At 66.8% G+C, this 54759-nt stretch carries 59 protein-coding genes (2 of these 59 cut by a window edge); 25 read left to right on the forward strand and 34 right to left on the reverse strand.

Annotated elements, in window-relative coordinates; translation table 11 throughout:
• Positions 1–89: the 3' end of a hypothetical protein gene (locus FHW64_RS01150; protein ID WP_184522268.1), read on the forward strand. 502 nt of this gene lie to the left of the window's left edge; 89 of the gene's 591 nt are visible here — the last part of the coding sequence; the start codon falls outside the window, past its left edge; it ends in the stop codon at positions 87–89.
• Between the two features lie 6 nt (positions 90–95).
• Here the strand turns inward: FHW64_RS01150 and dmeF are convergent, their stop codons facing one another.
• Positions 96–1061: a CDF family Co(II)/Ni(II) efflux transporter DmeF gene (dmeF, locus tag FHW64_RS01155; protein ID WP_184522271.1), complete on the reverse strand. Its 966-nt coding sequence runs from the start codon at positions 1059–1061 to the stop codon at positions 96–98.
• A 46-nt stretch (positions 1062–1107) separates the two neighbouring features.
• On the opposite strand from dmeF, the gene FHW64_RS01160 reads away from it, so the two are divergent.
• The 10 genes from FHW64_RS01160 (at position 1108) to FHW64_RS01205 (ending at position 13182) form a co-directional block, all read left to right on the forward strand.
• The gene (locus FHW64_RS01160; protein ID WP_184522274.1) at positions 1108–1383 is read left to right on the forward strand and encodes a metal/formaldehyde-sensitive transcriptional repressor; all 276 of its coding nucleotides are present in this window, start codon (positions 1108–1110) and stop codon (positions 1381–1383) included.
• Between the two features lie 57 nt (positions 1384–1440).
• Positions 1441–4134, forward strand: coding sequence for a LuxR C-terminal-related transcriptional regulator (locus FHW64_RS01165; RefSeq protein ID WP_311733241.1), 2694 nt, complete (start codon positions 1441–1443; stop codon positions 4132–4134).
• 219 nt (positions 4135–4353) lie between these two features.
• The gene (locus FHW64_RS01170) at positions 4354–5202 is read left to right on the forward strand and encodes a TauD/TfdA family dioxygenase (protein WP_184524163.1); all 849 of its coding nucleotides are present in this window, start codon (positions 4354–4356) and stop codon (positions 5200–5202) included.
• 151 nt (positions 5203–5353) lie between these two features.
• Complete coding sequence (locus FHW64_RS01175) at positions 5354–6412, forward strand: 3-keto-5-aminohexanoate cleavage protein (RefSeq protein WP_184522277.1); 1059 nt, start codon at positions 5354–5356, stop codon at positions 6410–6412.
• A gap of 26 nt (positions 6413–6438) precedes the next feature.
• Positions 6439–6999, forward strand: a complete 561-nt coding sequence (locus FHW64_RS01180) for an alpha/beta hydrolase (protein WP_260303675.1) — start codon at positions 6439–6441, stop codon at positions 6997–6999.
• 125 nt (positions 7000–7124) lie between these two features.
• A complete protein-coding gene (locus tag FHW64_RS01185) occupies positions 7125–8096 on the forward strand; it encodes a quinone oxidoreductase (RefSeq protein ID WP_184522283.1) in 972 nt (323 codons plus the stop codon).
• Between the two features lie 16 nt (positions 8097–8112).
• Entirely contained in the window at positions 8113–9471 is a 1359-nt protein-coding gene (locus FHW64_RS01190) for an MFS transporter (RefSeq protein ID WP_311733242.1), read from the forward strand.
• 46 nt (positions 9472–9517) lie between these two features.
• Positions 9518–11161 (forward strand): 3-(methylthio)propionyl-CoA ligase, encoded by a 1644-nt coding sequence (locus tag FHW64_RS01195; protein WP_184522287.1) that lies wholly within the window; start codon positions 9518–9520, stop codon positions 11159–11161.
• A complete protein-coding gene (locus FHW64_RS01200) occupies positions 11158–12168 on the forward strand; it encodes a YeiH family protein (protein WP_184522290.1) in 1011 nt (336 codons plus the stop codon). Before FHW64_RS01195 ends, FHW64_RS01200 begins: the two co-directional genes overlap by 4 nt.
• Before the next feature lie 18 nt (positions 12169–12186).
• The gene (locus FHW64_RS01205; protein ID WP_260303597.1) at positions 12187–13182 is read left to right on the forward strand and encodes a tripartite tricarboxylate transporter substrate binding protein; all 996 of its coding nucleotides are present in this window, start codon (positions 12187–12189) and stop codon (positions 13180–13182) included.
• A gap of 9 nt (positions 13183–13191) precedes the next feature.
• On the opposite strand, the gene FHW64_RS01210 is transcribed toward FHW64_RS01205, so the two are convergent.
• The 3 genes from FHW64_RS01210 to FHW64_RS01220 form a co-directional block, all read right to left on the reverse strand.
• Positions 13192–13797 (reverse strand): trans-aconitate 2-methyltransferase, encoded by a 606-nt coding sequence (locus tag FHW64_RS01210; protein ID WP_184522293.1) that lies wholly within the window; start codon positions 13795–13797, stop codon positions 13192–13194.
• A gap of 55 nt (positions 13798–13852) precedes the next feature.
• Positions 13853–14794 (reverse strand): intradiol ring-cleavage dioxygenase, encoded by a 942-nt coding sequence (locus FHW64_RS01215; RefSeq protein WP_311733243.1) that lies wholly within the window; start codon positions 14792–14794, stop codon positions 13853–13855.
• Positions 14795–14877: 83 nt separating this feature from the next.
• Positions 14878–17106 carry an ATP-binding protein gene (locus tag FHW64_RS01220; RefSeq protein WP_184522298.1) on the reverse strand — a complete coding sequence of 743 codons (2229 nt, stop codon included), beginning with the start codon at positions 17104–17106 and terminating at the stop codon, positions 14878–14880.
• Positions 17107–17236: 130 nt separating this feature from the next.
• On the opposite strand from FHW64_RS01220, the gene FHW64_RS01225 reads away from it, so the two are divergent.
• From FHW64_RS01225 to FHW64_RS01250, 6 genes are all read left to right on the forward strand, one after another.
• A complete protein-coding gene (locus FHW64_RS01225) occupies positions 17237–17989 on the forward strand; it encodes a response regulator (RefSeq protein ID WP_311733244.1) in 753 nt (250 codons plus the stop codon).
• A gap of 135 nt (positions 17990–18124) precedes the next feature.
• Positions 18125–18754, forward strand: a complete 630-nt coding sequence (locus FHW64_RS01230) for a hypothetical protein (RefSeq protein WP_184522304.1) — start codon at positions 18125–18127, stop codon at positions 18752–18754.
• Positions 18755–18825: 71 nt separating this feature from the next.
• Entirely contained in the window at positions 18826–19023 is a 198-nt protein-coding gene (locus FHW64_RS01235; RefSeq protein WP_184522306.1) for a hypothetical protein, read from the forward strand.
• A 76-nt stretch (positions 19024–19099) separates the two neighbouring features.
• A complete protein-coding gene (locus FHW64_RS01240) occupies positions 19100–20389 on the forward strand; it encodes a cupin-like domain-containing protein (RefSeq protein ID WP_184522309.1) in 1290 nt (429 codons plus the stop codon).
• A gap of 48 nt (positions 20390–20437) precedes the next feature.
• On the forward strand, positions 20438–21178 hold the full coding sequence (locus FHW64_RS01245; protein WP_260303598.1) for a class II aldolase/adducin family protein: 741 nt from the start codon (positions 20438–20440) through the stop codon (positions 21176–21178).
• Positions 21179–21208: 30 nt separating this feature from the next.
• Positions 21209–21418: a 4-oxalocrotonate tautomerase gene (locus FHW64_RS01250; RefSeq protein ID WP_184522315.1), complete on the forward strand. Its 210-nt coding sequence runs from the start codon at positions 21209–21211 to the stop codon at positions 21416–21418.
• Positions 21419–21421: 3 nt separating this feature from the next.
• Here FHW64_RS01250 and FHW64_RS01255 read toward each other — a convergent pair whose 3' ends face one another.
• From FHW64_RS01255 to FHW64_RS01295, 9 genes are all read right to left on the reverse strand, one after another.
• Entirely contained in the window at positions 21422–22081 is a 660-nt protein-coding gene (locus FHW64_RS01255) for a hypothetical protein (RefSeq protein WP_184522318.1), read from the reverse strand.
• Positions 22082–22185: 104 nt separating this feature from the next.
• Positions 22186–23031, reverse strand: a complete 846-nt coding sequence (locus FHW64_RS01260) for an alpha/beta fold hydrolase (protein WP_184522321.1) — start codon at positions 23029–23031, stop codon at positions 22186–22188.
• Positions 23028–24698: an alpha/beta fold hydrolase gene (locus FHW64_RS01265; RefSeq protein ID WP_184522324.1), complete on the reverse strand. Its 1671-nt coding sequence runs from the start codon at positions 24696–24698 to the stop codon at positions 23028–23030. Before FHW64_RS01265 ends, FHW64_RS01260 begins: the two co-directional genes overlap by 4 nt.
• Positions 24695–25165: a MaoC family dehydratase gene (locus FHW64_RS01270; RefSeq protein ID WP_184522326.1), complete on the reverse strand. Its 471-nt coding sequence runs from the start codon at positions 25163–25165 to the stop codon at positions 24695–24697. Before FHW64_RS01270 ends, FHW64_RS01265 begins: the two co-directional genes overlap by 4 nt.
• 27 nt (positions 25166–25192) lie before the next feature.
• Positions 25193–27640, reverse strand: coding sequence for an RND family transporter (locus FHW64_RS01275; protein WP_184522328.1), 2448 nt, complete (start codon positions 27638–27640; stop codon positions 25193–25195).
• Positions 27641–27666: 26 nt separating this feature from the next.
• Positions 27667–28671, reverse strand: a complete 1005-nt coding sequence (locus FHW64_RS01280; RefSeq protein WP_184522330.1) for a YCF48-related protein — start codon at positions 28669–28671, stop codon at positions 27667–27669.
• 16 nt (positions 28672–28687) lie between these two features.
• Complete coding sequence (locus FHW64_RS01285) at positions 28688–30043, reverse strand: DUF1329 domain-containing protein (RefSeq protein ID WP_184522332.1); 1356 nt, start codon at positions 30041–30043, stop codon at positions 28688–28690.
• A gap of 35 nt (positions 30044–30078) precedes the next feature.
• A complete protein-coding gene (locus tag FHW64_RS01290; protein ID WP_184522334.1) occupies positions 30079–31776 on the reverse strand; it encodes a DUF1302 domain-containing protein in 1698 nt (565 codons plus the stop codon).
• Between the two features lie 174 nt (positions 31777–31950).
• Positions 31951–33588, reverse strand: coding sequence for a SulP family inorganic anion transporter (locus FHW64_RS01295; RefSeq protein WP_184524169.1), 1638 nt, complete (start codon positions 33586–33588; stop codon positions 31951–31953).
• A gap of 135 nt (positions 33589–33723) precedes the next feature.
• Here FHW64_RS01295 and FHW64_RS01300 point away from each other — a divergent pair, with 135 nt between their 5' ends.
• Together FHW64_RS01300 and FHW64_RS01305 are read left to right on the forward strand one after the other, a co-directional pair.
• Positions 33724–34644, forward strand: a complete 921-nt coding sequence (locus FHW64_RS01300) for a hypothetical protein (protein ID WP_184522335.1) — start codon at positions 33724–33726, stop codon at positions 34642–34644.
• A gap of 120 nt (positions 34645–34764) precedes the next feature.
• Positions 34765–35118, forward strand: a complete 354-nt coding sequence (locus tag FHW64_RS01305; RefSeq protein ID WP_184522337.1) for a hypothetical protein — start codon at positions 34765–34767, stop codon at positions 35116–35118.
• Here the strand turns inward: FHW64_RS01305 and FHW64_RS01310 are convergent.
• Together FHW64_RS01310 and FHW64_RS01315 are read right to left on the reverse strand one after the other, a co-directional pair.
• Positions 35097–35645: a hypothetical protein gene (locus tag FHW64_RS01310; RefSeq protein WP_184522338.1), complete on the reverse strand. Its 549-nt coding sequence runs from the start codon at positions 35643–35645 to the stop codon at positions 35097–35099. The genes FHW64_RS01305 and FHW64_RS01310 overlap by 22 nt on opposite strands.
• Before the next feature lie 15 nt (positions 35646–35660).
• Entirely contained in the window at positions 35661–36062 is a 402-nt protein-coding gene (locus FHW64_RS01315; protein ID WP_184522340.1) for a GreA/GreB family elongation factor, read from the reverse strand.
• A 274-nt stretch (positions 36063–36336) separates the two neighbouring features.
• Here FHW64_RS01315 and FHW64_RS01320 point away from each other — a divergent pair, with 274 nt between their 5' ends.
• The gene (locus FHW64_RS01320; protein WP_184522342.1) at positions 36337–39483 is read left to right on the forward strand and encodes an adenylate/guanylate cyclase domain-containing protein; all 3147 of its coding nucleotides are present in this window, start codon (positions 36337–36339) and stop codon (positions 39481–39483) included.
• Between the two features lie 4 nt (positions 39484–39487).
• Here FHW64_RS01320 and FHW64_RS01325 read toward each other — a convergent pair whose 3' ends face one another.
• The 5 genes from FHW64_RS01325 to FHW64_RS01345 form a co-directional block, all read right to left on the reverse strand.
• The gene (locus tag FHW64_RS01325) at positions 39488–40498 is read right to left on the reverse strand and encodes a tripartite tricarboxylate transporter substrate binding protein (RefSeq protein WP_184522344.1); all 1011 of its coding nucleotides are present in this window, start codon (positions 40496–40498) and stop codon (positions 39488–39490) included.
• Positions 40499–40538: 40 nt separating this feature from the next.
• Positions 40539–41516, reverse strand: coding sequence for a hydroxymethylglutaryl-CoA lyase (locus FHW64_RS01330; RefSeq protein ID WP_184522346.1), 978 nt, complete (start codon positions 41514–41516; stop codon positions 40539–40541).
• The gene (locus FHW64_RS01335) at positions 41513–42763 is read right to left on the reverse strand and encodes a CaiB/BaiF CoA-transferase family protein (RefSeq protein ID WP_260303599.1); all 1251 of its coding nucleotides are present in this window, start codon (positions 42761–42763) and stop codon (positions 41513–41515) included. Before FHW64_RS01335 ends, FHW64_RS01330 begins: the two co-directional genes overlap by 4 nt.
• Positions 42764–42894: 131 nt before the next feature.
• Positions 42895–43422 carry a hypothetical protein gene (locus FHW64_RS01340; RefSeq protein ID WP_184522350.1) on the reverse strand — a complete coding sequence of 176 codons (528 nt, stop codon included), beginning with the start codon at positions 43420–43422 and terminating at the stop codon, positions 42895–42897.
• Entirely contained in the window at positions 43365–43904 is a 540-nt protein-coding gene (locus tag FHW64_RS01345; RefSeq protein ID WP_184522352.1) for a hypothetical protein, read from the reverse strand. Before FHW64_RS01345 ends, FHW64_RS01340 begins: the two co-directional genes overlap by 58 nt.
• Positions 43905–44117: 213 nt before the next feature.
• Between FHW64_RS01345 and FHW64_RS01350 the strand changes: the two genes are divergently transcribed.
• Positions 44118–45041 carry a LysR family transcriptional regulator gene (locus FHW64_RS01350; RefSeq protein ID WP_184522354.1) on the forward strand — a complete coding sequence of 308 codons (924 nt, stop codon included), beginning with the start codon at positions 44118–44120 and terminating at the stop codon, positions 45039–45041.
• 146 nt (positions 45042–45187) lie between these two features.
• On the opposite strand, the gene FHW64_RS01355 is transcribed toward FHW64_RS01350, so the two are convergent.
• The 4 genes from FHW64_RS01355 to FHW64_RS01370 are packed head-to-tail and all read right to left on the reverse strand — an operon-like array spanning position 45188 to position 47149.
• Positions 45188–45376 carry a hypothetical protein gene (locus FHW64_RS01355; RefSeq protein ID WP_184522356.1) on the reverse strand — a complete coding sequence of 63 codons (189 nt, stop codon included), beginning with the start codon at positions 45374–45376 and terminating at the stop codon, positions 45188–45190.
• A complete protein-coding gene (locus FHW64_RS01360) occupies positions 45373–45783 on the reverse strand; it encodes a hypothetical protein (protein WP_184522358.1) in 411 nt (136 codons plus the stop codon). The genes FHW64_RS01355 and FHW64_RS01360 overlap by 4 nt, the downstream gene beginning before the upstream one ends.
• A complete protein-coding gene (locus FHW64_RS01365) occupies positions 45780–46952 on the reverse strand; it encodes a hypothetical protein (protein ID WP_184522360.1) in 1173 nt (390 codons plus the stop codon). The genes FHW64_RS01360 and FHW64_RS01365 overlap by 4 nt, the downstream gene beginning before the upstream one ends.
• Positions 46949–47149: a hypothetical protein gene (locus FHW64_RS01370; RefSeq protein ID WP_184522361.1), complete on the reverse strand. Its 201-nt coding sequence runs from the start codon at positions 47147–47149 to the stop codon at positions 46949–46951. The genes FHW64_RS01365 and FHW64_RS01370 overlap by 4 nt, the downstream gene beginning before the upstream one ends.
• A 187-nt stretch (positions 47150–47336) precedes the next feature.
• Between FHW64_RS01370 and FHW64_RS01375 the strand changes: the two genes are divergently transcribed.
• From FHW64_RS01375 to FHW64_RS01390, 4 genes are all read left to right on the forward strand, one after another.
• Entirely contained in the window at positions 47337–47933 is a 597-nt protein-coding gene (locus FHW64_RS01375; RefSeq protein WP_184522363.1) for an NYN domain-containing protein, read from the forward strand.
• A gap of 47 nt (positions 47934–47980) precedes the next feature.
• Positions 47981–48118, forward strand: a complete 138-nt coding sequence (locus FHW64_RS01380; RefSeq protein ID WP_184522365.1) for a hypothetical protein — start codon at positions 47981–47983, stop codon at positions 48116–48118.
• A gap of 251 nt (positions 48119–48369) precedes the next feature.
• On the forward strand, positions 48370–48807 hold the full coding sequence (locus tag FHW64_RS01385; protein WP_184522367.1) for a hypothetical protein: 438 nt from the start codon (positions 48370–48372) through the stop codon (positions 48805–48807).
• Positions 48797–49159, forward strand: a complete 363-nt coding sequence (locus FHW64_RS01390) for a hypothetical protein (protein ID WP_184522369.1) — start codon at positions 48797–48799, stop codon at positions 49157–49159. Before FHW64_RS01385 ends, FHW64_RS01390 begins: the two co-directional genes overlap by 11 nt.
• Positions 49160–49239: 80 nt before the next feature.
• On the opposite strand, the gene FHW64_RS01395 is transcribed toward FHW64_RS01390, so the two are convergent.
• The 10 genes from FHW64_RS01395 to FHW64_RS01440 all read right to left on the reverse strand — a co-directional run.
• Positions 49240–49491, reverse strand: a complete 252-nt coding sequence (locus FHW64_RS01395) for a hypothetical protein (RefSeq protein WP_184522371.1) — start codon at positions 49489–49491, stop codon at positions 49240–49242.
• A 160-nt stretch (positions 49492–49651) separates the two neighbouring features.
• On the reverse strand, positions 49652–49900 hold the full coding sequence (locus tag FHW64_RS01400) for an HNH endonuclease (protein WP_184522373.1): 249 nt from the start codon (positions 49898–49900) through the stop codon (positions 49652–49654).
• A gap of 107 nt (positions 49901–50007) precedes the next feature.
• A complete protein-coding gene (locus tag FHW64_RS01405; protein WP_184522375.1) occupies positions 50008–50373 on the reverse strand; it encodes a hypothetical protein in 366 nt (121 codons plus the stop codon).
• Positions 50374–50457: 84 nt separating this feature from the next.
• Entirely contained in the window at positions 50458–50853 is a 396-nt protein-coding gene (locus FHW64_RS01410; protein WP_184522376.1) for a single-stranded DNA-binding protein, read from the reverse strand.
• A 405-nt stretch (positions 50854–51258) separates the two neighbouring features.
• Positions 51259–52593: an AAA family ATPase gene (locus tag FHW64_RS01415; RefSeq protein WP_184522378.1), complete on the reverse strand. Its 1335-nt coding sequence runs from the start codon at positions 52591–52593 to the stop codon at positions 51259–51261.
• Positions 52590–53054 carry a CHC2 zinc finger domain-containing protein gene (locus FHW64_RS01420; protein WP_221210178.1) on the reverse strand — a complete coding sequence of 155 codons (465 nt, stop codon included), beginning with the start codon at positions 53052–53054 and terminating at the stop codon, positions 52590–52592. The genes FHW64_RS01415 and FHW64_RS01420 overlap by 4 nt, the downstream gene beginning before the upstream one ends.
• Positions 53054–53515 carry a hypothetical protein gene (locus FHW64_RS01425; protein WP_184522382.1) on the reverse strand — a complete coding sequence of 154 codons (462 nt, stop codon included), beginning with the start codon at positions 53513–53515 and terminating at the stop codon, positions 53054–53056. Before FHW64_RS01425 ends, FHW64_RS01420 begins: the two co-directional genes overlap by 1 nt.
• Positions 53512–53658 (reverse strand): hypothetical protein, encoded by a 147-nt coding sequence (locus FHW64_RS01430; protein ID WP_184522384.1) that lies wholly within the window; start codon positions 53656–53658, stop codon positions 53512–53514. The genes FHW64_RS01425 and FHW64_RS01430 overlap by 4 nt, the downstream gene beginning before the upstream one ends.
• A gap of 92 nt (positions 53659–53750) precedes the next feature.
• Positions 53751–54098: an AlpA family transcriptional regulator gene (locus FHW64_RS01435; RefSeq protein ID WP_184522386.1), complete on the reverse strand. Its 348-nt coding sequence runs from the start codon at positions 54096–54098 to the stop codon at positions 53751–53753.
• A 78-nt stretch (positions 54099–54176) separates the two neighbouring features.
• A protein-coding gene (locus tag FHW64_RS01440; RefSeq protein ID WP_184522388.1) for a hypothetical protein crosses the window boundary here: on the reverse strand, positions 54177–54759 show its 3' portion. Its footprint extends 50 nt past the window's final position; only the last 583 of its 633 coding nucleotides appear in the window; its start codon lies beyond the right edge, outside the window — the gene reads right to left on this strand; the stop codon is at positions 54177–54179.

A 54759-nucleotide genomic window follows, 5' to 3' on the forward strand; every position in this document is an offset into this window, starting at 1 on the left:
CAGCCGTCAACGAGTACATGGCGCTGTACCACAAGGTGATTGCCCAGTTGCTCGACGACCCGGAGTTCCGAAAGGCCGTCGCGCCCTGATCCTGTTCACGCACGTTGCGGCGAGTTCACCTCGACCGTGACGTGCGCCAGCTCTTCGTGAATGCCGAGCAGTTGCCGGAAGTAGCCCGGGCTGGTCGGTTCGCGCACTTCGACAGCGAGGATGCACGCGTACTTCGCGCGGCCGACGCGCCAGACATGCAGATCGCTGATGCGGGCGGGCACCGGGCCTGAAGCCACGGCCTCTCGAATCTCGTCGACCACTGGCGCATCCATCTCCGCATCGAGCAGCACGCGGCTGCTGTCGCGTAGCAGGCCGATTGCCCAGACGGCGACCAGCACCGATCCGACGATGCCCATCACCGGGTCGAGCCAACTGAAGCCCCAGAGGAGGCCGCCCAGCAGCGCAGCGATCGCGAGGATCGACGTGGCTGCATCGGCGACCACGTGGAGGTAGGCCGAACGCAGGTTGAGATCCTGGTGCCCGTGGTGGTGATCGTGATCATGGTCGTGATGCGCATGACCATGGTGGTGATGGTGGCCGTCCTTCAGCAGCCACGCGCAGGCGATGTTGACCAGCAGGCCGATGACTGCGACCACGATTGCCTGTTCGTAGTGGATGGCCGCTGGCGAGAACAGACGTTCGACCGACTGGAACGCCATCCAGCCCGCCACCAGCAGCAGGAAGATCGCGCTGGTGTAGCCCGCCAGAACCTCGATCTTCCACGTCCCGAAGGCGAACCGCGTGCTGCCCGATAGCCTGCGCGCAGCCGCATAAGCCGCAACCGAGAGCCCCAGTGCCAGGGCGTGCGAACTCATGTGCCAGCCATCGGCGAGCAGCGCCATGGAGTTGAACCAGTAGCCGCCCACGATCTCCAGGACCATCATCGTCGCGGTGAGCAGGACGGCGAGCCTGGCATTCTTTTCGCCGAGCGGATTGCCGTCGTCGAAGACGTGCGAATGGCCGCCTGCATCGAACAGAGCGGCCTCGGAATTGGTGGAAGCATGGATCATCCTGATACTCTACCCCAGTATCCGACGCGGCCTAGAATCGCGCCCCATGTCGCATACGGTTCTCAACAAGAAGCCTCTGCTCACGCGCATCCGGCGCATCAAGGGGCAGACGGAAGCACTGGAGCGCGCGCTCGATGAAGACCGCGACTGCGCGGCTGTGCTGCAGCAACTCGCTGCCATCCGCGGCGCGGTCAATGGATTGATGCTGGAAGTGCTCGACGGCCATGTGCGTCACCACCTCGGCGCGCAAGATGCCTCTCGAGAAGAGCGCGCGGAAGACCTCGACGTGGTCGTTTCGGCGCTGCGTTCTTACCTGAAGTAGCCGGGCGCATTTAGACTGGTGAACTCCCGTGGCGTCCCCCGCTTGTCGAGGAATCCAGTGACTCCAGAAACCCATTCACCGGACAGCGCGGGCGACGACCTGCTGCTGCGGGTTTCGCCGCCGAGGGTGCCTCGTCATCTGCTTTCGCGGCCCAGGCTGCTGGCCAACGATCCGGCGTTTCGTGGTGTTCCTGCGATCCTGATCCAGGCGCCTGCGGGGTTCGGCAAGACTTCGCTGCTGGCGCAATGGCGGCTTGAGCATCTGTCGCACGGCCTCGTCGTGGCCTGGGTCTCGGTGCAGCCGCGCGACACGCCGCAGCGGCTCGCGCAGGCGCTGGCGATGTCGGTGCGTCGCAGCTCGGGGCGCTCGACCTTCGGTCATCTGTTGCTCGATTCGGTGGGCCCGTCCGGCCTTGAAGGCATCACGATCTGGCTCGCCGAACTGGCGCAGACCGCGCTCGACGTGGTGCTGATCGTCGACGAAGCCGAGCGCCTGCCCGCCGAGTCGCGCGAGGCGCTGGGCTACCTGCTTCGCAACGCGCCGCCCAACCTGCGCACCATCATCGCGACCCGGCCGGACAGCAGCCTCGACATCGACGACCTGATCGCCTACGGCCAATGCGTGGTGGTCGGCCCGTCGATGCTGCGGTTCAAGCTCGAAGAGACGCTGGAGCTGGTGCACGAGCGCTTCGGTTCGACCATCGACAACGACACCGCCGCCCGCCTGCACGCGCTGACCGAAGGCTGGCCGCTGGGCCTGCAGTTGTCGCTGACGGTCATGGCCCGCGGCGCAGACGTGGCAGGCATCGCCGGCATCGGCGGGCAGTTGCGCGACCAGTTCCTGAAGCTGCTGCTCGCGAACCTCGATGCATCCGACCGCGAGTTCCTGACCCGCATTGCGATCCTCGACCACCTGCATCCGGAGCTGTGCCGAAGGGTTGCCGAGATCGATGACGCCACCGAGCGCCTTGCGCGCCTGAGCCGCGACACGCCGGTCTTCGTCGCGGCGGAGCAGGGCGACTGGCTGCGCATGCACATGCTGGCGCGCGACGTGCTGCGCGAGGCCTTCACCGGGCTGCCGAAAGCGCAGCAGGAAGGCGCGCATGCGCGTGCAGCCGAATGGCTCGCCGAGCGCGGCATGCTCGAAGACGCCGCGCGGCATGCACTGGTGGCCGGGCAGCGCGAGCTGGCCTACGAGCTGGCCGAACGCAGCCTCTACGAGGCCATCGTGAAGCATGGGCGGCAGGGCGTGGTGCTCGAATGGCTGGCGCAGTTGCCCGCGGACGAACTCGATCGTCGGCCGCGCTTGCTGCTGGCCGCCGCGTGGACGCTCGCCATCAGCGAACGCCACGAGGACGCCGGCCGCATGGTCGCCCGCATCCAGGCGCACCAGACCAAGGACGAGCCCGACCCGACGCTGCAATGCGAATGCGCGCTGATCCTCAGCGGCGCGGCGGTGTTCGCCGACGATCCGGACCGCTTTGCTGCGCTGCACGATCCATGGGCCGAATCGCCGCCGCTACGCGATCCGATGCTGTTGCAGGTGCACGCCAACCGCACCGCCTACCGCACGCTGCTCGAAGGCGATCCGGCGCTGGCGCGGCTGCGGCAACAGCAGTCGCCGCGCGGAGATTTCGGGCGCGGGCAGGGCTTCGTCGGGCGCTGGGGCGAATTCATCATCGGCCTCTCCTACGTCTGGGAAGGGCAGGTGCTGCTGGTCGAAAGTCTGCTGCAGCCCGCCGTTGCCAGCGCCGATGCGGAGCTCGGACGGCGCAACAGCTTCAGCTGCATGCTTGCGGCGCTCCTGGCATCGGCCATGTGGGAACGCGGACGTCCCGCCGACGCCGCGGCGCTGCTGGCCGACCGGATCGATGTGTTGGAGCGCAGCGGCCTACCCGAATCGCTGCTGCTGGCCTATCGCACCATGGCGCGCATGGCGATGGCTGAGGGTGCCGAGCACCGGGCGATGGAACTGCTCGGCGCGCTCGATGCCGTGGGCTCCTCCCGCTCGCTGCCCCGTCTTCGTATCGCCAGCCTTCTGGAGCAGGTTCGCATGCATGCGCGGCGCTACCGTGCCGGCACATGCCGCGAGCTGTGCCAGCGCATCGACGCGATGCTCGATGACCCCGCCTTGCCGCAGGGCCGGCTCTGGCGACGGGGCGTCGACGCGCTGCGCGGACTCGCGCAGGGCTATGCGGCGATTGCCAGCCAGGACTGGCGCGCGGCACTGGAGCCGCTCGCGCGCGCCGACGAACTGGCGCAGGCGCTGCATCAGGGGCGCTTCCGCATCGAGATCATCGGCATGCGCGCCTTCGCGCTGGACCGCTGCGGCGAGCGCGCCGGTGCGGCAATGCTGCGCGAGGCGATGGACCTGGCGCAAAGTTACGGGCTCGTTCGCGTCTTCGAGGACGCCCATCCGGACCTCGGCCAGTGGGTGCGGCAAGTGGCCGAGCAGGGCGGCGAGCCCGCTCGGGCGACGGCCCCTGCCGCTCCGCCCGCGCGGCCGGCACCCGTCCGCGAGATCCCTTCTCCAGCAGCCGCGCGCGGCATGGTGCTGACCCCCAAGGAGCGCCAGGTGCTGGAGCTTCTGGCGCGCAATCTCTCCAACAAGGAGATCGGACGCGCGATGCAGGTGGGCGAAACCACCGTCAAGTGGCACGTCAAGAACCTGCTCGCCAAGCTGGACGCCGGCACGCGCAAGGAAGTCGTCGTGCGGGCGCGCATTCTCGGGCTCATTCAGCCGGGGGATTGAGGCGGAGGAGAGGGGCTGCCCCCTCCCGCAAGGAGGGGGGGTAAATGGCCTCCGCTACCTATTCTTTGGGCCTGGGAAGTCGCGACACGCGGCTCCATGACGCAAGAGCCGGCAAGCGCCGCGCTCATAACGGAGACAGGCCCCATGAACACTACAACCGAAGCAACCCCTTTGAGAGGCGCACCTGCCGTGGTGTCGCCCGCCGCGCTGAAGACCTCCATCCAGGTCGAGCGCCTGACTTGCACCATCGGCGCCGAACTGCGCAACGTCGATCTCGGCGCTGCCTCGCGCGATGCCGAGACGGTCGCCGAGATCCGCGCGCTGCTGCTCAAGCACAAAGTCCTCTTCTTCCGCGACCAGGACTTCAGCCGCGCCGAACACGTCGCCTTTGCCCGCCATTTCGGTGACCTGGAAGACCATCCGGTCGCCGGCAGCGATCCGGACCATCCCGGCCTCGTGCGCATCTACAAGTCGCCCGAAGTGCCGAACGACCGGTACGAAAACGCCTTCCACACCGATGCGACCTGGCGCGAGAAGCCGCCGTTCGGCTGCGTGCTGCGCTGCGTCGAAACGCCGGAGGTCGGCGGCGACACGATCTGGGTGAACATGGCCCTGGCCTACGCCCGCCTGCCGGAAGACGTGAAGGCGAAGATCGCCGGCCTGCGCGCGCGCCACAGCATCGAGGCCAGCTTCGGCGCCGCGATGCCCATCGAGAAACGGCTCGCGCTGCATGCGCAGTTCCCCGATGCCGAGCATCCGGTGGTGCGCACGCATCCGGAGACGGGCGAGAAGATCCTCTTCGTCAACGCGTTCACCACGCACTTCACGAACTTCCACACCGCCGCGAATGTGCGCTTCGGCCAGGACCACGCGCCGGGTGCGAGCCTGCTGCTGAACTACCTCGTCAGCCAGGCCGCGATCCCCGAGTACCAGATCCGCTGGCGCTGGAAGAAGAACAGCGTCGCCTTCTGGGACAACCGCAGCACCCAGCACTACGCGGTCATGGACTACCCGCCGTGCCACCGAAAGATGGAACGCGCCGGAATCATGGGCGAAGCCACGTACTGAAAACCACCCCCGTTGCTTGCTCACTTCGTGTAGCCGCCTCCCCCCTCAGGGGGGCAATCCCAGCGGCCCGGCGAAGCCGGTTCCGCGGGATTCCTGGCTTTGAGCTGCGCCTTACGACTTCTCTGTTTAACACCCAACTGAAAGACCAACCATGAACTTCCTCGACGGCTCCCTTTTCCCGGAGAACCAGGACAAGCTGGTGATCACCGCAGCGCCTTACGGCCCCGAGTGGATTCCTTCCGACTTCCCGCAGGACATCCCGGTCACCATGGAAGAGCAGGTTCAGAAGGCTGTCGACTGCTACAACGCCGGCGCCAGCGTGCTGCATCTGCATGTGCGTGAACTGGACGGCAAGGGCTCCAAGCGCCTGTCGATGTTCAACGAACTGATCGCCGGCGTGCGCAAGGCTGTGCCCGACATGATCATCCAGGTCGGCGGCTCGATCTCGTTCGCACCTGAGAGCGACGGCGCCAACGCGAAGTGGCTGCATGACGACACGCGCCACATGCTGGCCGAGCTCGATCCGAAGCCCGACCAGGTCACGGTCACCGTCAACACGACGCAGATGAACGTGCTGGAGCACATGGAAGCCGAAGACATCGCCGGCACCTCGCTTGCCGATCCGCAGAACAACGCGGCCTATCGCGAAATGATCGTGCCCTCGGGCCCCGGCTTCATCGAGGAGCACGTGCGCCGCCTGAGCGCAGCGGGCATCCAGAGCGCCTTCCAGTTCTACAACATCAACAGCTTCGAAACGGTCGAGCGCCTGATGCGCCGCGGCATCTACAAGGGCCCACTGGTGTGCAACTGGGTCGCGATCAGCGGCGGCATGGACCAGCCGACCATCTACAGCCTGTCCAACTTCCTGCGCGCCATCCCTGACGGCACCATGCTGACGGTCGAAAGCAGCATGCGCAACGTGCTGCCAATCAACATGATGGGCATGGCGATGGGCCTGCACGTGCGCTGCGGCATCGAGGACAACCTCTGGAACCAGTCGCGCACCGAGAAGATGTCGACGGTCAAGCAGATCGAGCAGCTCGTTCGCATGTCGCGCGAGTTCGGCCGTGAAGTGGCCAACGGCAAGGAAGCGCGCGAGATCCTGAAGATCGGCGTGTTCTACGAGACCATCGAAGAGACGCTGGCCGCCAACGGCTTCGCGCCGAACCCCAAGGGTCGCCAGCAGGGCTACCTGCGCCGCGTCGCTTGAGCTTGAAGATGGAGCGTGACGCCGTGATGCCGACCGTCCTCATCGTCCCGGGCCTGCGCGACCATGTCGCCGAGCACTGGCAGACGCTGCTGGCCGCCGACCTCGCGGCCAAGGGGCGCAAGGTGCGCACCGTCCCGCCGATGGGGCGCACCGATCTCGATTGCAGGGCGAAGGTCGCCGCGATCGAGCACGAGGCGCAGGCCATCGACGGCCCGATCGTCCTCGTCGCACACAGCGGCGGCTGCGTGATGGTCGCGCACTGGGCCCGCCAGACGCGCCGCGCGATCGAAGGCGCGCTGCTCGCTGCCCCACCGGACTTCGAACGCCCGATGCCCGAGGGCTATCCGACGATCGATGAACTGCGCGCCAGCGGCTGGCTGCCTGTGCCGCGCTTGACGCTGCCTTTCCCGAGCATCGTCGCGGCGAGCCGCAACGACCCGCTCGGCGACTACGCCCGCGTGGCCGCGTTGGCACGCGACTGGGGCAGCCGCCTGTTCGACCTCGGCGAGGTCGGGCATCTGAATCCCGCGTCCGGCTTTGGCAAATGGCCGCGCGCTGAACTGTTTATCAACGAATTGACGAAGTAACTCACACCAAGGCACCCGCGGAACCGGCTTTGCCGGGCCGTTGGGTGCGCCCCCGGAGAGGGGGTTGGCGCAGCGACACGAAGTGCGCGGAGCCTGAGGGTGATTTCTAACTAGGAGACAAGAACATGGCAAAAGCCATTCGCTTTCATGAGACCGGTGGTCCGGAAGTCCTGCGCCTGGAGAACGTCGACGTCGGCGAACCCGGCCCGGGTCAAGCGCGCGTGCGCCACACCTACATCGCGGTCAACTTCATCGACATCTACTTTCGAACCGGCCGCTATCCGCTGCCGCTGCCCAATGGACTGGGCTCGGACGCAGTCGGCGTGGTCGAGGCCGTCGGCCCCGGCGTGACGGACATCAAGGTCGGGGACCGTGTCGGCTACCTGATCGGCCCGCAGGGCGCGTACTCCGACGTGCGCGTGATGCCGGCCGAAGTGCTGATCCCGCTGCCGGAAGGCGTTTCGGACCGTACCGCGGCCACGCTGATGATGAAGGGCATGACGGCGCAGTACCTGTTCCGCCAGGTCTACCCGCTCAAGGGCGGCGAGACGATCCTCTATCACGCCGCAGCCGGCGGTGTCGGCCTCATCGCCTGCCAGTGGGCTCGTGCGATGGGCGTCACGATGATCGGCACCGTCAGCACCGACGAGAAAGCGGAGATCGCCAAGGCCAACGGTTGTGCCTACACCATCGTGACCTCGCGCGAAAACATCGCCAAGCGCGTGCGCGAGATCACCGACGGCAAGGGCGTGCCGGTCGTCTACGACTCGGTCGGCAAGGACACGCTCGAAGCATCGCTCGACAGCCTGCAGCCGCGCGGCTCGCTGGTGAGCAACGGCACCACCTCGGGGCCGGTGGTGATCGATTCGCAACTGCTCGCCGTGAAGGGCTCGATCTGGGTCACGCGGCCGGCGATGATGCACTACATCACCCCGCGCTCACACATGCTGGAGATGGCCGACGAGCTGTTCGGCCATGTGCTCGCAGGCCGCATCGTGAGCGAGCCCAAGCAGATCTTCGATCTGGCCGATGCCGCCGACGCGCACCGTGCACTGGAATCGCGCAAGACCACCGGCGCGACAGTGCTCGTGCCCTGACGCCCAGGGGATTGCCATGGACATGCATGCCCTCGACTCCAAGCAAGGGTCCGACACCTACCTGTTCGGCCCGCGCCAGGCGTGGTTCGCCTTCGCGATGACGCTCGGCCTGATGATGGTCGACTACATCGACCGCCAGGTGATCGTTTCGCTCTTTCCGCATCTGAAGCAAGCCTGGGGCCTTTCGGACAAGCAGCTCGGCGCACTGGTATCGGCGGTGTCGGTCACCGTCGCCGTGGGCGGCATTCCGATCGCGCTCATCGCTGACCGCTTCAGCCGCGTGAAGAGCATCGTCGCGATGGCGACGATCTGGAGCCTCGCTTCGATCTCCTGCATGTTCACGCGCAACTTCGGCCAGTTGCTGGCCGCGCGTGCGGCGGTGGGCCTCGGTGAAGCGGGCTACGGCTCGGTTGGCGCGGCGCTTATCGCGAGCCACTTTCCGGCTCGCATGCGCGGTGCGCTGATGGCGGCCTTTTTCTCCGCCGCATCGATCGGTTCGGTGCTGGGTGTGATGCTCGGCGGCGTCATCGCCGCGCGCTGGGGCTGGCAGGCTGCATTCGGCGTGGTTGGCGTGCCGGGGCTGGTCCTTGCGCTGCTCTACATCAAGGTGCGCGACTACCGCACCGTCGAACTCACGCCCCGCATCGAGCAGGCCACCCGTTCGACGCAAGGCACGGCGTGCGCCATCATCAAGCGGCTGATGCGTTCGCGCACCTTGCTGTGGGTCTGCATCGCCGCACCGGCGCAGTTGATCCTGGTGTCGGCCATCTGGGCGTGGCTCCCGAGCTTCCTCAATCGTGTGCACGGCATGACCCCCGAGCAGGCCGCGATCAAGGCCGCGCTGGTGGTGCTGTGCGGTGCGCTCGGTAGCGTGGTCTGGGGCGCGGTCGCCGATCGCGCCGGCAAGAAGCGTCCGGCGGCAAAGCTGCAGGTGACGGCTGTCGTCTGCATCGCCTCGGCGGCAGTGCTCGCGCTGGGCTTCGGCGCAGAGCACGTCGGGCTGGTCCTGTCGAAGCAGGCGCAGTTTGCGCTGCTGGCGTTCGGCGGCTTCCTGATGACCTGCTCCGTGGGCGTTGTCGCGGCCGTCGTCATCGACGTGATCCATCCTGGCATCCGTGCCACTGGCGCTTCGGTGCTCTCGCTGTTCCAGAACCTGCTCGGCCTGGCCATGGGTCCGCTGGTTGCCGGTTTCCTGTCTGACGCGTGGTCTCTCGAACATGCGCTGATCGCGATGCCCGTCTTTGGCTTGCTGGCGGCAGGCGCCTTCATGCGTGCATCGCGCAGCTATGGGGAAGACCTCCAGCGCGCATGCGAAACCGCCGAAACCGAACCTGAATCCGCGCCCGCAGGCGCACCCCGCAGCGTGCCGGCCTGAGCCTGCGCCACGCAAACCCCATTTACTGAATTTACGGACCAAGCCCATGAACGGATTGATGATGGATCAGCCCCTGCTGATCTCCAGCCTCCTCACCCACGCCGAACGCCATCACGGCGAACAGCAGATCGTCTCGCGCCGCGTCGAAGGCGACGTGCACCGCTACACCTACCGCGACATGGGCCAGCGCGCCCGCCGGCTCGCCAATGCACTCGCCGCGCGCGGCATCGAGCAGGGCGACCGCGTCGCCACGCTGGCCTGGAACGGCTATCGCCACATGGAGCTGTACTACGCGGTCTCCGGCTCCGGCGCGGTGCTGCACACGCTCAACCCGCGCCTGCATCCCGACCAGGTGGTGTGGATCGCCGACCATGCCGAAGACGAGATCCTCTTCTTCGACCTGACCTTCCTGCCTCTGATCGAGGCGATCGCTTCGCGCGTGTCCACCATCAAGGCCTTCGTCGTGATGACCGACCGCGCGCACATGCCGGCTTCGTCCAAGGTGCCGAACCTGCTGTGCTACGAAGACCTCGTCGAAGACCACACGCCCGACTTCCGGTGGCCGGTGTTCGACGAGAAGGCCGCCTCGTCGCTTTGCTACACCTCTGGCACCACGGGCAACCCCAAGGGCGCGCTCTACAGCCATCGCTCGACGATGCTGCACACCTATGCGGCCGCGCTTCCCGATGCGCTGAACTGCTCGGCCAAGGACGTCATCCTGCCGGTGGTGCCGATGTTCCACGTCAACGCCTGGGGCCTGCCGTACATCGCGTGCATGGTCGGGGCCAAGCTGGTGTTCCCGGGGCCGTGGCTCGACGGCAAGTCGCTGCATGACCTGTTCGAAGCCGAAGGCGTGACCGTCTCGGCCGGCGTGCCCACGGTGTGGCAGGGCCTGCTCGCGCATGTCGAAAGCAACGACCTCCACTTCAGCACCATGCGCCGCACGATCATCGGCGGCTCGGCCTGCCCGCCGGCGATGATGCGCGCCTTCCAGGAGCGCTACGACGTGCAGGTGCTGCACGCCTGGGGCATGACCGAACTGAGCCCGGTCGGCACCGTGTGCACGCTCAAGCCGTGCCACCAGTCGCTCGATGCAGCGGAACGCCTCGCGATCCAGTCGAAGCAGGGCCGTTCGGTCTTCGGCATCGACATGAAGATCGTCGGCGAAGACGGCGCCGAGCTGCCGCACGACGGCAAGACCGCCGGCGAGCTGATGGTGCGCGGCCCCTGGGTCATCTCGAACTACTTCAAGGGCGAGGGCGCGGGCCCGCTGGTGGGTGGCTGGTTCCCTACCGGTGATGTCTCCACCATCGATGCCGACGGCTTCATGCAGATCACCGACCGCAGCAAGGACGTGATCAAGTCCGGCGGCGAGTGGATCGGCTCCATCGACCTGGAGAACATCGCGATGGCGCATCCCTCCGTCGAAATGGCCGCCTGCATCGCCGCGCGCCACCCCAAGTGGGACGAACGCCCGCTGCTGATCGTCGTCAAGAAGGCCGGGCAAGAGCTCACCCGTGACGAACTGATCCGCTTCTACGACGGCCGGATCGCCAAGTGGTGGACGCCTGATGACGTGGTCTTCGTCGACCGCATTCCGCTCGGCGCAACCGGCAAGGTGCAGAAGAACCTGCTGCGTGACGCGCATGGCGACCACCTGATGGCCAACAGCGGATCGAGGTTCGCATGACGAGTCTTTCCATCGCGGCGTGGCCGGCGCGCAGCCGCACGCTGTTCCCCGGGGTGCTGGCGTGTGCGGTCGTTGCTGCTGCGTCGACCTTCCTGTCGCAGCATTACGGTGCGCCGGTGATGTTGTTCGCGCTCATCCTCGGCATGGCGATGAACTTCCTGTCCGCCGAGGGCGCATGCAAGCCAGGCATCGAATTCACTGCGCGGCAGGTGCTGCGATGGGGCGTCGCGCTGCTGGGCCTGCGCATCACGGTCGCACAGGTCGTGGCGCTGGGATGGCATCCGGTGGTGCTCGTGCTCGTAGCAGTGGTGGTGACCATCGGCGTGTCGATGATCGTGGCGAAGTTGATGGGCTTCAACACGCTGTTCGGCTTGCTGAGCGGTGGCGCGACCGCCATCTGCGGTGCATCGGCGGCGCTGGCGCTCGCCGCGGCGCTGCCGTCGCATCCGCAGAAGGAGAAGGCGACGCTCTTCACCGTGGTGGGCGTCTCGGCGCTCTCGACCTTCGCGATGATCGCCTACCCCATGATCGCGCGCGCCATGGGCCTCGACGACCATGGCTCGGGCGTGTTCCTCGGCGCGACCATCCACGACGTTGCGCAGGTGGTCGGCGCGGGCTACAGCATGTCGAAGGAAACCGGCGACATCGCCACTGTCGTCAAGCTGATGCGTGTCGCGATGCTGCTTCCGGTGATCGTCTTCGCGGTGATGTGCGCACGGGCCAGCGGCATGCAGACGGGCGGTGCCCGACCGCCGCTGCTGCCGTGGTTCGCCGTTGCCTTCGCGGTGCTTGTGGCGGTGAACAGCACCGGCTGGCTGCCGACGGCAATCGTCGATCTGGGCAGCGACGTTTCGCGCTGGTTCCTCGTGGCGGCCATCGCCGGCATCGGCATGAAGACGCAGCTGCGCGACCTCGCCACCGTCGGTCTCAAGCCCGTCGCATTGATGTTGGGCGAGACCGTGTTTCTCGCCATACTCGCCCTCGTGCTGTTGCGCTGGGCCGCCTGAATTCAAGGAGAAGAAAACATGAAGACCAGTCTCTTGCGCCGCAAGATGATCCAGGCCGCTTGCCTCTCATGCCTCGGCGTTGCGAGCCTCGCAGCGCACGCCGAGCAGCCCGTCAAATGGCCTGAGAAGGTGGTCCGCATCGTCGTCGCCGGACCGGCCGGCGGCACCGCCGACATCGTCGCGCGCCTCCTGGGCGACCAGCTCACCAAGGACACGGGCCAACCTGTCGTGGTCGATGCCAAGCCCGGTGCGGGCGGCGCGCTCGCGGTCAACGAACTCTCGATGGCACCGCATGACGGCTACACGCTGCTCGTCGGTGTCAGCTCGCTCGTGAGCGAGATCCCGCACATCGTCAAGCTGCGCAACGACATGTCCAAGGAGATCCGTCCCGTGGCCGAACTCGGACGCGGCGGCCTCGTGATGGTCGGTGCGCCCTCTGTGCCCGCGAAGAACTTCGCCGAACTGGTGAGCTGGGTGAAGGCCAACCCGGGCAAGGTGAGCTATGCGTCGTACAGCCCCGGGACCGTGTCGCATGTGATCGGCCTGCAGCTCAACAAGGCGGCCGGCATGGACATGACGCATGTCGGCTACAAGGGCTCGACGCCCGCGCTCACCGACGTGATGGGCGGCCATGTGCCGCTGATGTTCGACGGCATGGCGACCTCGCTGCCGATGATCAAGGCCGGCAAGATCAAGGCCTTCGCGGTCAGCACGCCCAAGCGCTCGGCCCTGCTGCCGGATGTGCCGACCTTCGCGGAACTGGGCTATCCGCAGCTCGAAACAGTCTCGTGGATGGGTCTGTGGATCAAGCCCGACGTGCCCGCCGCCGTGCAGGCAAGCGTGCGCGAAGCGGCCCTCAAGGCGATCTCGCAGCCGGCCGTGCGTACGCGTTTGCTGGATGCGGGTCTTGAAGCCGGCAGTGGCCGCACGCCCGACGAGTTGGTGACTTCGCTCAACGCCGACTACAAGCGCGTCGGCGAGGTGCTGAAGTCGATCGACTTCAAGCCGGAGTGAGCCGGGGCGTCAGGTCGCCGGACATTCCAGCGCATAGAGCGGGACGTCCGAGCGGTTGCTGAGCCACACGCCGCCGCCCATTTCCTTGAAGTGACGTGACAAGCCACGCCGGTACACCTCGGCGCGGTGGCGGAAGAGGTTCGGATCGGTGAGGTGTTCGTCGACGATGTCGCGCTCGTAGTCTTCGCGCGTGACGACTTCCACGAAGAGCGCGCCCTGGCTCAATGCCCCGAGGTTGGTCAGCGCGCGTTTGAGGTCCGACGGATTCAGGTACGCCAGCACGCCCTGGCAGATGACGAAGTCGAACGGCTGGCGGGCACGGAAGTCGACCACCGACCCAAGCTCCCAGCCGTAGCGGCTGCAGAGGTACTCGCTGACCTCCACGCCGTGATAGCTCGCCTGCGGAAAATGCCGCGCCACGATGTCGCGCCACAAGCCGACGCCGCAGCCCACGTCCAGCACGCGATCTACCGGAACGCGCAGGTACTTCAGGTATGAGCAGACAAAGTCGCCGAGCCGTTCGACATGCTGCGGGTCGGCCACCCGGGTCTTCTTGTCGAAGTAGTAGCGCTGGTAGTAGGACTCGTCGAACGCGTCGGCGCGCACTGATTCCATCCGTGGATCCTTTCCGGACTCGGGGCTCCGAGGTTCGGAAGGATTCTCGCCGACCTCAACCTGCCAGCGCGATCGTCGCCGTCGCGGTGTACCCGTCCGCGATGGTGCCTGCCATCGTCGGTGTCATGGCCGCGATCTGCGCCGACGTGTTGTCGCTGAAGACGTTGTCGGTCGAGATGCTGATCGCCGCAAAGTTGGAGACGCTCCGGGTGTAGGTCGACACATACGGATAGATCGCCGAGCAGACCGCGCTCGGCATCGCGAGCTGGGTCGTCAGCACGGCGTTCTTTCCGGAGGTCGCAGCCGCCTGGGTCTTGAACACCTCCAGGTGCATGTGCGGCCAGCGGCCCGAGTAGCAGCCCGGAAAGATGGTCACGAACGTCACCTGGCCGGCGCTGTTGGAGACCTGCACGCCGCGCAGGTAGCTTTCGGCCGGCGCCGAGTAGAGCGAGTAGTTGCCGACGGCGTCGCAATGCCAGAGGTACACCGCGTAGCCAGCCAGCGCCGCGCAGTTGGCGCCGGTGTTGGCGAGTGTCAGGGTCAGCGTGACCTTCACGCCCTCCGCGACGTTGGTCGAGCTGATGAAGCTCGAACGGATGTCGCTGCGCACGATGCCGCTGGCGGTGAGGATGTCGGAGGTCGAACCCGAAGAGGTGTTGGTGCCGTCCGCGGGATAGGGCCCGGCGGTTTCCTGCGGGTCGGCGACGCACGATGTGGACGAGGCGCTGCTGGAGGTGTCGGTGCTGCTGGATGTCGACGATGCGGATGCCGAAGTGGTGGCGGCCGTCGTGCTCGTTGCAGCGCTCGTCGCCGCGGTGGTCGCGGCGCCCGACGAACTGCCTCCACCGCCGCAGCCGCCTACGAGAAACGCGCCGGCGGACGAGCCCAGCCACGCCAGCGCGCGGCGGCGTCGCAGCATCTGCGCTTCGATCCGTGCGAAGTCTTCGGCGAGGCTATGTCCGTGGGTCGGTTCGCTGGGGAGGGTGTCTTTGATCACTTGCTTCATCCGGGTCCATTGGTGGGACGCCGAGGATCGACACGCCTTGTTTCCCCTGTGTTTCGCAACCTTGCAGGATTCCTTCAATGCGCGCCAGAGAAACTCATCGCCAGGGGCACGCGAAGCTGCGCCACCAGCCCGCGCGCGCCAGCCTTGAGCTGCACATCGCCGCCGTGGGCGCGCGCAATCGAGCGGCATACGGCCAGACCAAGACCGCTCCCGAGCTTGCCTGAAGCGCGAGCCTGCGGGGCCCGATAGAAGGGCTGGAACACACGCTCCAGCTCGACCTCCGGCAGCCCCGGGCCGCTGTCGCTGACTTCGGCGACCGCATCCTCGCCATCGACGAACAGGCGCACCCGCGCTTCGCTGCCGTACTTGACGGCGTTGTCGATCAGGTTGTCCAGCACGCGCCGCATGCCGATCGCGTCGACATCCACCGGCGCTTCCTCGCTGTGGCCGAGCCGCACGTTCTTGCCGACGAACTCCGCGTTCTCGACCACGTCTTCCACCACGCTCGCGAGGTTCAGGTGCTCGCGCGGTCCGGGCTCCGATGCATCGCGGATGAAAGCCAGCACGGAGCTGATCATCTGTTCCATTTCCTCGACGTCGTCGAGCATCCCGGCGCGGAGATCATCTGGCGCATCTTCGATGCGGAAGCGCAGGCGGGTCAGTGGCGTGCGCATGTCATGGCTGATCGCGCCAATCATCGCGGTGCGGTCTGCCACGAAGCTGCGAAGCTGGCTCTGCATGCGGTTGAAGGCCTGCGCGGCGCGGCCCACTTCCGCTGGGCCGGAAAGCGCCAGCACCGGTGCCTGCGGGTCGCGGCCAAGCTGTTCGGCCGCACGCGCGAAGCCGGCGATGGGCCTGACCAGACGCCGCGAGAACCACCAGCCCGCTGGCGTGACGATCAGCGCGGCGACCAGGAACCACAGCAGCACGCGGCGTTGCCAGGCGTTAGGGAAGGGCTCGGGCACCGGCTGGACGGTGGCCCAGCCGCCGTCGGGCAGACGCACCGCGGCGACGAAATCGCCGACGACGAAGGGCGCGGGCGCCAATCCGAAGAGGCCGCGCGCGGGCGCCGTGACGGGCTGGGGCTGTTCGACTTCAGCAGGTTGCGGCCGCACGACCGCCGGGGCTGCGGGCGCCTTCGCTGCAGGGGGAGCGACGATCGGGGCTTGTGGCGCATGCGCGTTGTCCGTGCTCGCCGCCGCCGGTTCGGTGGCAGGGCTGGCGGGCGTTTTGGCTGCGGTCTCACGGTGCGTGGGTGCGGCAAGACGCGGCGCCCGCTCGCGCGGCATCGGCTCGGCGATGGTGTCGCCGCTCGTTGCTGGAGGGAGTGCCGCGCCGGTGCCCGGGGCTGGCATCCGGGCGGCACCCATAGGCGCCGGATTCATGCCGGGCGCTGGCCCACCCGGGAGGGAAGGGTGGGCGGCGCCAGAGGGCGATGGGGCTGCGGTGATGCCCGCCGGCGGCGATGCTGGCGCTGGCGCTGGAGACGTCGAAGGCGAGCTGGCCGACGGCGAAGGCTTGGCGGCACCGGCGACATCAGGGGCGCCCGGGCTGCTCCCCGCACCCGGCGGCGTCTGCATGCCGCCGGGGCCTGGCGTCGAATCAGGCGTTTGCACGGGTGCTGTTGGCGGCGCTTCCGGCCGCGGGGAGGCCACATCAGGCTGTCGCTGAGGCTGCGTCCGCGTGCCGGTGCCACCTTGCGGAAACCCGCCCGGCATGCCGGTGCCACCCGGCGCACCGAACCCGCCCGGAGGACCGAAGCCGCCGCCAGGCCCGAAACCACCGGGACCCATACCACCACCACCACCCGGCCCGCCCTGCGCGACCGTGAAATCGACGCGCATGAACCCGTCGGGCCACAACCGCACCGGAACCGCGCCGCGCGTCAACACCGGCGACGCTGCATTGCTGCTCATCGGTCGCGGCGGCGCACCGGCCACGCCCGCAAAGGGCAGCGGCGTGTAGAAGTAGAGGCGTACGTCGGCATCGTCGCGGCCCAGCAGTTGCGCGAGGTCGTGGCGCGAGCGCTCGGAGGTCAGCCAACCGGGACCGCTGGGCTCGGGCGATCCGGATTGCGTCGTGCGCACGAGCATGCGGTCGCGCTCGGCGGTGCTGACGTCGCCGCCCTTCAGCATCCTGGCGATGTCGTCTAGCTGGTACTGGGGCGGCGGCTGCGGGGGCAGCAGCATCGTCAACGCGAGGGTGACGAGTTGGGCAACGCCCAGCCCGGCCAGCAGCAGTGCCGTGATCTGCAGCGCGAGCGGCGGGCCGGTCCAGCGGCGCACGGTACGGGAGGAATTCATGTGCGGATGCTGGCACGGAATCGGTGGGCGGCCTTCGGCCAGTCAATGCCGCCATAATTCCCCGCGCGTTTTGCACCTGCATTTCATCGTGTTGCGCCTTGTTGCAGCCCCGACCCATCTCCGGATTTCAGTGAACCTGTCCACCCGTCTCCTCATCGTCGATGACGACGTCGGCATCCGCGGCCTGGTGTCGTCGTTTCTCGAGAAACACGGATTCCACGTCGATACGGCGGCCAACGTGGCGGAGATGAACGCGATGCTGGCCGCGCAGCCCTACGCGCTGATCGTGCTCGACGTGATGATGCCGGGCGAGGATGGCCTCAGTGCCTTGCGCAACCTGCAGAAGAGCGGCGGCCCGCCGGTCATCATGCTGTCGGCCGTGGGCACCGACGTCGACCGCATCGTGGGCCTCGAGATCGGCGCAGAAGACTACCTGGCCAAGCCCTGCAATCCGAGGGAGCTGCTGGCGCGCATCCGCACCGTGCTGCGCCGTGTCGCAGCGCCCGCCGTGGCGCCGCCCGCTGCCACCGCGCCGGCGCCTGACGAAGCGACGGAAACCGTCTATTTCGAGGGCTGGCGCCTGGACCTGGCCGCGCGCATGCTGTTCGATCCGACGGGAGCCGTGGTGACCTTGTCGGATGGCGAATTCAGGCTTCTGCGCACCTTCGTGCAGAGTCCGAGGCGCGTGTTGACGCGCAACCATCTGCTCGACCAGGCGCTGGGTGCCGGCAGCGAGTCGTACGACCGCGCCATCGACGTGCAGATCAGTCGGCTGCGCCGCAAGCTGAGCTTCGGCGAAGAGCGCGCCAACCTGATTCGCACCGTGCGCAACGAGGGCTACATGTTCACCCCCGCCGTCACGGGGCAGCCGACTTCGGCGTGACGCCCGGCGCGCACGCAATGTGCGCGCAAACAAGCGAAATCCCCCGGCAACAAGCGCCGGTGAAGCTCACGGCTCCATCATCATTGGAGCAATCGACGTGAATCAATCCTGCGAACTTCGCAACGGGGCAGTGGCATGAACGGGAGCGCCATCGCCATCGTCGCGGCCGTTCTCTTCATCCTCGTGATGCTGTGGCAATCCATGAAAGCCAACATGCGGGCGGCCTCGGCACATATCGAACTTCGTGCCGACCCTATGGAGCCGCGTGCAGACCAGGACCCGGCATCGGCGGCATCGCGTCGCGACCGCAACCGCGAGACCCTCGACCTGCGCCAGTTTCTCTGCGCGGTGCAGTCGACCTACGAGCCGGCGCTGGCCCGTCACGGCCTGCTGCTGGAACTCGAAGTGCCATCGATGCCGTTGACCGTGGTGGCGCGTGAAGCCGAGCTTCGGCGTGTCTTCGCGCATCTCTTCCGCGAGGTGTGCGCGGTGCCGGCCGCGGGTGCAACGCTGCGCATCCTGGCGCGCTCGGACGGCGCGCAGGCCGTGGTCAACTGCCTCGACACGGGTGGGGCGGAGCCGGTGGTTTCGCGCATCCTGGCGGCACCGAGCGACAGGGTGCCATCGGCCTATGTGACATGCCGTGCCATCGTCGAGGGCCTCGGCGGACGCTTGTACGCAGCGCCATCACCGCTCGGCCAGCAATCGCTGACCTTCCGATTCCCGCTGCTTCGACTCGGCAACAACGCGGAGGGGAGGCCATGAGAGTGCGCGTCGGCATGGTCCTGTTCGCGGGCATGGTTGCGTTGTGGGGGTGCAGCCGGACTGAGGGGTGCATGGATCGGAATCTTTCTTGCGGCACCGGCCCGTCCACGCTCGCGCTCGTCACTGCCCGCGGCGGTGGGGCTGTGCCTGCACCCGTGCCGGAGATCGAGCGAATCGCGCGCCCGCCCAGCGCGAGGGCGATTGCCGACGTTCGCCGCGATGCGCCGACGCTTGCCAAGGACTCCGCGGGCGACGACCGGGGAGGATGAGCCGGACACGGCCGCCCCGGTCCAGAATGCGCGGGTCGGCGCCCGGCGCGCCGTGGCGAAACCCGTCGGAGAACGAATGAACACGAACGCCATTGAACGAAACCAGGCCACCCAACTGGGGACCTGTACCTACCTGCTTCACGTTCTGCTCCAGGAAGCAGAGCGTCGGCAGGGCGGCTTCGTCCGCGCGACGATCGATCACGTTCTCAAGGACCATGCAGGCATCCCCGCGGATGCTCCGGACAAGCCCTTCATCGATGCCCTGTTCTCGGAGATCCTGGACACGCTCCGGCGCGCTGATCCGGCCAGCGCCTTGCCCGAGATGCCACCCGCCCCGCGGCCACGTGCCACCAGCGCCGCTCCCGAGTTGTCACGCGACTGGTCTCAATGGATCGCCGAGAGCCGGCTGCGTGACTGCACGCCCGAGTCCATGCTGGAGACGATGAAAGCGGCCGGTCTCGAAGCGGCGCAGGCAGAGGCCGCGATCGGGGCGATGGAGAACGAGCCCGCGTTCCTTGCGGCGCGCCGCATGCAGCAGCTTCAACGCAAGCTCGAATCGGTCACCGGCAACCTCCAGAAGCTCTGGGCCTCCGCGCCAGGCTACGGTGTCGTCGAAAAGCGCACCCGCCCGTCACGCGATGAATTCATCGAACGCTATGTCCGCGGCTGCCGCCCCGTCGTGCTGACGGATGTCACCCGCGACTGGCCGGCGATGAAGCGCTGGTCGCCCGAAGACCTGAAGCAACGCTTCGGACAGTTCGACGTCGAGATCCAGGACGGCCGCAACGGCGATCCCAACTACGAGGAGAACAAGCTGATGCACCGCCGCGTCGTCCAGCTGGCTCCCTTCGTCGATCGGGTGCTCGCGGGCGGGCCGACCAACGACTACTACCTCACCGCCAACAACGAGGCCTTGCGCAGCGCCGCGTTCTCCCCGCTGCTGGCCGATGTCGGCAGCCTCCCGCCGGCCTGCGACCGGTCGCAACTGGCCGAGAGGTCATCCTTCTGGTTCGGCCCCGCGGGCACGAAGACCCCGCTGCATCACGACACGATCATGCTGTTTCACACGCAGGTGATCGGACGCAAGCGGTGGCGCCTCGTCTCGCCGCTGGAGACTCCGAAGCTCTACAACTTCAACAACGTCTTCAGTCCGGTCGACCTCGATGCCCCTGACTTGAGGCGCTATCCGCTCTTCGCGGAAGTCACGGTCCTCGATGTGGTCGTCGAGCCCGGCGAAACCATCTTCCTTCCGCTCGCCTGGTGGCATCAGGTGGAGTCGCTTGATCTCAGCATGTCCCTGTCGTATTCGAATCTGGACGTGCCCAACGACTTTGCCTACAGGAACCCCGACATCCGTAACTGGTAGGTTTCAGTGCCGCTGGCATACTGCCCGCCAGACATGAACCAGCGCCCGATGACCCGTGAACGCACCGAACGCGAGGTCCGCATCGACCTCGCGGCCGCCTATCGCATGGCGGCGCAGAACGGGTGGGACGACACGGTCTACACCCACCTGTCGGCGAGCGTGCCGGGCGAGCCCGGCCACTATCTGCTGAACCCCTTCGGCGCCACCTTCGACGAGATCACCGCAAGCAGCCTGGTCAAGGTGAACGTGCGCGGCGAAGTGGTCGATGGTTCGGGCGCGCGCGTGAATCCCAGCGGCTTTGCGATCCACGGCGCGGTGCATGCGGCGCGGTCCGAGATCGAATGCGTCATCCATCTGCATACCCCTTGGGGTGTGCCCTTGTCCATGCTGCCGGGCGGCCTGCAGGCGACGTCGCAATACGCGATGCGGCTGCATGGGCGGCTGGGCCGTCATGCCTATGAGGGACTCGCGCTCGGCACCGACGAGCAGCAGCGCCTCGTCGCAGATCTGGGTGCGCTCGACGGACTCATCCTCGAGAACCACGGCACGCTGGTGGTGGGCCGAACCGTCGCCGAGGCCTGGATGCTGATGCACCTGCTCGAGCGCGCTGCACAGGCGCAACTTCGCGCCATGGCCGCCACCGGAGGCGCGGTGCTGGTGGCAAGCGACGAACTTGCCGAACGCACTTACCGCGAATGGGTCGGCGACGGCCGCGAGTGGGATGGCGACGTCGAGTGGCCGGCCTTGCTGCGGCGACTGGATCGCTCGATGCCCGGCTATCGCGATTGACGAACGACTGAATCAACTGGAGACGAAACCATGCCAACCATTCGCGTCGAGCTCTTCGAAGGCCGCACGATCGAACAGAAGCGCGCACTCGCGCAAGCCTTGACCGACGCGGCCGTGCGCACGCTCGGTGGATCGCCGGAGGGCGTCGATGTCGTCTTCTATGACATCGCAAGGCACGACTGGGCCACCGGCGGCAAGCTCTGGAGCGATCCCGCGCCGCCGCCGACCAGCGCGGGCTGAGCTTTACTCGCCGAGGGCGACGTCCGTCGGCTCCAGCGCGCAGTTGCCGAACTCGCATCGCAACGCAGCGCGCTGGCCGTCTGCGCACACGACGCTGTGCCGCTCGAAGCCCGGCCCCTTGCTTTCGAGCACAGCACGCGCCGGCCCGTGGCAGACGTTGGCCTTGGCGTAGCTCTCGGCGACGTAGGTGTCGCGACCCGTCCGGAAAGCCTTCGCGCCCGCTGCCGCTGGCGGCGGCACATAGGCGACGGTCACCTGGGGATCGAGATTGCGATAGCCCTTGCGGGCCATGCAGTTGACCAGCGTCTTCTGCTGTAGCGGCGCATCGGCAAGGCGAGGCTTGGTCTCGTCATTCAGTCCCGACGCGATGCCGGAGACCAAGGCCATGCCGACAAAGCCGAAGGGCACGACGATGCCCACGCCCAGTGCAACCGCATCGGCCACGTCGTTGCTGCCCTGGCCCTTGACCGGCAGCACGCGCACGTTCGACGCCAGGGTGCGGCAGGCAGCGATGTCCGCCGTGAGGTTGTCGGGGTCCACGCCTTGCGTGTCGACCATGGGCACGTACGACGCACCCGAGCCGGTGCCCGGGGTCGTGGGTGCCTGCGTGGCACAACCGCAAATCAGCGCCGTCATGCAGACGAACGCCAGACTTCTGCCCATGGATGCCCTCCAGAATGGAGTTGGAGCGGGGCGCGATTTGAGCACACGTTCTGTTACTTGGGAACAGTCTGGCGTTGCGCGAATGCGATTCTTGAACTTTGGTTCTACTGACTTCGGTCCGCCGCCGCAGTCGCCGCATGCTGGTCCATGAACGCCTCGACCCGCCGTGCCGTCTGCGCCGCACGAGTGATCACGAAAAGGTGCCCGCAATCGACCGTCTCCAGCGTGGACTTGCGCAGGCCCGAAGCGAGGATGCGGCCGTTGATCGGCGGCACGATCGGATCGTCGTCGCCCATCAGCACCAGCGCGGGGGCCTCGACGCGATTCAGGCGTGGCCAGCTCGTCCAGCCGAACGTGGCAAGCAACTGGTAGAGGTAGCCGTGCCGGCTCGGGCTGCGCATGGATTCGGCGTGCAGTTGCAGCAGTTCCGTTTCCAGTCGCAGTTCGCCGCCATAGAGGTCGCCACCGATCTGCATCAGATAGCCGGGGTCGGTGTAGCGCCGCGGGCTCAGCATCTTGATCAGCACGTTGATCCGGCCAGGCACCATCACGATGCCCGCGCAGGTGGCTGCGAGCGTGAGGGTCTTGCAGCGGCGCGGATGGTTGATCGCGAACTCCTGCGCGATCGCTCCGCCCCAGGAGACGCCGAAGATGTGTGCGTCCTTGACGTCGAGCTGCGCGAGCACGTCCGCGCCGAGTTGTGCGATGTCGCGCGGCCGGTAGGGCAGCAATGGTGCGGGCGATTCGCCTACTCCTGGAGCGTCGAAGGTGACGACGCGCGTGCGGGTGAAGCGCGCCATGAAGGGCGCCATCGTTTCCACGCTGGCACCGATGCCGTTGAACAGCAACAGCGTGCGTTCAGCCCGGGGCGCGCCACCGATGGCGACGCGCAGGCGCTGGGTTCCGACGCGGACCGCGAAGGTCTCCAGGGGCTTGCTCGCCCGGCTCATTCAGCTGCCGCCGTTTCGTTGCCCGCGAGCACGTAGGTGCCCGGCGCATCGCACAGCGGCGGATGCTTGCGGGAGCCTTCGCGTACAGGCGCGCGTCGTTGCGCATCCGAGCGTTCGGCAAGCCACGTCGAGAGATGCGGCCACCAGCTGCCTTCGTTGGTTTGCGCGCCGGCCTCGAAGCCTTGCGGCGAATCGTGTTCGCCGGCGTTCGTCATGAACGACGCTTTCTTGCCGCCCGGCGGCGTCACGATCGACTGCACATGCCCGCTGGAGGTCAGCACGAATTCGCTGAGTCCGCCAAGCAGGTTGCGCGTCTGGTAGCAGCCTTCCCAAGGCGTGATGTGGTCGGTGCGGCCGGCGACGATGTAGCTGTCGCATCCGACATTCGAGAGCGACAAGGGCAACTCGCCGATCGAGAGACCGCCTTCGTGGGCCAGCGCATTGGTCTCCAGCAGCGAGATGAAATCGGCATGCAGCCGCGCGGGCAGGCGCGTGGTGTCGGAGTTCCAGTAGAGGATGTCGAAGGTCGGCGGCTTCTCGCCCATCAGGTAGTTGTTGACCCAGTAGTTCCACACGAGCTCGTTCGGCCGCAGCCATGCGAAGACCTTCGCGAGGTCCTTGCCTTGCAGCACGCCGGTGTTGCCGCTTGCGGTGCGCGCGAGTTCGAGCGTCTCCAGGTGTGCGAAGAGGCCCATTGAGCTGTCGGCGATGCTGCCGATATCGAGCAGCGAGACGAGCAGCGTCAGGCTGCGCGCCCAGTCGCTCCCCTTGGCCTGCAGGTAGGCCAGAAGCGCCGCCGACGTGATGCCGCCGGAGCAGGCGCCGAGCACATGCATCTGCCGCGAGCGCGAGATCTCGCGGACCGTCTGCATCGCTTCCTCGAGCGCGAGCACGTAGTCCTGCAGGCCCCATTCCGACTGGTCCGCGCCGGGATCGAACCAGCTCACGACGAAGACCTGGAAGCCCTGCTGCACGAGGTACTCGATCAGGCTGCGGCCGGGCGCGAGGTCCCAGATGTAGTACTTGTTGATCTGCGGCGGCACGATGAAAAGCGGCGTGCCGTGCACCGTCTTCGTCTGCGCCTTGTATTCGATCAGCTCCAGCATCTCGTGGCGATGCACGACCGCGCCCGGCGTGACCGCCAGGTTGCTGCCGACGCCGAACTGCGTGCCGTCGACCATCGAGGGCAGGCCGCCGTTGTCGCGCCAGTCGGCGGCAAGTTGCCTTGCGCCTTCGAAGAGGTTGCGGCCGCCCGTTTCGAGCGTGCGGCGGATCGCGGCGGGGTTGCCCACGAGCGTGTTGGTCGGCGCGAGCGTGTCGGCGACCATGCCGAGCGCCATGTGTGCCCGTGCCTCATCGCGCGGCGACAGATCGAGCTCGCCGGCCATCCGGTGCACTTCCTGGGCGAGTGCGAGGTGGCTCTGCATGAGCGCGCGGTACACCGGGTTGCGGGTCCACGTCGGGTCGTCGAAGCGGCGGTCACCTGCGGCAGGCTCGATTTTCGAGAAGCCGGTGGTGGCCTTGAGCACGGCCGTGCTGGAGCGTTGCAGGGCGCGTATCGTCTCGAAGGGCCGGCGGCAGACTGCAGCCGCCAGCGAGATGAACGAATCGCTGAGCCGGGAGCCGGTGCGGACGAGATCGGATCGGATGCGGACGCGCTCGCTCATGACACCACCATCGCGAGAGATTCGGCCACCATCACCGGACGCCAGGAATCGCCACTTGCGTAAGCCGTGTTCTTGCAACGCACGAGCCATTGGCCGGGCTGCTTCTCGTTGGCTTCGACCAGTTCGATGTGAAGGCGGACGTAGCTGCCGCTCGGCACCGGCGAAAGAAAGCGCACGCGGTCGAAGCCGTAGTTCAGCACGCCCTTGGCGTCGGCGGGATACACGCCAAGCTCGAAATGCGCGGACGGGATCAGCGAGAGGACCAGTAGCCCATGCGCGATGGTCTGGCCGAAAGGGCTCTCCGTGCGAGCGCGTTCGGCGTCGACATGAATCCACTGCTCGTCGCCCGTGCATGCGGCGAAGCGGTCAATGCGGCGCTGGTCGAGCAGCGCCGGGGACGATGCGCCGAAGTCGTGGCCGACGTGGTCCTTCAGCGTGGCCATGTTGTAGTTCTTGAGGGAAGTCATTGTTCTTGAGATCAGATCGGGTGGAACTCAGGCCGCGTTCGGTGCAGCGGTCGGCGTGGCCTCCGCAACAGGCTCGCTCGTGCGGGGACGCAGCAGGAAGTGCGACAGCGCCGGGATCAGCAGGACCGCGCCGACCATGTTCCAGATGAACATGAACGCGAGCAGGATGCCCATGTCGGCCTGGAACTTGATGGGCGACAGCGCCCAGGTCAGCACGCCTGCGGCGAGCGTGACGCCGACCAGCGCCACGACCTTGCCGGTGAAGCGAAGTGCCCGTGCATAGGCTTCGCCGAGCGTCGCGCCACGGCGCTGTTCAGCGAGCTGCACGCTGAGCAGGTACAGCGCGTAGTCCACGCCGATGCCCACGCCGAGTGCGATCACGGGCAGGGTCGCGACCTTGACGCCGATGCCCAGGCACACCATGAGCGCTTCGCACAGCACCGAGGTGATGATGAGCGGCACGACGGCCACGACCACCGCGCGCCAGCTGCGGAAGGTGACGAAGCACAACGCGATCACGGCGGCGTAGACCAGCACCAGCATCTCGTTCCATGCCTTGTGCACCACGATGTTGGTCGCGGCCTCGATGCCGGCGCCACCGGCGGCCAGCAGGAACTTGCGGTCTTCGTTGCTGTGTGCATCGGCGAAGGCGGCGCTGGCGGCGACCACGCGGTCGAGCGTCTCGGCGCGGTGGTCGGAGAGATAGGCGATCACCGGCATCACCGAGCAGTCGGTGTTGAACAACTCGGGGTTGTTCACGCTCGCCTGCTGCGCGCCGTAGTTCAGCACGTCCTGGTTGCGCGCGATGGTGAGCCACTTCGGGCTGCCTTCGTTGCTGCCGGCGGTGATCTGCCGCACCGCGTTGGCGAGAGACACGGTGGTCTGCACGCCGGGAACCTGCTGCAGCGCCCAGGCAAGGCGATCAGCCTCGACCAGCGTGCCGTATTGCAGGCAGCCTTCCTTGGCGGTCTTGACGATCACCGCGAAGGTGTCGCTCGACAGCGAGTAGTTCGCCGTGATGTAGGCGTTGTCGCGGTTGTAGCGTGACTGTGGACGCAACTCTGGAGCGCCCGGATCGAGGTCACCGATCTTGAGATGCGTGCTGGCGGCGAAGCCGATCGCGAGCAGCGCAGCCGCCGCGCCGATGGTGCGCACCGCCCACTTGCGCTCGGTGAAATGGCCGAGCCATGCGTTCAGACGCGACGAGCCTGCGTTGTTCTCGGCACGCAGGCTGCGCGCTGCCGCCTTGGGGCTCACGCCGACGTACGACAGCAGCACCGGCAGCAGGATCAGGTTGGTGAAGATCAGCACGCCCACGCCGATGCTCGCCGTTAGCGCGAGGTCCTTGATGACAGGGATGTCGATGACCATCAGCACGGCGAAGCCCACCACATCGGCCACCAGCGCGGTGAGGCCCGCAAGGAAGAGGCGGCGGAAGGTGAAGCGCGCCGCAATCAGCTTGTGTTCGCCGCGCCCGATGTCCTGCATGATCCCGTTCATCTTCTGCGCGCCGTGCGACACGCCGATCGCGAAGACGAGGAAGGGCACGAGGATGGAATACGGATCGAGCTCGAAGCCGAGCCCGGCCACCAGCCCGAGCTGCCACACCACCGCGATGAGCGAGCACGCGATCACGAGCGCGGTGCTGCGCAGGCAGCGGGTGTAGAGAAAGATGATGGCCGCGGCGACCAGCGCAGCGATGGCGAAGTACAGCGCCACCTGGTGCAGTCCGTCGATGAGATCGCCGACGAGCTTGGCGAAGCCGACCGTGTGCACGCGGATGCCGGTCGCCTTGCCGCTGGCGTCCTGTTCGTAGCTCGCGGACAGCTTGTCCAGTGTGTGCGAGAGCGCGCGGTAGTCGATGCGCTGGCCGGTGGTCGGATCCTTGTCGAGCAGGGGCACGATGATCATGCTCGACTTGAAGTCGTTGCCGACCAGGTTGCCGCCGAGACCCGCACGTGCGATGTTGGCGCGAAGCTGTTCGGTGGCGCGCGGCGTGCCGTCGTAGTTGTCGGGCATGACCGGGCCGCCACGGAAGCCTTCTTCGGTCACTTCGGTCCAGCGCACGCCGGGCGCCCAGAGCGACTTCATCCAGGCACGGTCGACGCCAGGCGTGAGGAAGAGTTCGTCCTGCAGACGCTTCAGCGCGTCGAGGTACTTGGGCTGGTAGATGTCACCGTCGGTGTTCTCGACCACGATGCGCAGCGAGTTGCCAAGGCCGCGCAGGTCGGCGCGGTGCTCCAGGTAGTTCTGGATGTACGGATGGCTGCGCGGGATCATCTTCTCGAAGCTGGCGTTCAGGCCGAGCTTCGACCAGGCCAGGAAGCCCAGGGCGATCGTGATCAACGCGCAGGCGATGACGATCGCGAGCCGGTTGTTGAAGACCAGCCGCTCCAGGCGTGGGCCGGAGCGCATGTCGAAGGATTCGAGCGAAATCGGCGCGGCGTCCTGCGCGCGCGTAGCAGGGGTGTGCATGTAAGTTCTCCGGCTGCCCCGGAGGGTCAGGGCAGCGTCAGTGCCTGGGTTCCGCGCGGTCCGGCGACAACCAGGCTTCCATTGGCCGCGACGGTGACGGCGGCCGCGGGGAGAGTGCCGGCAACCGGCACTGGCTTGAAGCTCGCGCCGTCATCGCGGCTCGCGAGGATGTGACCGGCCTGGCTCACGATGACGAGGCGGCCGTCGCTGTCGCGCGTGCTCGCCGTCAGGCCGACTTGCAGGCCCGTCGGGACCTGCTGCCATTGACGTCCGCCGTCGGTGCTGCGCAGCACGGTGCCGCGCAGGCCGTGGGCGATCACGGTTTGTCCGCTGCCGGTCACGCCGAACAGCGTGCCCTTGTACGGAAGCTCCAGTGCGCGAAACTGCGTGTCGCCCTGCGCGAGCTTGAGCAGCAGCCCTTGCTCGCCGGCGATGTAGATGTCGGAACCGATGCCGCGCACTGCATAGAGGTGCTGGCCCTTGGGGTTGTCGACTGCTTGCTCCATCGATTCCCAGGTCGCGCCGCCATTGGCAGTGTGGAACACGAGGCCGAACGCGCCGACCACGTAGCCGTTGTTCGCGTCGCGGAACCACACGTCGAGGAACGGGTTCTCCGCGCCTTTGTCGCCCAGACGGCGGCCATCGAGCTGGGTGGTCCAGCTCTGGCCGCCGTCCTTCGTGCGCAGCACGATGCCGTCGTGGCCCACCGCCCAGCCGTCGGTGGCGGTCGGGAAGCTCACGGCCACGAGGTCGGAGCTCACCGGCACGTCGGCCTGACGCCAGCTCTTGCCGGCGTCATCGGAGTAGACGATGTGGCCGCGTTGGCCGACCGCGACGATGCGATCGCCGGCACGCGCCAGCCCGTTGAGCAGGGCGTGCGAGGCCAGTGCACTGCGGGCGGCCGGCGTGTCGAGCACGTCGCGCCAGCCCTTGTCGGCTGCCGCCTGCGCTCCCCACGCGGCGGCGCATGCCACTGCCACGGCTGCCAGAGCGGCAATCCGGGAGGCTTTGTTCGCTCGCTTCGCGTTCATGTGCAGGCTCCCCGTATCAGCGGATTCCGGCGCCCGCGAGGGAGTCGGCGGTCCATTCACGGTCTGTCAGCGGCTTCGTCTGGCGCATGCCGCCGGTCTCGGCGATGTAGCCGGTCAGCGAGTAGACGCGCGAGACGAAGTCGTAGTGGCCGAACATATCGGTGTACGGCGCGGGCAGGTCGTAGCTAGGCGCCATGTACGCAAAGCCGGCGCGATAGAGCTGGCCGCGAGCGTCATAGTTGTCAGACGCCAGCGCCGCCCACGAGTCCTCGTCGAGATAGAAGGTGCGCTTGCCATAGACGTGGCGCTTGCCTTCGCGCAGCGTGGCCTCGACCACCCACACGCGGTGCAGCTCCCAGCGGATCGCATCGGGGTTCAGGTGGTTGGGCTTGAGCAGGTCGTCCTGCTTGGTCCCGTAGACAGCGGCGTAGGTGTTGTAGGGCACGACCATCTCCTTCTTGCCGACGAGCTTGAAGTCGAAGCGGTCCATCGAGCCGTTGAAGATGAAGGTGTCGTCGAACGTCGTCGCGCCGGCGGTGCCGGGGTTGGGCGTGTCGAACGACAGGTCGGGCGCGACCTTCACGCGGCGCTGGCCGGGCAGGTAGCTCCAGGCGCGGCGGTCCTTGTTGCCGATGTCCAGCGGGTCCACGATCATCAGCGCCTCGCCGGCACGGCGTGCGGGGCCGGTGTAGGTCAGCTTGATGCGCCAGTAGGTGTCCGCGTCCGCCTTGGCGGTGTCCCAGAAGGGGAAGTCCTGCACGCTCACGCCTTCGGTGGCGAGCGCCGGGCGGCCGCTGGCGTCGACGTTGATGTTGCGGTACTTGGCTTCATACGACTGGCCGTTGAAGCGCACGAGGTGGTTCCACATCGCCTCGTAGCCCGTCTTCGGGATCGGGAACGGGAAGCCCGCATGCACGCCTTCGATCGAGCGACCGTCGTTCGCGGTCTTCGCGTTGACTGCGCTCTTCGCGGTGTTGTCGATCACGAACTTCGGAAAGGCGACGCTGCGGTGCGTCGGATAGACGTCGACGTGGAACGTCGGATAGGTCTTCAGCAGCGTCTTCGTGCCTTCGGTCAGCTTGTCCGCGTATTCGCCCATGTTCTTGGCGTCGATGACGAGGCGCGGCTTCTCGCTCGCGAACGGGTCGGGGCGGATGCCGTCACCGGCCTTGAACTCGGCCGGGGCCTTGGTCAGGCCGCCGGTGTAGGCGGGGATGGTGCCGTCCTTGTTGCCGGCCTTCTCGGCGCCGATCGGGGTCAGCGTGGTGCCGAGTGCCTTGGCCTCGTCGGCGCTCACCGCGGCATGCGCCAGCATGCCGGCCTGCGCCGCGACGAATCCGGCGATGACGACGCGTTTGAGTGTGAACTTCATGTCTTGTCTCCTTGGGGTGGGCTCTAGAGAGGGCTCTAGAAGGTGGTCTTGAAAGTCAGGCTCACGAAGCCGCGGTCCTTCAGCAGCGTGGTGAACCCGTTCTGGCTGGTCACCGCGAAGCCGTTGGCGCTGCGGTAGCTGCCGAGGTAGTCGATGTATTTCAGGTCGAAGCGGTACTTCTGGCGGACATCGACTCCCAGGCCAACGCTGTAGTTGCCGTTGCCCTGATTGCCGCCGAAGACTGTGGGAGCGTTGCCACTGAGGCCCACCGCATAGGTGAGGGGCATGGAAAGGTCGACGCCCGGCCACACCTGGAACCAGGTGGGCGTGAACGACATGCCGCTGCCGAAGTAGTTCTTGGTCGTGCAGCCGTCCCATTTGTCCTTGCCGACGCAGGCTGCGAAGCCTTCGGCATAGAAGAGGTTGGCGCCGCTGGTCACCTTGGCCCATTGCGCCCAGGTCAGTTCGACCGCCCAGGTGGCGGTGTCGAAGAGCGGGGTCTTCGGGATCACGCCGACCGCGTTGATGAGGCCGTGGTACGTGTCGCCGCGCGGACCCTTGGTGTCGCCGGGCGCCGGCAGGCCGGGGGCGATGCCGAGCACGGTGCTGTTCAGCGGTGTGTTGTGGCGATACGAGAGTTCGCTGCCGAAGCTGATGCCGCCGATGTTCTTGGCGAGGCTCACGCCGTACATGTCGATGTTGTCGGCGTAGATCAGGTTGTAGCGGCTGATGTTGCGTCCGACCTGCGTGAGGAAGGTCTGCGGCAGCTTGTCCGCGAAATTCCGCCAGTAGAAGCCCATCGTGCCGTCGAGCCATTCAGGGCTCCAGCGCGCGGCCAAGCCGCCTTCGCCGCGCTGCTTGGGTTCGGACGGATTGCCGCGCTGGGCAAAGCCGAGCTGGTTCGAGATGAACTGGCGGTCCGGGCCGTTGAAGGCGAAGTCCACCGGCCCGAGGTAGGTGCCGCCCTCGGGGTAGCGGAAGGAATCCCACTCCAGCATGTACTGGCCGGCGATCGAGAGGTCCTGCGTGACCTGCGCCTGGGCCGAGAGCTGGTTCAGCGGACGGAAGAGTTCCTTGGCTTCCACGCCCGGCGTGGCGAAGCCCTTCTGCAGGTCGAGCGGGTTCTGCGCATAGGCGATGCCGTTCAGGTTGCCGCCCAGGAACAGCGACTCGCCCCAGTAGATCGAATGGCGGCCCAGCTTGGCGTTGACCGGCACGCTGCCGATGTCGGCGCCGCCGAACACGAACGCATCGAGCCATTCGCCCGAAGGCCCACGGTAGTAGCGGTCGATGTAGTCGCTGTACTGGTGGTTGATGTAGCTGGGGATCTGGCTCAGCGGCGGGTACGGATTGGAGTGGCTGTTCGCCCCATAGGCGCCGTCGGCCCAGCCGGCCGCGCTCACGCGTGCGCCGAAGCGCTTCTGGTAGGTGATGTCGAACTCGCTCAGCAGGTCCAGGCGGCTGGCCACCGTCTGGCCGCGATCGAAGCTGTAGGTGCCTTCGTCGGAGACCGCGGAATTGCCGATCTTCGGATCGCGGCTCTCGACCCGGTTCGCGTAGTTGTAGCGGACCGTGTTGTCCCAGCGGATCTCGACGTCTGGGTTGCCCGTGTCGATCTCGAACGCCCGCGCGTTCGACGACAGTGTGGCGAGCAGCGCTGCGAACGCGGTCGCGGCGAGCCGGAAGGACGGACGGGCTGCGAACGAAGCGGCCTGGGTGTTGAGCTGAAGCACGAGTCTCCTCTTTCTTTCTTTCTGGACAGTGGGGGGTGTGGTCCTGACCTGCGGGCGGCCGGGAACAGGGTGAAATTCTGGAAGGCGAGGGGCTTCCGGCGCCCCTCCTTGGCGGAGGGGGCGGGGGCGGGGGATGGCCCCGGGTGGGAGGGGAGGAAGAGGCGAGTCGGCCGCTTAGCGGTCGTTCTGGAACCGCTCGATCGCCAGCTCCAGATTGGCGAACATCCGCTCGTGCCCGAGCCTCTCGCCGAGCGGCGAGCGGCGCACCATCGCGAGCACGCCGGGGTTCAGGTTTACGAGCCAGAGCGCGATGTCGTTGTCGCGCAGGCGCTTCTCGGCCTGTGTGAGCATCTTGAGCGCGGTGTATTCGAAGTCGAAGACCGCGCTCATGTCGATCGCGACGACCTTGGGGTGGGTCTCTTCGATCAGTGCGCGCATCTTCTGGCCCGCGCGCTCGGCGTTGGCGAAGTAGATGCGGCCTTCGGGGCGCAGCATCAGCAGGCCGGGGATGGTGCGGTCATCAGGGTGCCTGCGCGTCAGCGGTCGCAGGATGTTCGTGCCCGCCTTGCGTCCGAGCATGCGCACCGGCGGATCGGAGATCTGGTGGGCCAGCGCCACCAGCGACACCACGATCGCGACCACGATGCCCTGCAACGTCCCCAGCAGCACTACGCCCACGGCAGCGACCAGCGCCCAGACGAATTCGGTGCGCCGCACCTTCGCGATGTCCATGAACTCGTGCGGCTGGATCAGGCTGACCGAATACACGATCACGATCGCCGCGAGCGTGGCGTCGGGCATCTTCGCGATGTAGGGCGCGAGGTACAGCGCGGTGCCCAGCGCAGCCATGGCGGTCACCAGGCCCGAGAGCTTCGTGCGCGCACCGGCGAGCCGGTTGACGGCCGTCTGCGTCGTGCCGCCGCCGGCAGGCATCGCGCCGACCAGCGCGCCGGCGAGATTGGCCGCTCCCGTAGCGAACAGCTCTCGGTTGGGCTGCGGCGTCGGCTCGCCTGAGCGCGCGAAGGCACGGCCCGCCGCGATGGATTCGGTGAAGCTCATGAGGGCGATGCCGAGCGCCGCCGGCCACAGCGCCAGGGCCAGTTGCGGATCCGGCAGGATCACGGGCGGCAGGCCGGTGGGTACCGTGCCGACTGCGGCGACGCCATGGCGTTCGAGCCCGAGCAGTTGCATCGCCGCGATGCCACCCGCCACCGCGAGAAGCGGCGCAGGCGCGCGCGGCGCGAAGTGTTCCAGCAGTGCGAGAACGATCACCGTCGTCACGCCGACGGCGACGGTCGGCAGCGCGGCCTCGGGGATGCCCTGGATCGTGGCGACCAGGTTGTGCAGGAAGCCTGCCTTCGCGAAGTGGATGCCGAGCAGCTTGGGCAGCTGATCCACCACGATCACGATGCCGATGCCGGCCTTGAAGCCGACCAGCACCGGCTCGGAGATGAAGTTGGCGACGAACCCCAGCCGCAGCAGTCCCGCGAACACGAGGATGAGGCCGGTGAGCGCAGTCAGCGTGGCGGCGGTGGTAACGAGGTCGGCCGGATTGCCGTGCGATGACATGTCCGCGAGCGCCGCGCCGGTGAGTATTGCGAGGGTGGTGGTGGTGCTCACGCTCAGGGGGCGTGAGGTTCCGAGCAGCGCGTAGAGCGCCATCGGCACAAGCACGGTGTAGAGGCCAGCTTCCACGGGCAGGCCCGCGATGGTGGCGTAGGCGAGCGCCTTGGGAATCACGACCGCGGCCGTGATGAGCCCGGCGATGACGTCGGCACGGACCCATCCGGATCGCTGAGCCGGCCCGGACATGATCTTGTCGTCTTCCACGTCCACCTCCTCGGCATGCGGGGTGCAACGCGAGGCGGCGGCACCGCAAGCTCGATTCAGTATAGGACCGGGCCTTCGTGGTGCGCTCATCGGTGCGCTTTTCGCTAACCTTGCGCGATGAACGCTTTTGCCATGCAGGACGGTGTCGTGGGTGCGCCGATCGGCCCGCCGCCGCCCGCGCCCGATATTCCCGTGCCGCCGACGCCACCCGCGACGCATCCGCCGACCCCGGTTGTCGATCCGCCAGCCGTGGACCCGCCGCTGGTCGAGCCGGGCAAGTCGCCTCCGGTGGCCGATCCGCCGCCCGGTGCGATCGCGCTCGGGCGGCTGCATGCGCGGCGGTTGCGCGAGGTCTATCGCTCCGCCGGCTGGCCCTGCTGCGATTCGATCGAGGTGGACTTGCTCGCCGCGGGGCTGCTGGAGCGCATCCGCTCCGCGCACGGCCACGAGACGTTGCGCGTCACGGACGCCGGCATCGTGCACATCGCGTCGTCGCTGGTCGTGAACCGCGCCGTCATGTCGCGTCACGAAGCGCTGGTGGAGCATGTCGCGCGCGAGATGACGCGCGCGGGCCGCGTCGCCTGGCGCGGGCTCACCCTGCGAGCGCAACTCCCACCGGCTGCCGAGGGTGACAAGCCGCGCTGGTGCATCGCGCGGCCGGATGTCTTCTCGATACGCAACACCAGCGTGGAGGCCTATGCGCAGCCGGTCGTCCATGAGGTCAAGGTCAATCGCGCCGACCTTCTCAGCGATCTGCGCAAGCCCGACAAGCGCGCCGCCTATCTCGATCTGGGCGGGGAGTGCTGGTACGTGCTCGGCTGCGACGCTCGCGGGCGGCCGATCGGCGAGCCGGACGAGATCCCGGCGGAATGCGGCGTGATGGTCGCGCAGGGCGACCGGTTGGTGGTGGCCCGCTCGGCCGTCCACCGCGCCTTGCCGCGTCTGCCGTTCGCGATCTGGATGGCACTGGCCAAGGCGCAGCCGGTCGCGGGCTTCGATGACGAACTGCAGGAACTGCTGCCGGGGCTCGACGACTGAGTGGCGCCGGCGCACTAGCCGGAAGTCGTAGTCAGTTGTCAGGAGTGCATCGGAACGTAAACTACGACCCCCGCCGATTTGGCGTCCGCCCGCCCTGTGCGGTCAGAAGAGGAGTCCGCGATGCAGCCAGTTCTAGAAATTCGCAAGCTCGGCGAACGCTCCTACACGTACACGGTGCGCGCCACACGGCAGACCGGCGCGCCGGTTCCGGAGCCCTGCTACGAGGATCGGGGCCTCACCTCCTTCGTGGAATGCCTTCGGGATGCCGCGGAGGCACTGACCTATTTCCCCCGCGTCTATATCCGCTTCCAGGGGCGTTGTGTCGGCGAACAGTTCGTGTCGCGGCTCGAGAGCCATCCCGAGGCGGTGGTGCGGGATCTGCTCGTGCGCTATCTCGAGGGCGGCCTCCCTCCGCTCCCCGCGGCGCCGCCGCCGCAACGGGCCGAGGCTGCTCAGGTCTCGGCGGTCTCGTAGCGCGCGAGCCAGCTCCAGAGTTCGAAGCGCGCGTTCGTGGTGTCCCCGAGGAATTTCCGGTAGCCGATCAGCGCTGCGAGCGGCGCCTCTGCCCGCAGGACCAACCGGTCACCCTGCGGATCTTCCTCGACCAGCCTGGCGCCGCGGCGCGCCAGTTCCTCTCGCACGTGTGCGGCTTGGGCGCGGGACACTTGCACGCGGACGAACATCACAGGTTGCAGACGAGCGCCGTCGTGCGTGCGAACGGCGCAATGTGCGCGTGGCGTGCCAAACCGCGCCGAAGCGCCAAGTGCGGCGGCGACTAGGGGCGTGGCTTCCTCCAGCGCCTGCTCGTTCGCGGCGCAGAGGGTGAGTTGCTCGCCGTCATCCACAAGCAGGTAGTGGTCCGGCTTGGAAATCCATTCGGTCGCCGCGTTGTCGCGCAGCGAGGCGAGCTTCTGCTCATTGACTGACAACGACTGCCGCAGCGGATAGGGCTCCAGCGTGCGATCGTCGAGGTGCGTCTTGCGGGGCGTGTTGGTGCCCATGTCCGATCGGTCCGCTCAGAGGGTGTATTCGCCGCTGGCTTCCGGCTGGTAGAGGATCTCCTCCACCCGCGCGCTGCGCTCGTCGCCGCCGGGCGTCTTCCAGTGCGCCACAGCGCCGAGGCGAAGCCCGATCAGCCCCATGCCGACCGGCGAGAGCACCGAGAGAAAGCCCTTCGCAGGATCGGCTTCCGGCGGATAGCAAAGCGTCATCTGGTCGCGCTGGCCGGTGCGCGTGTCCACGAGCGTGATCTTCGAATTCATGGTCACGATATCGGCCGGCACTTCGCGCGAGCGCATCACTTCGGCAAAGTCGAGCAGCGACTCGAGCGCCGGATGCGACCTGGCGTCCTGCAGCTTGCTGAGGCGGACGTGATCGAGTTCGGTGAGCACGCGCTCGCCGTGAATGGTTGCGGTCATGAAAAAACTCTCCAGTCGAATGCGGCCGCTTTGAAGATGGCGGCCGCTGTCGCGCGGGGCAGGAGCCCGGCGATCGATGGTTGCGCTAAAGAGGGGGAAGTGGAGATCGCCGGGCGGAGGAGGGTGCGGCCGGCTGGCGCGTTCCCGCCATGCCGGCGAGCGTCGCGGCGGCGTGCAGATTGGCGTGGAGCGGGGCGGGAAAGCGCATAGGCGCGGATTGTAGGCCGCCCCCGCAGAGCATACGAAGTGAGCAAGGCTAGGGGAGAATCACCGGATGCCTTGTGCAGCATGCGGGTTCGAAGCCGACGCCACGTTCGCCTTCTGTCCGAAGTGCGGACAGCGTCTCGAGGTGGCGGCTCCCGAGCCCGAATCGGACCGCCGCCCGGTCACGGTCATGTTTGCCGATCTGTCGGGCTTCACCTCGCTGAGCGAATCGCTGGACCCCGAAGTCGTGCGAGCGCTGCAGACAGAGCTCTTCGCGGAGATGTCTTCGAGCATCCAGCGGCTCGACGGCTTCGTCGAGAAATATGTCGGCGATGCGGTGATGGCGGTGTTCGGCGCACCGGTCGCGCATGACGAAGACCCGGTGCGCGCGGTGAGTGCGGCACTGCTGATGCACGAGCGGATCGCCGCGCTGAGCGCACGCTGGCAGGCGCGTATCGGCCGACCTTTGGCCTTGCACATCGGCATCAACACGGGGCCTGTGGTGGCTGGGCGCATCGGTTCCACTCCCACTGCCACCTATGCCGTGACCGGCGACACCGTGAACGCGGCGGCTCGCCTTCAGTCTGCAGCGGGCGCGGGCGAGACGTTCGTAAGCCGCTCGACCTGGTTGCTCACGCAGCACGCCTTCGGCTTCGAGGAGATGCCGCCGCTGCCGCTCAAGGGCAAGAGCCAGCCGGTCATCGCATACCGCCTCGGTACGGCGCTCACGACACCGCTGGCCGCGCGCGGATTGCAGGCGCATGGCCTCGCGACACCGCTCGTCGGCCGGGACGCGGACCTCGACGCGCTGGTCTGTGCCTTCGAGGCGATGCGGGCCGGGCAGTGCCAGCTTGTCAGCGTCGTCGCCGAGGCGGGCACCGGCAAGAGCCGGCTCGTGGCGGAGTTCATGGCGCAACTGCGCGCCTACGGCAGGCTCGATGGCGTAGCGGTGCGCAACGCCGCCTGCTCTTCGCTCGGCGAGCGGACCTACGGCGTGCCGGCAGCGCTGCTGCGCGATGCCTATGGCCTCTCGGAGCGGCAAGAGGTGGGCGAAGCACAGCGCAAGATCGCCGCCGCACTCGCGGACCTTGGCGTTGACGCGCAGTTGTGCGAACAGGTCGCGTCCTACCTCGGCTACGTGCTGGGCCTGGAAGGCGACGATTCGCGCACGCGCTATCTCGACCCGGAACAACTGAAGCGGCAGATCCTTTCCGCGGTGCTCTCGGTCATCCAGCGCCGACTCCAGCGCGAGCCGGTGATGATGATCGTCGAAGACCTTCACTGGGCCGATGCAGCATCGCTCGACGTGCTGCGCTATCTGCTCGACCAGTTGGGCGGCAAGCCCTTCATGCTGCTGGTGACGCACCGGCCGGTGCCGGAAGTGGGCGTGCTGGCCGGCGGGGCCGCGGCCCATACGCGGATCGCGCTGGAGCCGCTTTCGCGCTCATGCAGCGCAACCTTGCTCGATGGCCTGTTCGGCAGTTCGCGCCGCACGCTGCCGGATGAACTGCGCATGCGCATCGTCGAGCACGCGGGCGGCAATCCGCTTTTCATCGAAGAGATGGTGCGCGCATTGATCGCCGACGGCGTGCTGCGCCAGCAGGCGGGCACCTGGATCTACAGCCAGGGCGCTTCGGCCGAGCACGTGCCGCTGACGATCCATGGCCTGCTGCTGGGCCGCATCGACCGCCTGGCGGTGCCTGTGCGTCAGACGCTGCGCGAAGCGGCCGTGATCGGCCCTGTCTTCACCGAGGCACTGCTTCGTGATGTCGCGACCGCCCGCGCACGGGCATTGACCGATGCGCTCGATTCGCTCGTTGAAGCCGGCCTGCTGTCATTGGCCGCGCCTTCGATCAGTGCGCCTGCCTTGCAGGACCGCCAATTCCGCTTCCGGCACGGCCTGTTCCAGGAGGTGGCCTACGAGACGCTGCTCATGAGCCGCCGCACCGAACTGCACACCCGCATCGGCGAAGGGCTGGAGCGCCTGTGCGGCGGCGCGCCCCGGAACCTGGAGGAACTGCAGGCGCTGGCGCATCACTTCCGCCTCGGCGCGGACAAGTCGCGTGCGGTGCACTATCTCGTCGCGGCGGGCGACTGGGCGCGCAACAGCTATGCGAACGCCGATGCCATCCGCCACTACGAATTCGCGCTGGAGACGCTTGAACAGGCCGGTAGTGCGGATGCCGGACAACCTCTACAGATCCGCGAGCGCCTCGCCGATGTGCTTGCGCCAGCCGGACGGATCGCGGATGCGACGGCGCATCTCGAAGCTGTGCGCGAGGGACATGCGCGCACCGGCGACCGCATTGCACAGGCACGCGTGCTGCGCAAGATCGCCGCCTTGCGCTGGGAAGTCGGCCTGCGCGACGAAGCTCGCCAATGCCTGGAGGCCGGGCTGGCACTCATGAACGAAGCGGCGCCGCACCCCGAGCTGGCGTGGCTCTTCCAGAAGCGGGGCGAGCTGGCGTTCCGCAGCGGCGACAGTCACGATGCGCTGGCGTGGACGCAGCGCGCACTCGCGCATGTCCGGGGCCTCGACGCGTCGAGCGACGAGCCGGCGGGACTTCACGGGAGCCGCGCGGCAGTCGCGCTGGCGCTCAACTTCCAGGGCGTCGCGCTGGCGCGGCTGGACCGGCTCGACGAGGCCGTCGAGCGGCTGGAGCAGAGCATCGACGTGGCGCGTGCCGCCGATCTGCCGCAGGTGGAATGCCGGGCGCTGTCGAACCTTGGCGTGCTCTACAGCTCCAGCGATCCACAGCGCGCCATCGATGCCTGCGAGCGCGGCTTGCAGACCGCCCACCGCATCGGTGACCTGGGCCTGCAGTCGCGCTTGTCGGCCAACCTTGCGGTTGCCTACTGCACATTGACCAACCGCTGCGACGAGCGCGGCATGGTCGCGGCGCACGACGCGATCCGCATCGACCGGAGCACCGGGCAGCTCGATCACCTGGCGGTCTCGCTCGTCGTGCTGGCGCAGATCTACCAGTGCCATGGCGATCCGCTGCGCGCGCTGCGCTACTACAAGGAAGCGCTGGTGCTGGCCGAGAAGTCGGGCGAGCCGCAGCTGCTCTTTCCTTGCTACGACGGTCTCGCCACGCTGCACCTCGATCTGGACAAGGGAGAGGAGGCCGAGCGCTACATGGCGTTGGCCGGCGACATCTGCGAGCGCGCTGGGCTTGACCCAGATGCGCTGGTCGTCCTGCCGTTCCTGGCCTAGCGCCTCAGTCGGCCTCGATGCCGGTTGCCTTCACCACTTCGGCCCACTGTGCCGTCTGCGCCTTGACCGCGTCCGCGAACTGCTGCGGTGGCATGTAGTCGGCCACCGCGCCTTGCTCCAGCGCCTTCTGCTTGAACGCGGGCGAGGCAACCACCTTCGCGATCTCGGTGGTCAGTTTGTCGATGATCGGCTTCGGCGTCTTGGCCGGCGCGAAGACGCCGAACCACGAAGTCGCATCCAGCTTCGGCAGGCCGGCCTCGGCGGTGGTCGGCACGTCAGGCAGGCTCGGCAGACGGGTCTTGCCGGTGGTCGCGAGCACGCGGAGCTTGCCCGACTGGATGTGCGGCACGAAGGGCGGCGCGGTGCCGAAGGTCAGGTCGACGGTGCCGCCGAGCAGGTCCTGCAGCGCGGGCCCGGTGCCTTTGTACGGCACGTGCGTGAGCTTGATGCCGGCCTGCTGTTCGAGCATCGCGCCGGTCGCATGCTGCAACGAGCCGTTGCCCGACGAGGCGTAGTTGAGCTTGCCCGGATGGGCCTTGGCGTAGGCGACGAGTTCGGCCATGTTCTTGATCGGCAGGTCGGCGCGGATCACCACGATCTGCGGCGCCGACAGCACATTCGCGACCGGCGTGAGGTCGCTCGCCTGCCATTGCATGGGCTGCTTTGTGACGAGCGGTGTAATGACGTGGTAGCCCGAGTACTGCATCAGCAGCGTATAGCCATCGGGCTCGGCACGCTTGACCGCCATCGCCGCGATCGCGCCGTTGGCGCCGCCCTTGTTGTCGACGACGACGGTCTTGCCCAGCGCGGTGCCGAGGTCCACGCCGAGCATGCGCGCCGCGATGTCGGTGGTGCCGCCTGCGGCGGTGGGCACCAGCAGCATGATCGGGTGGCTCGGGTAGCCGCTGGCTGCGTTCTGCGCGTGCAGCGGGCCTGCGAGCACGAGCGCCATCGCGCCGAGGGCGCCCGTCGTGATGGCGCGACGCGTGAAGCGTTGGGTGGTTGTCGAGGTCATGGGATGTCTCCTTGTTTCGTATGCGTGTAAAAAACGGGGTTCAGCGTGCGAGTGCGCGGTCTCGCCAGATCTGGAAATCCTTCGGCGGCTGATGCAGATCGAGGCGCTGACCGGCCTTGGCGATCTGACTTGGAATGTCGTGTCCGATCAGCGCGGGCAGGCGGTGCGCCGCGTCGAGCAGCGCTTTCAGGTCGCAGCCGGTGTCGAAGTCCATGAGTTCGAGCGCGTGCACGATTTCCTCGGTGCAGACGTTGCCGCTCGCGCCCGGCGCGTAGGGGCAGCCGCCGAGGCCACCCAGAGAAGCATCGAAGCGATCCGCGCCGGCTTCGATCGAAGCGAGCACGTTCGCGAGCCCCATGCCGCGCGTGTTGTGGAAGTGCAGGGTGGTTTCGAGCGACCCGAAGCGGCTTCGAAAGTCGCGCACCAGCGCAGACACCTGCGTCGGATAGGCCATGCCGGTGGTGTCGCACAGCGTGATGCCGCGCGCGCCGGCTTCGGCAAAGCGCGAGGCCCAGTCGAACACCACCTGCGGATCGACGTCGCCTTCCATGGGGCAGCCGAACACGCAGGACAGCGATACGTTCACAGGCACCTCGGCCTGCCGCGCAAGGGCCATGACTTGGCTGAGTGCGTTGAAGGACTGCAGGGGCGTCATGCGCAGGTTGGCGATGTTGTGCGTTTCGCTGCACGACATCACGAGGTTGAGTTCGTCTGCCTTTGCGTCGATCGCGCGCTCTGCGCCGCGAACGTTGGGGACGAGGCAGGTATAGACGATGCCGGGCTTGCGCTGGATCTCGCGCAGCACGATCTCCGCATCGCGCAGCGCAGGGATGGCCTGCGGCGACACGAAAGCGGTCGCCTCGATCTTCGCGAGGCCTGCGTCCGAGAGCGCATCGATCAGTGCGATCTTGTCGGCGGTCGCGACATAGGCGGCCTCGTTCTGCAGTCCGTCGCGCGGGCCGACTTCCTGCATGTGTATGCGGCGGCGCGCGCCGGTCCAGACATCTTGCGTGCTCATGCGACGGCTCCCTTCTCGCGCAGCGCCGCAATGTCGCCGGAGGCCAGTCCCAGTTCACCGAGAACGCTGTCGGTGTCGCCGCCCAGGTGCGGCGCTGCGCTGCGCACGGAGCCCGGCGTGAGCGACAGCTTGGGCACGATCCCCGGCACGTCGATCTCTCGGCCGTCGCGCGTGGTCTGGCGCAGGATCATGTCGCGGGCGCGGTAGTGCGGGTCTTCGTGGATGTCCTTGGCGGTGTAGACGCGGCCGGCCGGAACGCGCGCTTCGCCGAGCGACGCGAGCACGTCGGAGATGGTGCGCGTCTGTGTCCAATCGCCGATCGCGGCATCGAGTTCGTCGACGCGTGCCGCGCGACCCGCATTGCTCTGCAGATCGGGCGCGCTGCCGAGTTCAGGGCGGCCGATCACGTCCATCAGGCGGCGGAAGATGCTGTCGCCGTTGCCCGCGATCAGCACGTAGCCGTCGGCACAGCGGTAGGCGTTCGAAGGCGCGATGCCGGGCAGGGCGCTGCCGGCCGCCTCGCGCACCGCGCCGAACGCGCTGTATTCGGGGATGAGGCTTTCCATCACGTTGAACACCGCCTCGTGCAGTGCGACGTCGATGACTTGCCCTGGCCCACCGTGCATCGCGCGGTGATAGAGCGCCATCAGCACGCCGATCGTGCCGTGCAGCGCGGCCAGCGTGTCGCCAATGGAAATGCCGGTGCGTACCGGCACGCGGCCGGGTTCGCCGGTCAGGTGGCGCAGGCCGCCCATCGCCTCGCCGATCGCACCGAAGCCGGGCAGGTCGCGATAGGGGCCGGTCTGGCCGTAGCCCGAGATGCGCAGCATCACCAGGCGCGGGTTGAGCGCATGCAGCGTTTCCCAGCCCAGGCCCCAGCCTTCGAGCGTTCCGGGGCGGAAGTTCTCGATCAGCACATCGGCCTCGGCGATCAGCCGGCGCGCAATGTCCTGGCCTTCGGCGGCGCGGAGGTCGAGCGCGATCGAGCGCTTGTTGCGAGACTGCACCTGCCACCAGACGGAGGTGCCGTCCTGCAGCATCCGCCAGTTGCGAAGCGGATCGCCGCCGCTCGCACCGGGGCGGGCCGGATCGGCAGGCGGTTCGATCTTGATGACGTCCGCGCCGAACTCGCCGAGCGTCTTGCCGCAGAACGGGCCGGCGATGAGCTGGCCCATTTCGATCACGCGCAGTCCGCTGAGCGCGCCCTGGATCGTCGCGGTGCCGGGTTGGGTGTGTGGTGCTTGCATGTGCATCGTCCGTGAGGGTGCACGGATGATGCGGAGGGGCGCCTGGGCTGCAAAGCGTTCATTGGCGAGGCTGCCATCGCGAAACGCGATGGCAGGCTGCGGGGCCGAAGCCCCGGGTGCCCGGTCGGGCGCTAGCGTCCTGCTTCAGCGTCCGATTTCAGGCCTTTGAATGGTGCGAGCTCCCGTGCCCTTTGCTTCAAGGCCTTCGCAAGCCGGAATGGCGCACCGAGCCGCTCCACGCCTGAGTACATGGACTCGTCCCATGTCCGCGGATTTCGTTTGGACAGCCCACGCATGAACCTGACCTTGGCGGTGTCCCAGAAGACGGATTCACCGATCGGGCGCGGCTTCAACCCGAGTTTGCGCAGGCAGTAGTTGGCCTGATGGACGCGTGCGCGATCTTCCATGTCCGACATCGTGTAGTTGATCGACATGCTGACCGACACCGCGTCGCCGTTCTGAATCTTGTGCGCGGCCAGCGGCGGATGATGAAGCGCCATGCCGGGCGTCAGGGCGAAATCCGTTCCCTTGCTGGCCAGGTCGTCGCGATAGCGGCCCGCCAGGGGGTTGTGGCGGTAGAAGTCCTCGATCTCCTCGATCGTCAGCGTCTGCAGCCCTGGCGGATAGAGCCGTACATTCTTTTCGCCTTCGATCTGCATGAGAAGTTGGTTTCATGATCGAAGTGATACGGCACGCTGAGCGCTGGCGCGTTCATGAAGATCGACATGCTGCCCCAGGTCATCTGCGAGCGGATCGGCTGGCCGATGAGTCGCTCGATATCCGCGAAGAGCTGGTCGAGCAATTGCCCGTATTGCGGCACCACCTTGTCGATGTGATGCAGCGCCAGCCACCGGCCGTTGTTGCCGATGTTGAGGATGCTCTCGCGCAGGATGCGTTTCAGCTCGGGCTTCGGAAGCGATCTTTCGCTGAACGCAAAATAGCGCTGGTAGTCGGGATAGTCGAACACATGTTCCGAAAGATCGGCCAGATGCTCGATCCTGAAGAGCGGGTGACCCTGCAGGTTGTGCCTGAAAGCGAAGGCGCTCTCGTTCAGCTTCTTCCAAGGCTCTCGGTCGTTCTGATCGATGAGATTGGGCGGCGCGCTCGGGCGAGCTCCCAAGGACACAGGGGATTGAAGCATGACACTCCTCTTCCTTCTTGCAACCTTTCGGCTGCAGCTGTTGTTATGTCAAGTGATCAGAGAGTAATACCAAGGTTTGCAGTATTACCTATGGATTCCCCTGAGAGATGACAAATTGGTGAAATGCCACTTCGCCCGTGCCGCAAAGCGCCCTTGGACCCGCCGCCATCGCGAAATGCGATGGCGGCGGCGGGCAGGTGTGTAATGCGGTGCATGAAGCTCGACCCCGTCTCGTTGCGTCTTTTCGTTGCCGTCATGGAAGAGGGCAGCATCGCGGCAGCCGCGAACCGCGAACACATCGCGCCGGCCGCGGCCAGCAAACGGATGAGCGAGCTTGAGAGCGCGTTGGCAACGAGGCTTTTCGAGCGCAGCAACCGCGGTACGCGATCCACGCCCGCTGCGCACGCACTGCTCGGGCTTGCGCGCAACGTGCTCAATGGGCTCGACGACATCGCCGAGCAGATGGCCGGCTTCGGCACCGGGCTGCGCGGGCATGTACGCGTGTTCGCGAACATCTCGGCAATCACGCAGTTCCTGCCCGACGACCTGCGCAGCTTCATGGCAGCGGCCCCGATGGTGCAGGTCCATCTGCAGGAACGCATCAGCACCGCCATTGCACGCGCCGTGGCCGACAGCACCGCGGACATCGGCATCCTCAACGCCGGCGATTACGGCGATTCGCTGACCTTCCTGCCTTACTGCGCCGACGAACTGGTGCTGCTGGTGCCGCGCGGCCATGCACTGGCGCGCCGGCGGAGGGTGCGGTTTCGCGAGGCGCTCGCGTACGAATTCGTCGGCGCGCATCCGGGCAGTGCGGTCAACGCGATGCTGCACCGGGCTGCGAACGAGGCCGGTCTGCCACTTCGGCTCCGCATCCAGGTCAGCGCCTACGACGCCATGGCGGTGATGGTCGCCGCGGGCCTGGGCGTGGGCGTGCTGCCCCGACTGAGCGCGAGGCTCTATGTGTCATCGCTGGGGATCCGGACCGTGTCGCTCGATGAACCCTGGGCGCACCGTCAGTTGGTGCTGGCCGTGCGCTCGATCGAAGCGTTGTCGCCGGCCGCACGCATGTTGGCGGACCATCTTGGCGATGCGTCGCGGAGGGGAGTGGAGGAGCCGCCGGATGGGGCGCCGTGATGTGGAGCGGGCGAAGGGAATCGAAAGATGAGCTACAGCGCGCGCCACTCCTGTAACCTTTGATTCGAGCAGCGATTTACGCCCCCACCAACGCCCCCAAAAAGCCTTTCTCGGCCCCAAAAAACATGGGGCGAGGTCGTCTCATCTTAGCGACGCCGGGGATCGGGGTCGGTGCGACTGGCGCGGGCCTTCGTCAGCTCGGCATCGCGCTCGCGCTGCCGGCGTAGAACCTCGACGGCAAAGCTGCGAGCGCCGGCAAGGTCGTTCGATTTCACCAGCCGGGCGAGCGCGAGGCTTTCGCGCACCGAGCTGGGAGGTCTGCCGCGCATGCTCATGACAGGCTCGCTTCGAGGGTGCCCGCTCGCCCGAGTGCCCGAGCCGCCACGGCGCGCGCACTGGCGACGGCGGCGCGAGCCTGCGCGATCAGCGCCGGGGTCTCGGGCAGTGCAGCCGGGCCGCGCTGGTGCTGCTTGCGGTCGTGGCCTTCGAGGGCGTCGCCGATCAGGTCGGCGAGCGTTTCCACCTGGACGGCGCTGAAGCCGCTGCTCTTGCGTTCGCCGCGCGTCGCGAGCTGGCGCACCGAGCGGGGCACGAGAATGCCCCTTGCCACGAGCTGCGCGAGATCAGGGCGGCGGGTGCTCACGCGAACAGGCGAACCCCCGCCCGGCAGTGGCACGAGGAAATCCTCGCCGTCGCGGGTCACGGCGAGCCCGCCGAGATCGCGGGTGCAGTAGCCGTTCATGGTCCGACCTCCTGCGGCGTGATCACCTGCACAGCGCCCGCAGCGGCGAGCCCCCAATTGACCGGCCACGTCCCGCGCAGCGAGCTGCTATTCGACTGCCAGAGCGAGCGCGCGGGCGCGCCCGTATCGAGCGTTCCGACCGGGCCGGTAACGCCATTGGTGTACGGCGTGCCGTCCTGCTCGACGAGGGAAGCCTCGGTGCTCGCCTCGAAGCGCGGCACTTCCATCGCGAGGGTTAGGGCGCGGCAGTCAATCAGAAAGATCGTGTCGGGCGGCACCGAAAGTCCGCTCACGACCTCGATTTTCAAGATCGTGCCGTTCAGGCGCATCTCGTCGGACTGCTCGGCGAGCGACGCGGCGACCTCGGAATGCACGACCCATCGCGTCGCGGAGCTTCCGAAGCCCGCATCATGCAGGCGCGTGACTGCCGCGCGCATGTCGGCGGCGATGTCGGCAGTCCCCGGCGTGACGACACCCACCGCCTGCAATCCGGCAGGACGCACGCCGTCGGCGGGGACCGCATCGAGAAAGACGCCGTCCATCAGGCGCGCGCTGTCGGCGATCACGCTCGCACGCGCGATGCCTTCGAGTTCGTCGGGCAAGGCACTTTCGAGCATCTCGTTCGTCGTGGTCGCGAGCACGCCGACCCCGAGCGGCGCGAGTTCGAGGTTCGTCAAGGTCAGGCCGCCGACCCGGATCGGGTCGCCCTCGCGCCGGAATGTCGCGGCAAGGCTCGGCGATGTCGACGCGCGCACCGGCACCCGGATCAAGCCCCGCCCTTCGAAGGCATAGCGCGTGACGGGCAGTTGCGCGAGCACGCTCTCTTCCTGTGCGAGCAGATCGAGCAGCGAGGCGACGGTCGTGCGCAGTGCGAGCGCTCCGGCCCATGGCTCGACATCGGACATCGCGGGCAGTTGCGCCGCCCGCATGATGACCCTCAGGAGCGAGCGAACCGCGCCGGGATCATCGTCGCCGGACAGGCGCTCGGCCACGATGGCGGGGATGCTCTTGCCCGCTGCACCCGCGGCCCATGCGAGCCCGATCGAGCGCAGGACCGCGCTCTCGGTGCTGGCAGCCGAAGGGCTCGAACGCGGGAGGGCTTGCGCATGCGCGCGGTGGTTGGGCGGGTCGCGAAGCGCCTCGCGCGGGGAAAGCAGGACGGCGCTCACGGCCGCCCCCCTTGCGGATCAGCAGCGGCGGCGCGGATCGCGGCGGCGGCTTCGTCGGCGGCATCGCGCTCGCCGTCCTGCGGCTCGGCCTGCGCGAGCTTCTGACGAAGCAGCGCACCGAGGGAGGGGATGGGGGATGTCTGACCGTCGTCGTCAGCCTGCGGGCTGCGCCCGTGCGACCGGTGAATGCTCATCATGGCAAGTCCTTTCATGGAGAAAAGACCGAGCCGGATTTACTGCAAGAGCACCGGTGCCACCGTCGCGCGATCAATGGCAAGAGTAAGTCGTCGGTGCGGAAATGCAAGCAGGGCGGGTGTGAGGGCGAGATGCGGTCCTCTTGATAGCATGGCTCCCGTGCTGCTTCGTCAACAAAGGCAACCCCACATGGATCAATTCCCCCTTCCCGCGCTCGGTCGAATGATGGTCTTCATCGACGGGGAAAATCTGGTGATGCGTTACGAGGAAATGCTCAGCAAGGGCAGAACGCCAACCCACGAAGTCAAACATCAGAAAGAAGTGTTTGCTTGGTCTCATGCAGCAGTGTGGCCGAGCGCGCATGTGGTACAGCGCGCGACCTACTACACATACTTTTCCGGGAGTGACCCGGACTATGCCGCAACCGAGCGCGCCATTCGTTCACTTACCTTCGGGCAATACGCTGCGCCGGGCCAGTCCTTCACTCTGCGACTCAACAACAATCTATACCCGAGGGTTTTCCGAAAAGTGCGGGGGCAGCGCGCTGGCAAGGGAGTGGATATTCAGTTGACGATTGACTGCCTCGGTCACGCGTACAACGACAACCTCGATACGGTCTATTTGATTGCCGGTGATGGCGACTACGAGCCGCTGATTACGGAATGCCAACGCTACGGCAAGACGGTGATGGTCGCGGCACTATCAAGCGGCCTCAATGATCGACTGCCGAGAGTTGCTGACCAATTCATCGACTTGGACGGACGCTTCTTTGATCCTGTCCCGTAGCCGGAACGGCTCGACCCGAGCGTCGCGACGAGGGCGCGCAAGCGCGTGTGCCGCGCCTCCAGCGCTTCCACCTGGAACACGTTGCCGGGCAAACCGCAGCGAGCGCGGCGCAGTTGCGCATCGACCTCGGCGAGCCGGTCGAGCGCGTGCTCGCGGTCGAGATGCTCGTCGACAAGGCGGCTTGAATTGCGCGGGTGAAGCATGTCGATCATTCTGCTCGCCGGGTCGCGGGAATGCTCACGGCTGGCCCGTGGCGGGCGCAGGCGACGCGATCAGCGCGCGGCTAGGCAACGGGTGCGGCGACGACGTTCGCGCGCCTGTGGGCCTCCTACCAGCGTGCAAATCGACATGCCCGTTGAAGGGAGTTGACTGCGAACTCTAGATTTGGCCTTTGGATCGGCGATCTACACTCAGTCAAACTCAAACCCGAACAGCCATGCAGTTAACCGATGCTGACGACCTTGCGCCAGATGAAAGCGGGGCCACGCCTGTCCCTTCCAGAGATTCAACCGCCAAGGATGCTCTATCAGGGGTTGACCGCGCATTGCAGCTCGAGGACCTCAAAGAAGTCGGTGTGCAGAAGATGGTTCTGGACCGCCTAGACAGGGCAGAGTCACGAGTCCGTCGAGCAGAGTCAATGGAATTCGACTACTACGCTACCCGAGAAAAACTGGTCGAGGCGAGATCCTCCCTGAAGCGACTCCAGTCGCTGGAGGTTTTGCAGGATGCAGGCTTGGCAGTTGGGTCTGCGTTACTAGGTTTCCTACCCTCGGCATGGGGTAGCTGGGGGTTGACCTTCATGGTGATCTTGGGCGCGGTTGTACTGATTGGTGGCGTACTCCTATCGAAGCGGAAGAACGACGATGCAGCTTGAACTTAGAAACTTCGCGGATGCCGGGGTACTCGACAAGGAGCGGCTGATCATTCGCGTTCTCGCGGACGTGAATATCGGCTCTTATGTGGTCTTGCGGTCCAAGACAAATGACAACGGGGGGCCGATCTCGGGCACTAAGGACGCCTACTGGTTCCCGGATGTCAAGGTGAGCAGAGGCGACTTGATCGTGCTTTATTCAAAGCGCGGTACATCAAGTAAGAAGCCTCTGGAAGGCGGCAGCGGCATGGCCCACTTCTATTACTGGAGCCAGAATTCGCCGTTCTGGGGTGCCGAGAAGGGCAATACGGCCGTTCTGATACACGCAGAGTCTTGGGCTTCCAAGTCACCTTGACCCGTGTCAACTTCGTGTGCTCTCTTGAGGGTGGCGCGATTCGAAGCAGCGCGGCCTCTCAAAAGCGCTGAATGCGCGCCTCACTGTGCGCGCTTTGGTGGTGTCAGCAAGGCATCCCAATCGGTGCCGGTCTTCGCGCTCGCGGCTCGCCTCTTGCGCTCGCGCGGACCGGGTTCAAGCTCGCGAGTGATCGCGGCTTTCTCAGTCGCCGCGAGGGCCAGGGCCGCGCGCATCTTGTCCGCGTGCTTGGCCTTCGGGTCCGCGATCACGCTGCGAAGGAAATCCATCGCGGGAGTCGGCTTCGAGGTATCGAGCTGTCGGCGTGCGGTCATGGGGGGTGCCTTTCGATCGAGGGCAGGTCAGCGGCGGTCGTGGCGGTCATTCTTGACCCCCTGCGGCGCGGTTTCAAGCCGGCGAGCCGGGCAGAAAAGAGCCTTTTTGCTCTCGGCGTGGGCAATGCACGGTTTCGCAGCGATTGCCGCCAGCTCGCGCCTAGCCCCCCGGTCGGGCGGCCTCGCCCCCCGCGAGCGCGGAGCGGGCGCGCTGTGCCGCCGACACACGAGCATGGCATTCGATGTGCAGGCATCGCAGGTTGCTAGGGTCGTTGGTTCCGCCGTCGGCAACCTGCACGATGTGGTCGAGTTCCATCGTTGCGAGGGTGATCGGGCGAGGGGCACCCCCTGCCTCGCACATGTCGCACTGACACCGGTAGCCGTCACGCACGATGAGGCGGCGGCGCATCTGTTGCAGCTTCGAGCCACGAAGGCGAGGCACCACCACCCCGGGGGGTAGATGTTCGAGCCTTCGCAGCGGCGAGCGCAGTGTCGGCAGGGAGGGGCGCAGTAGCTTCATGCCCGCAAGGATGAGCGCTCGGGGCTCGACGTGCAAACGTCGGCCTCGCCGATCTCCATGATTCGCCTGAGGTTCGTCTCTTCGTTCGCGAGGCGACGGCGGCACCGGGCAATCTCTCGTTCAATGATGCGCTTCCCGTCCTGCCTCCAATAGCCGAGAGGCATTCGATACCTGCATCCTGGGCATTTCGCTTCTCTCTCCAATCCCTCCCGCAAGCAGCACTCCCAGCTCGCCAGATCGGCGGCGAGCCGGCTGATGTAGCGCGGCCATACCGCTTTGGCTTCAGCCACCGTGGCGCACTCTCCAAGGTTTGCGATGACGCGCTGCTTTACCTTGCCGCCATCGCGATAGGTCTCGATCACCTGATAGCTCGTGCCCCGGCAACGGACGAACATTGCTTGCCTCTTGTAGTGTCAAAAGTCGAGAGAAAAGAAAGATTGGTGACACTACGCGCCATCGCCGTGCCACGTGGCTCGGATCTCGCGATGGCTGCGCTCGACGTTCCCGCGCTGCTTCGATGCGTCGCGAGCGCGGCGAACGGCACGGTCGATGTGTGCGCGTTCGTGCAGGGTCAGCAGCGCGTCGACGGTGACGCTCAGGCTCGGGAGCACTTCGCCGTCCTTCGTCCAGGTGCCGACCTTCAGCCGACCCGAGACCGAGACCGTAGCACCCGCGCCGAGCGTCATGAGCACATCGCCAGCCGAGCCGAAGGCGAAGACCGTGACGAGCCCGTGCTCGTCGTCAACACGAAGCCGGGTCATGACGTAGGCGCGACCGCTCGGGCCGGTGCGACGCTCGGGCGCACCGATCAACTTGCCGGTGACGAGTGCGGCGATGCTCATTTTTTAAGCGCTCGCAGTGTGAGACATGCCGCCAGTTGGAAGGGTTGGAACACTTTGAACGTTATGGACGTATATCGCGTGCGCGCGCGTACGTCGCAAACAGTCAAAGTGTTCCAAGTGTTCCATTTCGGCCTCTCGGCAGCGCCGACGGGTGACCGACTGCGCCCGCATCGGGGCATTGCGCCCGCATTGCGCCCGCATTTCGGCGTGCCGCAAGCCCATGCAAGCGCAGGCACCGAGCCCCAGCGAGGCGCGTGCGCCCGCATGCGCAGGGGGTATAAGGGGGATGCGAGCGGGCGCACCGTTTTCGGTGGATTTCGGCCAATCCGCGCGCACCGTCGATGCGCCTGCATGCGGGGTCACGGAACGCATGCAAAGCGTCGATGCGGGCGCAAATGCTGCGCGTCACTTCCGAACCTCCGCGAAGCCGTTTTCGGTGAGCGTCCATTGCTGGCGCGTCTTTCGCTGCCCGTCGTCGGTGTACTGCTCGATGGTGAGAAAGCCCCGTTGCTGCAATCGGCGCAGCACCGGCGCGAGCGCTTTCATGCTGCGCAATCGACGCGGCAACCCGACGCCCATCGACGTGAAGATCGCCGCCGCGTTGTTGTTGGCGGTGACGGCCGGCGAGATGCGCTGCCCGGTCTCGTGCGCTTCGGCGAAGGCGGCGAGCACTTGGTGCTCGATGTTGCGCTGCTCGATCGCCTGTACGAGCGGCCCGGCCTGCTCGACGGGCAGGATGACGCGATGCACATGGTTCCAATGGAAAGACACTCCCGCGCGCTGCTCGGCCGCATAGTTGCCCTTGACGCGCTTGAGGATGTAGGGCGCGTCGGTGCCCGCTTCGTCGTCATCATCGGCCCCGCTGCCGCTGCCGCCGCCGCCTTTCCTGTCGCGGGTCAGCTCCCATCGCGAGCGGGCCGAGTTGTGCCATGCGGTCGAGCCCGAGTAGTTCTGTCCGTCCTGGCCCGCGATGCCGCCAGCGCTGGCGCTGCGGTTGACGTGGCCGAGCAGGAGCACCGCGCCCGCCTTGTCGGGCAGCAGTCTTTGCAGTGCGCGAAAGAACGCGCGCACGACGGGCCGGGCGATCTCCGAAGCTGCGAACGTGTCGGATGCGTTGTCGACGATCAGCACCTCGATGCGCTCGGCGTGCATGTAGCCGCGCAGCGTGCCGTAGCTTGGAGCCGGCTCGCCCGTCGAGTCCCGACCCGTACCCGCGACGAACAGCTCGGGCGCTTGCAGGTCGCCCGCGTTGATGATGTGCAGCATGCCGGCGAGCGCGGCGGGCTCGATGTCGAGCGCCTTGCAATAGTTGCTGATCCGCCAGCGCAACACGTGGTCGCTGTCCTCGCACGAATAGACGGCGACGCGACGCGGCCGGCCCGCAGGCTGATCGAACAGCGCCCGGCCAGCGGCGAGGCAAATCGCAATGTAGAGCGCGAGCTGCGACTTGCCGCCCGCACCGTGTGCGGTGAGCAGCGTCACGCATCCCTCGGGCAACCACTCAGGAATGACGAAGGGCGGCGGCTCGGGCGAGGCGAGTTCGCGAAGATCGAGCGTCACGCTTTCGAGGGCTTGCCGGCCTTGGTTCTCCAGCACGACGGCGCGCTCGCTCGTGTCGTGCCCGTTGCCGCTCGTCGCTGCGGCTTCGGCCTCGGTGATCGGCGCGGCATTCGTCCTTGCCTTGTACAGAGCTGCGGCGGCGAGACCCGCATCGACACGTTCACGCGGACTCGTTTTCATGGTTTCACCTTCCACGCAATGCCGTCGACGCGGCCCGCTGAATCGAGCAAGGCGGCGCGATCCCCGTCGGTGAGCATGCCGCCGTGATGCACATAGAGCGCGCAATAAGCGATGAAGAACGCGTCTTCGGCGAGCACTTCGAGCGCGTCGCGCGGGTTGAAAGGCAAGGGACGGCGGCGCACCTGGTCGGCGTCGCGCGGGTCATCGACCCATGCGCCGAGACGCTTGGCTGCATCGACAAAGGTGCCTCCGTGAATCGCCATGTCGTAGGCCAGCACATCGCCGCCTTTTTCTTGGCAGTTCATGCAGCAGAAGCCGCCGCGTTCGATGTTGATGCGCATGCTGTCGCTGCCGCCATGGAACTCGCATCGGGTGGTGCGCCAGCGGCCCCAGCCTGTCAGGTCCAGTCCCTGCGACTCGTAGTAGGCGAGCGGGTCGGGCAGGCGAGAGCGATCGAACATCACTGTCCCGGCTTCAGGCCGCCTGCGCGCTGCACTGCCTCGGTCTCTTCCACCACACGAAGCACGCGGCGCCACCACCACGGCGGCGCATTGGCGTCCGCATCCTCATCCGGCCCGAGTTCGAAGTCAGCCTGCCAGCACAGAGCCAGCGCGCGCGCCATGCGCTCCTTCGTGAAGGGCATCAGCCGTGCGTAAACGGTCAGCAGTTCCAGATTGCCGAAGCGGCTCGACGGCAGGTGTTCCCAGAACCCGTCCCGCTGCACAACCCGCACGTGGGGCAGGCCCCAATCGGTGGGAAATTCGCTCATCTCTTCGAGGAGATAGTCGCGCGACGGATGGGCCTCGAAGAATGCTTCCCAGCGTCTGCGCGCCTGCAACATGTCGCGTTCCATGGTGCGCATGGACGATTCGCGGTCGGCCTCCCGCGCTTGGGCCAAGAGCTTTTCGAGCGGGGCGATCATGGCCGCACCTCGCGTTGTTGTTGGAGTGCAGAACGTGCTTGGCGCTCGCGTTCTGCTACTCGCTCCCTCTTGCCGAGTCGCCGCGACTTGCGCGCGGGCGGCTGCGGAAGATAATCGCGGCGATCGAGGTTGCTGCTCTGCATGGTGGTCTCCTTGATTGGCGCGATTCAGCCCGCGCCGGTTTGTGGAACTTGGAAACGCCGGGACCGGGTAAGCCGACCGGCGTTTTGTTTCGTCAGGCGGGCGCAGTCGCTTTTTCGTGCGACTTGGCACGGGCGCGAACTACGCCCTGAGATTCGGCTTGTTTGCGCAGGTGCTCGCGCACCTGCCACGCAACCCAGCGGCGATCACGCTCGCCGTGACGAATCGGAGGCGGGAAAGCACCGGCGGCGATCTTGCGATCAAGCGTCGAGACGCTGTCGCCCGTGAGCGCCTGTACCGTGGCGCTCGTCAGCAGGGCGTCATCGATGTCGAGCAAGGCAAGCGGCTGCTTGCGGTCGCTCTTGTGAAAGCGCGGGCCACCGGGCGAGGGCTGCACCGTGCCAGATTTGCGGGGGGCGTTTACGGCTTGCATCATGGGCATGCATTGAAATGCGCTGCCCGGCTTTGCGTAAGGGGGAACAATGGCCTGCGACGCGGGCCATTTTTTCCCCCTTGGAACTTAACCCTGCTTTTTTCGAGACGAGGCGGGCAAAAGCTCGCGAAGCTCTTTTGGATCAGTCACCAGAGGGCGCACGCCGCAGGCTTCGAGAATCTGAACGACGAGCTTGCGATGCCGTGGCATCCCGCCAAGGCGTTCGAATACGTCGAGCATCAGTTTGTCTCGGGGTGCTTGTTTGCGACGCCCTCGCTTTGCATCGAGAGTGCCAAGCGTCTCTTCGCGCTTCCGTAGTGCCGGAATGGCGATCACAAGCGCCATCGTGCCGAGCTTGAGGCACTCATCGAAGTCGAGCGCTGTCGTGCCGGCTGTGCGGATTCTGAGTTCCGCCATCGTGTCGGCGCTGTAGGCGTCTCGGTTGAGTGCGGGAAGCGCATCTTCAAGAGCCTTGCGATTGCGCACGACATGAGCAATTTCGTCGGCGAGCGTGCTCGGATTGCCTTTCGCGAATTCCAACCAATGACGGTACTCGCCGAGCCGCGACTTTAGCCATGGAGTGAAGTCGGATGCATCCACTTCGGGCGGCAGCATGTGCTCGATAGTGTCTGGAATCCGCTCGTCGATCCACGGCACGGGCGCATAGGTT

The organism is Variovorax sp. Sphag1AA (genome assembly GCF_014192575.1).
GTDB lineage: Bacteria > Pseudomonadota > Gammaproteobacteria > Burkholderiales > Burkholderiaceae_C > Variovorax.

Bases quoted from the DNA above. Each gene is read 5' to 3' on its own strand.
- dmeF (WP_184522271.1), bottom strand. From the start codon at position 1,061: ATGATCCATGCTTCCACCAATTCCGAGGCCGCTCTGTTCGATGCAGGC.
- FHW64_RS01160 (WP_184522274.1), top strand. From the start codon at position 1,108: ATGTCGCATACGGTTCTCAACAAGAAGCCTCTGCTCACGCGCATCCGG.
- FHW64_RS01175 (WP_184522277.1), top strand. From the start codon at position 5,354: ATGAACTTCCTCGACGGCTCCCTTTTCCCGGAGAACCAGGACAAGCTG.
- FHW64_RS01180 (WP_260303675.1), top strand. From the start codon at position 6,439: ATGCCGACCGTCCTCATCGTCCCGGGCCTGCGCGACCATGTCGCCGAG.
- FHW64_RS01185 (WP_184522283.1), top strand. From the start codon at position 7,125: ATGGCAAAAGCCATTCGCTTTCATGAGACCGGTGGTCCGGAAGTCCTG.
- FHW64_RS01190 (WP_311733242.1), top strand. From the start codon at position 8,113: ATGGACATGCATGCCCTCGACTCCAAGCAAGGGTCCGACACCTACCTG.
- FHW64_RS01195 (WP_184522287.1), top strand. From the start codon at position 9,518: ATGAACGGATTGATGATGGATCAGCCCCTGCTGATCTCCAGCCTCCTC.
- FHW64_RS01200 (WP_184522290.1), top strand. From the start codon at position 11,158: ATGACGAGTCTTTCCATCGCGGCGTGGCCGGCGCGCAGCCGCACGCTG.
- FHW64_RS01205 (WP_260303597.1), top strand. From the start codon at position 12,187: ATGAAGACCAGTCTCTTGCGCCGCAAGATGATCCAGGCCGCTTGCCTC.
- FHW64_RS01210 (WP_184522293.1), bottom strand. From the start codon at position 13,797: ATGGAATCAGTGCGCGCCGACGCGTTCGACGAGTCCTACTACCAGCGC.
- FHW64_RS01220 (WP_184522298.1), bottom strand. From the start codon at position 17,106: ATGAATTCCTCCCGTACCGTGCGCCGCTGGACCGGCCCGCCGCTCGCG.
- FHW64_RS01230 (WP_184522304.1), top strand. From the start codon at position 18,125: ATGAACGGGAGCGCCATCGCCATCGTCGCGGCCGTTCTCTTCATCCTC.
- FHW64_RS01235 (WP_184522306.1), top strand. From the start codon at position 18,826: ATGGATCGGAATCTTTCTTGCGGCACCGGCCCGTCCACGCTCGCGCTC.
- FHW64_RS01240 (WP_184522309.1), top strand. From the start codon at position 19,100: ATGAACACGAACGCCATTGAACGAAACCAGGCCACCCAACTGGGGACC.
- FHW64_RS01245 (WP_260303598.1), top strand. From the start codon at position 20,438: ATGACCCGTGAACGCACCGAACGCGAGGTCCGCATCGACCTCGCGGCC.
- FHW64_RS01250 (WP_184522315.1), top strand. From the start codon at position 21,209: ATGCCAACCATTCGCGTCGAGCTCTTCGAAGGCCGCACGATCGAACAG.
- FHW64_RS01255 (WP_184522318.1), bottom strand. From the start codon at position 22,081: ATGGGCAGAAGTCTGGCGTTCGTCTGCATGACGGCGCTGATTTGCGGT.
- FHW64_RS01260 (WP_184522321.1), bottom strand. From the start codon at position 23,031: ATGAGCCGGGCGAGCAAGCCCCTGGAGACCTTCGCGGTCCGCGTCGGA.
- FHW64_RS01265 (WP_184522324.1), bottom strand. From the start codon at position 24,698: ATGAGCGAGCGCGTCCGCATCCGATCCGATCTCGTCCGCACCGGCTCC.
- FHW64_RS01270 (WP_184522326.1), bottom strand. From the start codon at position 25,165: ATGACTTCCCTCAAGAACTACAACATGGCCACGCTGAAGGACCACGTC.
- FHW64_RS01275 (WP_184522328.1), bottom strand. From the start codon at position 27,640: ATGCACACCCCTGCTACGCGCGCGCAGGACGCCGCGCCGATTTCGCTC.
- FHW64_RS01280 (WP_184522330.1), bottom strand. From the start codon at position 28,671: ATGAACGCGAAGCGAGCGAACAAAGCCTCCCGGATTGCCGCTCTGGCA.
- FHW64_RS01285 (WP_184522332.1), bottom strand. From the start codon at position 30,043: ATGAAGTTCACACTCAAACGCGTCGTCATCGCCGGATTCGTCGCGGCG.
- FHW64_RS01295 (WP_184524169.1), bottom strand. From the start codon at position 33,588: ATGTCCGGGCCGGCTCAGCGATCCGGATGGGTCCGTGCCGACGTCATC.
- FHW64_RS01300 (WP_184522335.1), top strand. From the start codon at position 33,724: ATGAACGCTTTTGCCATGCAGGACGGTGTCGTGGGTGCGCCGATCGGC.
- FHW64_RS01305 (WP_184522337.1), top strand. From the start codon at position 34,765: ATGCAGCCAGTTCTAGAAATTCGCAAGCTCGGCGAACGCTCCTACACG.
- FHW64_RS01310 (WP_184522338.1), bottom strand. From the start codon at position 35,645: ATGGGCACCAACACGCCCCGCAAGACGCACCTCGACGATCGCACGCTG.
- FHW64_RS01315 (WP_184522340.1), bottom strand. From the start codon at position 36,062: ATGACCGCAACCATTCACGGCGAGCGCGTGCTCACCGAACTCGATCAC.
- FHW64_RS01320 (WP_184522342.1), top strand. From the start codon at position 36,337: ATGCCTTGTGCAGCATGCGGGTTCGAAGCCGACGCCACGTTCGCCTTC.
- FHW64_RS01325 (WP_184522344.1), bottom strand. From the start codon at position 40,498: ATGACCTCGACAACCACCCAACGCTTCACGCGTCGCGCCATCACGACG.
- FHW64_RS01330 (WP_184522346.1), bottom strand. From the start codon at position 41,516: ATGAGCACGCAAGATGTCTGGACCGGCGCGCGCCGCCGCATACACATG.
- FHW64_RS01335 (WP_260303599.1), bottom strand. From the start codon at position 42,763: ATGCAAGCACCACACACCCAACCCGGCACCGCGACGATCCAGGGCGCG.
- FHW64_RS01340 (WP_184522350.1), bottom strand. From the start codon at position 43,422: ATGCAGATCGAAGGCGAAAAGAATGTACGGCTCTATCCGCCAGGGCTG.
- FHW64_RS01345 (WP_184522352.1), bottom strand. From the start codon at position 43,904: ATGCTTCAATCCCCTGTGTCCTTGGGAGCTCGCCCGAGCGCGCCGCCC.
- FHW64_RS01350 (WP_184522354.1), top strand. From the start codon at position 44,118: ATGAAGCTCGACCCCGTCTCGTTGCGTCTTTTCGTTGCCGTCATGGAA.
- FHW64_RS01355 (WP_184522356.1), bottom strand. From the start codon at position 45,376: ATGAGCATGCGCGGCAGACCTCCCAGCTCGGTGCGCGAAAGCCTCGCG.
- FHW64_RS01360 (WP_184522358.1), bottom strand. From the start codon at position 45,783: ATGAACGGCTACTGCACCCGCGATCTCGGCGGGCTCGCCGTGACCCGC.
- FHW64_RS01370 (WP_184522361.1), bottom strand. From the start codon at position 47,149: ATGATGAGCATTCACCGGTCGCACGGGCGCAGCCCGCAGGCTGACGAC.
- FHW64_RS01375 (WP_184522363.1), top strand. From the start codon at position 47,337: ATGGATCAATTCCCCCTTCCCGCGCTCGGTCGAATGATGGTCTTCATC.
- FHW64_RS01385 (WP_184522367.1), top strand. From the start codon at position 48,370: ATGCAGTTAACCGATGCTGACGACCTTGCGCCAGATGAAAGCGGGGCC.
- FHW64_RS01390 (WP_184522369.1), top strand. From the start codon at position 48,797: ATGCAGCTTGAACTTAGAAACTTCGCGGATGCCGGGGTACTCGACAAG.
- FHW64_RS01395 (WP_184522371.1), bottom strand. From the start codon at position 49,491: ATGACCGCACGCCGACAGCTCGATACCTCGAAGCCGACTCCCGCGATG.
- FHW64_RS01400 (WP_184522373.1), bottom strand. From the start codon at position 49,900: ATGCGCCGCCGCCTCATCGTGCGTGACGGCTACCGGTGTCAGTGCGAC.
- FHW64_RS01410 (WP_184522376.1), bottom strand. From the start codon at position 50,853: ATGAGCATCGCCGCACTCGTCACCGGCAAGTTGATCGGTGCGCCCGAG.
- FHW64_RS01415 (WP_184522378.1), bottom strand. From the start codon at position 52,593: ATGAAAACGAGTCCGCGTGAACGTGTCGATGCGGGTCTCGCCGCCGCA.
- FHW64_RS01420 (WP_221210178.1), bottom strand. From the start codon at position 53,054: ATGTTCGATCGCTCTCGCCTGCCCGACCCGCTCGCCTACTACGAGTCG.
- FHW64_RS01425 (WP_184522382.1), bottom strand. From the start codon at position 53,515: ATGATCGCCCCGCTCGAAAAGCTCTTGGCCCAAGCGCGGGAGGCCGAC.
- FHW64_RS01430 (WP_184522384.1), bottom strand. From the start codon at position 53,658: ATGCAGAGCAGCAACCTCGATCGCCGCGATTATCTTCCGCAGCCGCCC.
- FHW64_RS01435 (WP_184522386.1), bottom strand. From the start codon at position 54,098: ATGCCCATGATGCAAGCCGTAAACGCCCCCCGCAAATCTGGCACGGTG.